Annotated in this window: 54 protein-coding genes (1 of these 54 only partly in view); 23 read left to right on the forward strand and 31 right to left on the reverse strand. The window is 59.8% G+C overall.

What is annotated here, in order from left to right; translation table 11 throughout:
- From G5154_RS19655 to trhA, 3 genes are all read right to left on the reverse strand, one after another.
- Positions 1-1,514, reverse strand: a 1,514-nt coding sequence (locus tag G5154_RS19655) for a retention module-containing protein (RefSeq protein ID WP_421251529.1), incomplete at its 3' end; no start/stop codon positions are given.
- A 229-nt stretch (positions 1,515-1,743) separates the two neighbouring features.
- Entirely contained in the window at positions 1,744-3,405 is a 1,662-nt protein-coding gene (locus G5154_RS19660) for a putative transporter (RefSeq protein ID WP_216952965.1), read from the reverse strand.
- A 127-nt stretch (positions 3,406-3,532) separates the two neighbouring features.
- Positions 3,533-4,168, reverse strand: a complete 636-nt coding sequence (trhA, locus tag G5154_RS19665; RefSeq protein WP_421251530.1) for a PAQR family membrane homeostasis protein TrhA — start codon at positions 4,166-4,168, stop codon at positions 3,533-3,535.
- Between the two features lie 174 nt (positions 4,169-4,342).
- Between trhA and G5154_RS19670 the strand changes: the two genes are divergently transcribed.
- The 3 genes from G5154_RS19670 (at position 4,343) to G5154_RS19680 (ending at position 6,829) form a co-directional block, all read left to right on the forward strand.
- Positions 4,343-5,866: an aminotransferase class V-fold PLP-dependent enzyme gene (locus G5154_RS19670; protein ID WP_421251531.1), complete on the forward strand. Its 1,524-nt coding sequence runs from the start codon at positions 4,343-4,345 to the stop codon at positions 5,864-5,866.
- Between the two features lie 90 nt (positions 5,867-5,956).
- The gene (locus G5154_RS19675; RefSeq protein ID WP_041210614.1) at positions 5,957-6,508 is read left to right on the forward strand and encodes a septation protein A; all 552 of its coding nucleotides are present in this window, start codon (positions 5,957-5,959) and stop codon (positions 6,506-6,508) included.
- A 24-nt stretch (positions 6,509-6,532) separates the two neighbouring features.
- Complete coding sequence (locus tag G5154_RS19680) at positions 6,533-6,829, forward strand: YciI family protein (RefSeq protein ID WP_033112808.1); 297 nt, start codon at positions 6,533-6,535, stop codon at positions 6,827-6,829.
- A 78-nt stretch (positions 6,830-6,907) separates the two neighbouring features.
- Here the strand turns inward: G5154_RS19680 and cysQ are convergent, their stop codons facing one another.
- Positions 6,908-7,663 carry a 3'(2'),5'-bisphosphate nucleotidase CysQ gene (cysQ, locus tag G5154_RS19685; protein WP_421251532.1) on the reverse strand — a complete coding sequence of 252 codons (756 nt, stop codon included), beginning with the start codon at positions 7,661-7,663 and terminating at the stop codon, positions 6,908-6,910.
- Between the two features lie 47 nt (positions 7,664-7,710).
- Positions 7,711-8,571 (reverse strand): DeoR family transcriptional regulator, encoded by an 861-nt coding sequence (locus tag G5154_RS19690; protein WP_421263983.1) that lies wholly within the window; start codon positions 8,569-8,571, stop codon positions 7,711-7,713.
- 274 nt (positions 8,572-8,845) lie between these two features.
- Here G5154_RS19690 and kbaZ point away from each other — a divergent pair, with 274 nt between their 5' ends.
- The 10 genes from kbaZ to G5154_RS19740 all read left to right on the forward strand — a co-directional run bounded on the left by kbaZ (position 8,846) and on the right by G5154_RS19740 (position 18,809).
- Positions 8,846-10,159 carry a tagatose-bisphosphate aldolase subunit KbaZ gene (gene kbaZ / locus G5154_RS19695; protein WP_421251534.1) on the forward strand — a complete coding sequence of 438 codons (1,314 nt, stop codon included), beginning with the start codon at positions 8,846-8,848 and terminating at the stop codon, positions 10,157-10,159.
- 12 nt (positions 10,160-10,171) lie between these two features.
- Positions 10,172-11,341 (forward strand): SIS domain-containing protein, encoded by a 1,170-nt coding sequence (locus tag G5154_RS19700; protein ID WP_421251535.1) that lies wholly within the window; start codon positions 10,172-10,174, stop codon positions 11,339-11,341.
- Positions 11,341-11,814, forward strand: a complete 474-nt coding sequence (gene agaV / locus G5154_RS19705) for a PTS N-acetylgalactosamine transporter subunit IIB (protein ID WP_005335358.1) — start codon at positions 11,341-11,343, stop codon at positions 11,812-11,814. The genes G5154_RS19700 and agaV overlap by 1 nt, the downstream gene beginning before the upstream one ends.
- A 15-nt stretch (positions 11,815-11,829) precedes the next feature.
- Complete coding sequence (gene agaW, locus G5154_RS19710; RefSeq protein WP_421251536.1) at positions 11,830-12,603, forward strand: PTS N-acetylgalactosamine transporter subunit IIC; 774 nt, start codon at positions 11,830-11,832, stop codon at positions 12,601-12,603.
- The gene (agaE, locus tag G5154_RS19715; protein WP_005354370.1) at positions 12,593-13,471 is read left to right on the forward strand and encodes a PTS N-acetylgalactosamine transporter subunit IID; all 879 of its coding nucleotides are present in this window, start codon (positions 12,593-12,595) and stop codon (positions 13,469-13,471) included. The genes agaW and agaE overlap by 11 nt, the downstream gene beginning before the upstream one ends.
- Before the next feature lie 48 nt (positions 13,472-13,519).
- Positions 13,520-13,960, forward strand: a complete 441-nt coding sequence (agaF, locus tag G5154_RS19720) for a PTS galactosamine/N-acetylgalactosamine transporter subunit IIA (protein ID WP_202005878.1) — start codon at positions 13,520-13,522, stop codon at positions 13,958-13,960.
- Positions 13,960-15,159, forward strand: a complete 1,200-nt coding sequence (nagA, locus tag G5154_RS19725; RefSeq protein ID WP_421223574.1) for an N-acetylglucosamine-6-phosphate deacetylase — start codon at positions 13,960-13,962, stop codon at positions 15,157-15,159. Before agaF ends, nagA begins: the two co-directional genes overlap by 1 nt.
- Positions 15,150-16,004 carry a tagatose bisphosphate family class II aldolase gene (locus tag G5154_RS19730; RefSeq protein WP_043849849.1) on the forward strand — a complete coding sequence of 285 codons (855 nt, stop codon included), beginning with the start codon at positions 15,150-15,152 and terminating at the stop codon, positions 16,002-16,004. Before nagA ends, G5154_RS19730 begins: the two co-directional genes overlap by 10 nt.
- A gap of 104 nt (positions 16,005-16,108) precedes the next feature.
- Positions 16,109-17,578: a maltose/glucose-specific PTS transporter subunit IIBC gene (malX, locus tag G5154_RS19735; RefSeq protein ID WP_421251538.1), complete on the forward strand. Its 1,470-nt coding sequence runs from the start codon at positions 16,109-16,111 to the stop codon at positions 17,576-17,578.
- Positions 17,565-18,809, forward strand: coding sequence for a MalY/PatB family protein (locus G5154_RS19740; RefSeq protein ID WP_421251539.1), 1,245 nt, complete (start codon positions 17,565-17,567; stop codon positions 18,807-18,809). The genes malX and G5154_RS19740 overlap by 14 nt, the downstream gene beginning before the upstream one ends.
- 97 nt (positions 18,810-18,906) lie before the next feature.
- Here G5154_RS19740 and pdxJ read toward each other — a convergent pair whose 3' ends face one another.
- From pdxJ to rpoE, 10 genes are all read right to left on the reverse strand, one after another.
- Positions 18,907-19,644, reverse strand: coding sequence for a pyridoxine 5'-phosphate synthase (gene pdxJ / locus G5154_RS19745; RefSeq protein ID WP_005340919.1), 738 nt, complete (start codon positions 19,642-19,644; stop codon positions 18,907-18,909).
- 84 nt (positions 19,645-19,728) lie between these two features.
- Complete coding sequence (gene recO, locus G5154_RS19750) at positions 19,729-20,439, reverse strand: DNA repair protein RecO (protein WP_041210624.1); 711 nt, start codon at positions 20,437-20,439, stop codon at positions 19,729-19,731.
- 14 nt (positions 20,440-20,453) lie between these two features.
- On the reverse strand, positions 20,454-21,353 hold the full coding sequence (gene era / locus G5154_RS19755) for a GTPase Era (RefSeq protein WP_033112795.1): 900 nt from the start codon (positions 21,351-21,353) through the stop codon (positions 20,454-20,456).
- Positions 21,350-22,021, reverse strand: coding sequence for a ribonuclease III (gene rnc, locus G5154_RS19760; RefSeq protein WP_421251540.1), 672 nt, complete (start codon positions 22,019-22,021; stop codon positions 21,350-21,352). Before rnc ends, era begins: the two co-directional genes overlap by 4 nt.
- The gene (gene lepB, locus G5154_RS19765) at positions 22,022-22,945 is read right to left on the reverse strand and encodes a signal peptidase I (protein WP_005335395.1); all 924 of its coding nucleotides are present in this window, start codon (positions 22,943-22,945) and stop codon (positions 22,022-22,024) included.
- A 3-nt stretch (positions 22,946-22,948) separates the two neighbouring features.
- On the reverse strand, positions 22,949-24,742 hold the full coding sequence (gene lepA, locus G5154_RS19770) for a translation elongation factor 4 (RefSeq protein ID WP_005335396.1): 1,794 nt from the start codon (positions 24,740-24,742) through the stop codon (positions 22,949-22,951).
- 116 nt (positions 24,743-24,858) lie between these two features.
- Entirely contained in the window at positions 24,859-25,320 is a 462-nt protein-coding gene (locus G5154_RS19775; protein ID WP_040068038.1) for a SoxR reducing system RseC family protein, read from the reverse strand.
- Between the two features lie 93 nt (positions 25,321-25,413).
- Positions 25,414-26,394 (reverse strand): MucB/RseB C-terminal domain-containing protein, encoded by a 981-nt coding sequence (locus G5154_RS19780; protein ID WP_005340930.1) that lies wholly within the window; start codon positions 26,392-26,394, stop codon positions 25,414-25,416.
- Between the two features lie 21 nt (positions 26,395-26,415).
- Positions 26,416-27,021 (reverse strand): sigma-E factor negative regulatory protein, encoded by a 606-nt coding sequence (locus G5154_RS19785; protein ID WP_005340931.1) that lies wholly within the window; start codon positions 27,019-27,021, stop codon positions 26,416-26,418.
- A gap of 22 nt (positions 27,022-27,043) precedes the next feature.
- Positions 27,044-27,625, reverse strand: coding sequence for an RNA polymerase sigma factor RpoE (gene rpoE, locus G5154_RS19790; protein WP_042062096.1), 582 nt, complete (start codon positions 27,623-27,625; stop codon positions 27,044-27,046).
- Positions 27,626-27,807: 182 nt separating this feature from the next.
- On the opposite strand from rpoE, the gene nadB reads away from it, so the two are divergent.
- A complete protein-coding gene (nadB, locus tag G5154_RS19795) occupies positions 27,808-29,415 on the forward strand; it encodes an L-aspartate oxidase (protein ID WP_216980204.1) in 1,608 nt (535 codons plus the stop codon).
- A 154-nt stretch (positions 29,416-29,569) separates the two neighbouring features.
- On the opposite strand, the gene G5154_RS19800 is transcribed toward nadB, so the two are convergent.
- Positions 29,570-29,962: a protein YgfX gene (locus G5154_RS19800; protein ID WP_421251541.1), complete on the reverse strand. Its 393-nt coding sequence runs from the start codon at positions 29,960-29,962 to the stop codon at positions 29,570-29,572.
- A 19-nt stretch (positions 29,963-29,981) separates the two neighbouring features.
- Complete coding sequence (locus G5154_RS19805) at positions 29,982-30,251, reverse strand: succinate dehydrogenase assembly factor 2 (RefSeq protein WP_236348725.1); 270 nt, start codon at positions 30,249-30,251, stop codon at positions 29,982-29,984.
- Positions 30,252-30,362: 111 nt separating this feature from the next.
- Here G5154_RS19805 and ygfZ point away from each other — a divergent pair, with 111 nt between their 5' ends.
- Entirely contained in the window at positions 30,363-31,271 is a 909-nt protein-coding gene (ygfZ, locus tag G5154_RS19810) for a tRNA-modifying protein YgfZ (RefSeq protein ID WP_421251542.1), read from the forward strand.
- A gap of 6 nt (positions 31,272-31,277) precedes the next feature.
- Here ygfZ and G5154_RS19815 read toward each other — a convergent pair whose 3' ends face one another.
- Positions 31,278-32,159, reverse strand: a complete 882-nt coding sequence (locus G5154_RS19815) for a LysR family transcriptional regulator (RefSeq protein ID WP_042080104.1) — start codon at positions 32,157-32,159, stop codon at positions 31,278-31,280.
- A 125-nt stretch (positions 32,160-32,284) separates the two neighbouring features.
- On the opposite strand from G5154_RS19815, the gene G5154_RS19820 reads away from it, so the two are divergent.
- Entirely contained in the window at positions 32,285-32,731 is a 447-nt protein-coding gene (locus tag G5154_RS19820; RefSeq protein ID WP_421251543.1) for a PACE efflux transporter, read from the forward strand.
- A 162-nt stretch (positions 32,732-32,893) separates the two neighbouring features.
- On the opposite strand, the gene G5154_RS19825 is transcribed toward G5154_RS19820, so the two are convergent.
- Positions 32,894-33,250 carry a hypothetical protein gene (locus tag G5154_RS19825; RefSeq protein WP_216980201.1) on the reverse strand — a complete coding sequence of 119 codons (357 nt, stop codon included), beginning with the start codon at positions 33,248-33,250 and terminating at the stop codon, positions 32,894-32,896.
- Positions 33,251-33,495: 245 nt separating this feature from the next.
- Here G5154_RS19825 and cutA point away from each other — a divergent pair, with 245 nt between their 5' ends.
- From cutA to G5154_RS19840, 3 genes are all read left to right on the forward strand, one after another.
- Complete coding sequence (cutA, locus tag G5154_RS19830) at positions 33,496-33,813, forward strand: divalent-cation tolerance protein CutA (RefSeq protein ID WP_337073329.1); 318 nt, start codon at positions 33,496-33,498, stop codon at positions 33,811-33,813.
- Positions 33,810-35,597, forward strand: coding sequence for a protein-disulfide reductase DsbD (locus G5154_RS19835; protein ID WP_337073330.1), 1,788 nt, complete (start codon positions 33,810-33,812; stop codon positions 35,595-35,597). The genes cutA and G5154_RS19835 overlap by 4 nt, the downstream gene beginning before the upstream one ends.
- Positions 35,598-35,728: 131 nt before the next feature.
- Positions 35,729-36,142, forward strand: a complete 414-nt coding sequence (locus G5154_RS19840) for a hypothetical protein (RefSeq protein WP_058058537.1) — start codon at positions 35,729-35,731, stop codon at positions 36,140-36,142.
- A gap of 54 nt (positions 36,143-36,196) precedes the next feature.
- Here the strand turns inward: G5154_RS19840 and G5154_RS19845 are convergent, their stop codons facing one another.
- The 11 genes from G5154_RS19845 to G5154_RS19895 form a co-directional block, all read right to left on the reverse strand.
- Positions 36,197-36,784, reverse strand: a complete 588-nt coding sequence (locus tag G5154_RS19845; protein WP_421251544.1) for a hypothetical protein — start codon at positions 36,782-36,784, stop codon at positions 36,197-36,199.
- A 229-nt stretch (positions 36,785-37,013) separates the two neighbouring features.
- Positions 37,014-38,318, reverse strand: coding sequence for an NAD(P)/FAD-dependent oxidoreductase (locus G5154_RS19850; protein ID WP_421245014.1), 1,305 nt, complete (start codon positions 38,316-38,318; stop codon positions 37,014-37,016).
- Positions 38,319-38,477: 159 nt separating this feature from the next.
- The gene (fbaA, locus tag G5154_RS19855) at positions 38,478-39,557 is read right to left on the reverse strand and encodes a class II fructose-bisphosphate aldolase (RefSeq protein WP_005340963.1); all 1,080 of its coding nucleotides are present in this window, start codon (positions 39,555-39,557) and stop codon (positions 38,478-38,480) included.
- A gap of 115 nt (positions 39,558-39,672) precedes the next feature.
- Positions 39,673-40,836, reverse strand: coding sequence for a phosphoglycerate kinase (locus G5154_RS19860; protein WP_120415498.1), 1,164 nt, complete (start codon positions 40,834-40,836; stop codon positions 39,673-39,675).
- A gap of 61 nt (positions 40,837-40,897) precedes the next feature.
- Positions 40,898-41,908 carry an erythrose-4-phosphate dehydrogenase gene (gene epd, locus G5154_RS19865; RefSeq protein WP_421251545.1) on the reverse strand — a complete coding sequence of 337 codons (1,011 nt, stop codon included), beginning with the start codon at positions 41,906-41,908 and terminating at the stop codon, positions 40,898-40,900.
- Positions 41,909-41,968: 60 nt separating this feature from the next.
- On the reverse strand, positions 41,969-42,898 hold the full coding sequence (locus G5154_RS19870) for an ROK family protein (protein ID WP_421251546.1): 930 nt from the start codon (positions 42,896-42,898) through the stop codon (positions 41,969-41,971).
- A gap of 110 nt (positions 42,899-43,008) precedes the next feature.
- Complete coding sequence (gene hemE, locus G5154_RS19875; protein WP_005335440.1) at positions 43,009-44,076, reverse strand: uroporphyrinogen decarboxylase; 1,068 nt, start codon at positions 44,074-44,076, stop codon at positions 43,009-43,011.
- 180 nt (positions 44,077-44,256) lie between these two features.
- Complete coding sequence (nudC, locus tag G5154_RS19880) at positions 44,257-45,036, reverse strand: NAD(+) diphosphatase (protein ID WP_421251547.1); 780 nt, start codon at positions 45,034-45,036, stop codon at positions 44,257-44,259.
- Positions 45,037-45,257: 221 nt separating this feature from the next.
- A complete protein-coding gene (gene putA, locus G5154_RS19885; protein WP_421251548.1) occupies positions 45,258-48,422 on the reverse strand; it encodes a bifunctional proline dehydrogenase/L-glutamate gamma-semialdehyde dehydrogenase PutA in 3,165 nt (1,054 codons plus the stop codon).
- Between the two features lie 332 nt (positions 48,423-48,754).
- Positions 48,755-49,360: a TIGR04211 family SH3 domain-containing protein gene (locus G5154_RS19890; RefSeq protein WP_005340977.1), complete on the reverse strand. Its 606-nt coding sequence runs from the start codon at positions 49,358-49,360 to the stop codon at positions 48,755-48,757.
- A 145-nt stretch (positions 49,361-49,505) separates the two neighbouring features.
- Complete coding sequence (locus G5154_RS19895; RefSeq protein WP_005340978.1) at positions 49,506-50,255, reverse strand: potassium channel family protein; 750 nt, start codon at positions 50,253-50,255, stop codon at positions 49,506-49,508.
- Positions 50,256-50,356: 101 nt separating this feature from the next.
- On the opposite strand from G5154_RS19895, the gene G5154_RS19900 reads away from it, so the two are divergent.
- The gene (locus G5154_RS19900) at positions 50,357-51,607 is read left to right on the forward strand and encodes a methyl-accepting chemotaxis protein (protein WP_005340980.1); all 1,251 of its coding nucleotides are present in this window, start codon (positions 50,357-50,359) and stop codon (positions 51,605-51,607) included.
- 131 nt (positions 51,608-51,738) lie between these two features.
- On the opposite strand, the gene gltX is transcribed toward G5154_RS19900, so the two are convergent.
- Positions 51,739-53,154 carry a glutamate--tRNA ligase gene (gltX, locus tag G5154_RS19905; RefSeq protein WP_216980194.1) on the reverse strand — a complete coding sequence of 472 codons (1,416 nt, stop codon included), beginning with the start codon at positions 53,152-53,154 and terminating at the stop codon, positions 51,739-51,741.
- A 260-nt stretch (positions 53,155-53,414) separates the two neighbouring features.
- On the opposite strand from gltX, the gene G5154_RS19910 reads away from it, so the two are divergent.
- From G5154_RS19910 to G5154_RS19920, 3 genes are all read left to right on the forward strand, one after another.
- Positions 53,415-55,517, forward strand: coding sequence for a methyl-accepting chemotaxis protein (locus G5154_RS19910; protein ID WP_005340984.1), 2,103 nt, complete (start codon positions 53,415-53,417; stop codon positions 55,515-55,517).
- Between the two features lie 99 nt (positions 55,518-55,616).
- On the forward strand, positions 55,617-56,285 hold the full coding sequence (locus G5154_RS19915; protein ID WP_279491280.1) for a LysM-like peptidoglycan-binding domain-containing protein: 669 nt from the start codon (positions 55,617-55,619) through the stop codon (positions 56,283-56,285).
- 275 nt (positions 56,286-56,560) lie between these two features.
- Positions 56,561-56,715: the 5' portion of a cold-shock protein gene (locus G5154_RS19920; protein WP_005338972.1), read on the forward strand. 55 nt of this gene lie beyond the right edge of the window; the window shows 155 of its 210 coding nt (coding positions 1-155); the start codon lies at positions 56,561-56,563; its stop codon lies beyond the right edge, outside the window.

Below are 56,715 nucleotides of genomic sequence, written 5' to 3' on the forward strand. Positions count from 1 at the left end.
TTCTGACCATCTTCCACGTTGCTGGTCGTGCCCTTGAGCTCAACCGCCTTGGCTTCCGCCACCGACAGGTTGCCATCACCAATCGCCGCCAGGTTGATGCCCGGCAGGTCAGTATCCACCTGATAGCCTTCCTTGTCGGTCGCAGTGGCGCTGTTGCCCGCCACGTCGGTGCTGGTCACGCTGGCATCGATGGTGCGGTCGCCATCGGTCGCCAGGTCGCTGCCCGCCACCAGGATGGTGAAGCGGCCATCGGCATCCACAGGACCGGTGAACGATTTACCGTTGACGGTCAGGGTGACGATGTCCCCTGCCTTGAACTCGCCCGTCACGGTGCCGCTGACCGGGATCTGCTGACCCGCTTCGGCGGCGTTGATGACGTCGTCGGCGGTGATGTCGGCATCCAGGGTGATGGCCAGGTCAGGGGCCTTGCTATCAACACTACCATCGTCGGTAGAGGTACCTGTGTTGCCGGCCGGATCGGTGATGCTGGCCGTCACCTTATAGCTGCCTTCGGCCAGCGGAGTAGTGACATCTACGCTGTAGCTGCCACCAGGTTGTACCGTGGCGGTCAAATTTTGCTGGTTACCATTGGCATCGGTCACGACCAGAGTGACCGTGCTGCCAGCAGGTGCATCCGTAGTACCCGTGATGGTCGGGGTGGTGTCATTGGTATTGTCAGGTGCATCAACAGTAATCACTGGAGCGGTTACATCCACACTGCCATCATCAGTTGCACTGCCGGTATTCCCCGCAGGATCGGTCACTGTGGCGGTGACGGTATAAGAACCCTCGGCCAATGGGGTGACCACATCCACGGTGAAGGTGCCATTAGGTGTGACAATAGCGGTCAGGGTCTGCTGATTGCCGTTAGCATCGGTCACCACCAGGGTCACCGTGCTGCCAGCAGGCGCATCCGTGGTTCCGGTCAGGGTCGGTGTGGTGTCATTAGTGTTATCTGGCGCAACAACGGAAATGGTGGGTGGAGTCAGGTCAAATACTTCATCCTCGCCAGCAGCACCAAGCGGTGGCTCGCCATTGGTGTTGTAAGTGGTATCGAAGGTCGCTTCGGCAATGGTTGCGGAGCCGGTACGGTCGATGGTGACAAAACCGCCGTTGCCACTGGCTCCGGCGACACCACCAACCCCGCCACCACCGGCAGCAGGTGCACCGCCTGCGGCGGAGGCTTCAAAGGCCCGGGTCGGGTCAGCGCCACCCAAAATGGCTTCTTGCAGGGCACTGATATCATCGGGTGTGCCTGCGGCACTGTTTTGCGCCAGCTGGGAAGCATCTTCCTCTTCGGCAGGCTCACTCTGTTCGCTGGCCGGTTGCACATTGAAAGAGTGTCCGCCGCCCATGAAACTGGCGCCATCCGGCGACATGATCACCGCCCCTTTCGGCAGCACATCCCCTTCCACCAGCAACTTGCGGCTACCATCTGCAGCCACCTGATAAACTTGACCTTTGAGCTGGGTGACGGTTACGCCCTGTTCCAGAGTAACGGAATTGGTAATCATGTTCTCTCCTGAATCCTGATTTGCATGCAAAAAGCCACAGCCTACTCTGCACAGAGAGAGAGCAAATAACCAGTTCGAAAATTCGAAAGAATAGACTGATTTGAGGCTGGACCGTTCAGCCAGGCTGAAGGGTGGCGAGGGGATTACCGAAAAATAAAAACTAAAATTATCAATACATTACATTATCATGACAGGAGCATGACAAGGCATGCTCCTGTCCGGTTTAACCCTATGCACCGGCCCAGAGGATGATGGCCAGCAGTTGCGGCGAGATGATCCGCAAGAACATCACCAGCGGGTAGACAGTGGCATAGGAGAGCGCACTGGCACCACTGGTCGGGTGCATGGCGTTGGCAAAGGCCAGCGCGGGAGGATCTGTCATGGAGCCGGCCAGCAAGCCGCACAGGGTCAGATAGTTCATCTTGCCATAGAGACGTGCCAGCACCCCGACCACCAGCAAGGGGATCAGGGTAATGGCTGCCCCATAGAGCATCCAGGAGGGGCCATCACCGTTGATCAGGGTATCAACGAAACCCGCCCCCGACTTGAAGCCGACCACCGCCAGAAACAGCACGATGCCGATCTCCCGCAGCGCCAGGTTGGCACTGGGGGGCATGAACCAGTAGAGCTTGCCGATGCTGCCGATCCGCGACAGGATCAGCGCCACCACCAGCGGCCCACCCGCCAAGCCGAGCTTGAGCGCGGCCGGGAAGCCCGGCAGATAGAAGGGGATGGAGCCAAGCAGCACGCCAAGACCGATCCCGATAAATACCGGCAACATCTGCACCTGTTGCAGTTTTTGCTGCACGTTGCCGACCACATTGGTCACCGCTTCGATGGCATCGAGGCGCCCAACCAGGTTGAGAATATCGCCAAACTGCAGGCTGGTCTGGCTGGTCGGCACCAGTTCGATACCGGCCCGGTTTAGGCGCGAGATCACCACGTCATAACGCTGTTTGATGTCAAGATCGCGGATCTTCTTGCCCAGCACTTGCTCGTTGGTCACCACTACCCGCTCCACCCTCAGGTCGGTACCGCGAGTCGATAGGGAGGTGTCGACCTCTTCTCCCAGCACCAGCAACACCTTGTGCAAGGCATGTCGCTCACCAACCAGGTGGAGCAGGTCGCCCAGCTCGATACGGGAATCAGGGCGCGGCACCATCAGCTCGTCGCCACGCTTGAGGCGTGAGCAGATGACATCAGACTCGTCGAGACTCGGGATCTCGCTCAGCATCAGGCCATGCATGTTTGGGTTGCGTACCGCGATGTTGATGGTCTGCAGGCTCTCCTTGGTTTTACCTGTCTGCAACTCGAACTGGGCGGCTTCATCGTCAATCTTGATGCGAAAGAAGACCCTGACCAGCCACATGGTGAGCAAAATGCCGCAGATGCCGAATGGATAGGCCACTGCGTACCCCATCCCCATCAGCCCGGTTGACCCATGAGGAGCTCCCAGCTCCGCCAGGATCTGCTGACCCGCACCGAGGGATGGCGTATTGGTCACGGCACCGGAGAAGACCCCGAGGATCACCGGTAGCGGCACATCAAACAGTTGATGAAGTGCCGCCGCAACGATACACCCCAGGATCACCAGCAAAGCAGCAAAAGCATTGAGCTTGAGTCCGGAGCTGCGCAATGACGAGAAAAAACCGGGGCCGACCTGAATGCCGATGGTATAGACAAACAGGATCAGGCCAAACTCTTGAATAAAATGAAGTGTTTGCTCATCGAGCGCCAGCTCTGACACACCGGCAAAGTGACCCACTATGATGCCGCCGAACAGCACCCCCCCTATCCCCAAGCCAACGCCATAGACTCGCCAGTTTCCCAGCCAGAGTCCCAGCACTGCCACCAGCGACAACATGCTGATGGAAAGCGCGATTTCACTCATTTCGTGCATCCTTTGCGAATTGAACTGGCCCTAGCTTGTCAGCAAACTCAGTCGCCAACTGTGTGATACCGCACGAATTTATCCTTTTACGCGCTAAAAATACCAATTAAGGGCTAGTTGCAAGACGTTAGGCGACGTAGCCGTAAATGGCCATAAAGTGACAAACGCTGCCACCCAGCACAAAGAGATGCCAGATGGCATGGTTATAGGGGATCTGCTTGGCCACATAGAAGATGACTCCGAGGCTGTAGATAAGGCCGCCAAGCCCGAGCAGCAACAGCCCCTCACCGGCCAGATGGATGTAGAGCTGGTAGATGACCAGCAGCGACAGCCAACCCAGCATCAGGTAGGTAAAGAGCGACAACTTCTTGAAGCGGTTGATAAATACCAGCTTGAACACCACGCCAGCCAGCGCCAGGGCCCAGATCACCACCATCAATCCCTTCGCCAGCGGCGTGTCGAGTGCAACCAGCAGGAAGGGGGTATAGGTGCCGGCAATCAGCAGATAGATGGCGCAGTGATCAAACACCTTGCACCAGCGTCTGGCCCGCCCTTCCGCCATGCTGTGGTAGAGGGTAGAGGCGAGATAGAGCAATACCAAACTGCCGCCATAGAGGCTGTAGCTCACCAGCGCCTGCGTACCCTGTCCCCACCCCTTGATGAGCAGCAGCACCAACCCGGCAATACCCAGCAACAATCCCGCTCCGTGGCTCAGCCGGTTGGCCAGCTCTTCCCGGGGGGAGTAATCCATCACACCACTCATAACATTCACTCCGTCATCATTGGCGACACTCTACCCAGCGCCATTTCAGAGTACAAGTGTTCGCTTAAAAAATGGGGTGGCTGTCACCCGCCCCCCTTTGGTGTATGCTCTGCCGCCGATGCCCGACAGAAGCGGCATAGACACCTACCCCGGTGACCTGGTCTGGAGAACCTGATGAAGTTGACTGAGCTGTTTGCACAAGCGGATCCCGCCTTTGGCGAGGCGATGAGCACCTTGCTGGAGACCTTCCACCACTCCGACGACAGTCAGGCCCCCTACCAGCGCGACCTGTTCACCCATCAGCTCGACCAGTCCAGCATGCCCGCCAGCGGCTGCTCGACCGAAGCCTATCTCGCCCGGCTGGCCACCCTGGTACCCGGCGCCTCTCACCTCACCTCACCACGCTACATGGGTCATATGACGGCACCATTGCCGGCCTTCACTGCCGAGCTCTCCCGTCTGGTGGTAATGCTCAACCAGAATCCGATGAAGATGGAGTCCTCCCGCCTGCTCAGCTTTCTGGAGCGGGAGGTACTGGCCAAGCTGCACCGCCTCATCTACGGCATGGACGATGCCTTCTACGGCGAACAGATGCATGCCAAGGATGCCGCCCTCGGCGTCATGACCAGCGGCGGCACCATCGCCAACGTCACCGCCCTCTGGCTGGCTCGCAACCGCGCCTGCGGCGACAACCTGTTTGCCCTCTATGAGCAGGGCTATCGCGGCGCCGTCATTCTCGGTTCGCGGCTGATGCACTACTCCTTCGACAAGGGGATGGATCTGCTGGGACTGGGCGCCCGCAGCGTCTGGCGCCTCGAGACCGACGAGCAGAACCGGCTCAGTCTGGCGGCGCTGGAACAGGCGCTGATCCAGTGCAAAGAGCAAAAATTGAAAGTGCTGGCGCTGGTCGGTGTGGCGGGCAGCACCGACTTTGGCTCCATCGATCCCCTGCCGAAGCTGGCCGCCATCGCCGAGCGCGAGCAGATCCACTTCCACGTGGATGCCGCCTGGGGTGGCCCGACCCTCTTCTCTCCCCGCTATCAAGACCTGCTGGCAGGGATCGAGCGGGCCGATACCGTCACTCTGGATGGCCACAAACAGCTGCTGGTGCCACTCGGTACCGGCATGCTGCTCTGCCGCCAGCCCGACCTGATGATGGCGGTCAAGCGGGAGGCCCCCTACGCCATTCGTGCCACCTCGTTTGATCAGGGCCGCTTTACCTTGGAGGGCACCCGCCCGGCCAACGCCCTCTATCTGGACGCCGCCTTCCAGCTGTTCGGCCAGCAAGGCTATGCCGACCTCATCGAGGCCAACTACGACCGGGCCCGGCTGATGGCCGAGCTCATCACCAGCAATCCGGCCTTCGAGCTGATGTCTGCTCCGGTGATGAATCTGCTCTCCTATCGCTGCATCCCGCCCCATCTGCAGGGTAAGGTGCTGGATGAAGCGGCCAACGAGCAGATCAACGCCTTCAACGTAGCGCTGCAAAAAGCCCAGCGCACCGAGGGGCACAGCTTTGTCTCCCGTACCCAGCGCGCCGTGGTGCGCTACGGTGCCCAACCCCTCACCCTGCTGCGCGCCGTACTGCTCAACCCCCTGATTGAAGAGCGCCATATCCGCGACCTGCTGGCCGATCAGCAGCGACTGGGGCTCACCATTGCACGCCAACTGTTTGGCGACAGCGCGGAACCGGCGTAAAAATGAGCGGTCTTATTCATTTGCCGTTGTCCACCGTGCAGGTAGACTGAGCAAAATTTGCAGGCCATCTTTGAGGACTAGGCGTCAGAAATGAAGCAATTTATTGAATTTATTCCACTTATCGTTTTCTTTGCGGTCTACAAGTTCTACGACATCTACATGGCCACTGGCGCCCTGGTGGTGGTCACCGGTCTGCAGCTCGCCTATAGCTGGATCCGCTATCGCAAGGTCGAGAAGATGCAGCTATTCACCTTCCTGCTGGTCGGCTTCTTTGGCGGTCTCACAGTTTTCTTCCACGATGACACCTTCATCAAGTGGAAAGTGACCGTCATCAACGCCCTGTTTGCGCTGGGTCTGCTCATCAGCCGCTATGGCTTTGGCAAGAACCTGATCAAGCAGATGCTGGCCAAGGAGCTGCAGGCACCCGACGCCATCTGGGATCGGGTCAACCTCGGCTGGGCCGGTTTCTTTGCCGTCTGTGGCCTGCTCAATCTCTATGTGGCCTTCAACCTGCCGCAGGAGATGTGGGTCAACTTCAAGGTGTTCGGCCTGCTGGGGATGACGCTGGTCTTTACCCTGCTCAGTGGTGTCTACCTCTACCGCCACATTCCGGCGGATCAAAAAGAACAGCTGAAAAAATAACCATCATCAGAAAAGGATTGTCTCATGTGGTATCTCATCTACTCCGAAGATGTTCAGGGCAGCCTGCCGCTGCGCAAGCAGGTTCGCCCCGCCCATCTGGCTCGCCTGCAAGCCCTGCAGGATGAGGGGCGGCTGCTGACAGCCGGCCCCAACCCGGCCATCGATGCCGAGGATCCGGCCGATGCCGGCTTTACCGGCAGTACCGTCATCGCCGAGTTTGCCTCGCAGGCTGATGCCCAGGCCTGGGCCGATGCCGATCCCTATGTGGCGGCTGGCGTCTATGCCAAAGTGACCATCAAGCCGTTCAAGAAAGTCTTCTGACCCGAAGCGAATAGAGAAATAAAAAGGCCGGACTGGAAGTTCACTCCAGTCCGGCCTTTTTGTATCCCGATATCTCGTTTATGCCCTGGCCACAAACCAGGGGTTGAGGATATCTGGCTTGTTGTAGACAAGGGGTGAACCGTCGAGTTGGGTGACGCTGCCCCCCGCCCCCTCCAGCACCGCCTGCGCCGCGCCGGTATCCCACTCGCAGGTGGGTGCGAGGCGCGGATAGAGCTCGGCGCCCCCCTCGGCGATGATGCAGAACTTGAGCGAACTGCCCATGGAAACCAGCTCGATTTCACCAAAGGGAGCCAAGAAATCGAGGGTCTCCTGCGACAGGTGGTTGCGACTGCCCACCACCCGCCACGCCTCTCCTTCAGGATGAGGCCGGGTCTGGATCGACTCGCGCTTGCCACCAGCGATACGCCAGGCGCCTACGCCTTTGCCGCCATACCAGAGCTTGTCCAGCACCGGCGCATAAACCAGCCCCCAGCGCGGCCCCCCCTCTTCAATCAGTGCGATATTGACGGTGAACTCACCGTTGCGGGAGACAAACTCCTTGGTGCCATCGAGGGGATCCACCAGCCAGTAGCGTGACCAGCCGTGGCGCGCTGCCATCACCTCTGGCCCCGACTCCTCAGACAATACAGGGATGTCGGGAGTCAGCCGTGCCAACGCCTGCACTATCACCTCATGAGCCCCCTTGTCGGCCGCGGTCAGCGGACTCTCGTCGCTCTTGTACTCCACCGCGAAGGGCTGGCTGTAGATGGCCATGATGGCCGCCCCCGCCGCGCGGGCGACAGGTTCAAGTTCGGTGATCTCGGGGTGGTACATAACAGGCTCGTCCAGTGAGTGAGAAACCCAGTCTATCGCGTTTGTCATCAACCGCTTATAGCTGATTGCACTGGATTATATTGCCCCCGCAGCTCTTGTCCCGCGCTGCCATCGGCCGGTACCAGCAGCACTTCGATACCGGCATTGCGCAGGCCGGAAAGGATATCGGCAGGCACGGCATCGTCGGTGATCAAGGTGTGAATACGCAGGGTATCGATGATCTTGTGCAGGCTGCGCCGGCCAAACTTGCTGGAGTCGGTGACCACCACAATCCGCTCGGCCACCTGACACATGCAGCGGTTGAGGCGTGCCTCATCCTCATGATGGGTGCTGACGCCGCGATCCAGATCGATGCCATCCACCCCGAGAAACAGCATGTCAAAGTGGTAGTTTTGCAGGGACTGTTCCGCTTGCGCACCGTAGAAGGAGAGCGACTTGCGGCGCAGATGTCCACCCGTCATCAGCAGCTCCACCCCTTCTGCTTCGAGCAGTTCATTCGCCACGTTCATGCCGTTGGTCATCACCAGGATCTCCTGATGTCCCTTCAGATGACGCGCCACCTCCAGTGTTGTCGTCCCCGAATCGAGGATAAGGCGACAACCGGAGGGCACCAGGGTCGCCGCCAGCGCGCCGATCCGCTGTTTCACCGGAGTATTGAGCACACTCTTGTCGGCAATGGTGCGCTCCGGCACCGTCTGGCCCGGCTCGCACAACAGGGCGCCGCCGTAGGCGCGCACGGCCACCCCCTGCTTCTCCAGAAAGGCCAGATCGTTGCGGATAGTCACGGTAGAGACCTGATAGTGACTCGCCAGCTCGTTGACCTGAACGCTGCCATTGCTGCGCAGCTGCTGAATAATCCGCTCCCGCCGCTCGCTGGTTCCGAGCGCACCTTTTTCGCTTGTTTGCATAGTTCTTCTGCCGGAATGCTGTAGTGAAAGATCGCTTTCACTTCGTTACGTTTGCATATTAACGCTCAGCGAAGGTGTCAAATCAAGCCTTCATTACGCTTTACCACCACTCTCATCACCTTTCCCTACTATTCAAATACTTTCGATACCTTTCTTTTTGTGATCCCTTTCAAGATCTAACGACTCTTTTGTTTCGTTTTCTTTTCCTCACCACTACCGTAAAGAAAAGAAATCGAAAGAATATTTCCATACGCAGCAACCAAGGGACATCAAAATGAAATCCATGCTGGCACTGGTCGAAAGACATAAACAGGGAGAACAGACCGGGATATACGCCGTCTGCTCCGCTCACCCGCTGGTGCTGGAGGCCGCGCTGCGGCTGGCCGCCGAAGGAGATGAGCTGCTGCTGGTCGAGGCCACATCCAATCAGGTGGATCAGTTTGGCGGCTATACCGGCATGACCCCCGCCGACTTTCGCGATCGTCTCTACGAGCTGGCGGCACAGTGTCACTTTCCGGCGCAGCGCCTCATTCTGGGGGGAGACCATCTGGGTCCCAACCGCTGGCAGGGGGAACCGGCCGAGCAGGCCATGGCCCATGCCGGGAATCTCATCGCCAGCTATGTCGCGGCCGGGTTCAAGAAGATCCACCTCGACTGCAGCATGTCCTGTCAGGGCGATCCCGTTCCCCTGACCGACGAGCTGGTCGCAGAGCGGGCGGCACGGCTGGCGCAGATCGCCGAGCAAACCTGTCTGGCCACTTTTGGCGAGAGCGATCTGGTCTATGTGATTGGCACCGAGGTGCCGGTGCCGGGCGGTGCCCATGAAGATCTTGCCGAGCTGGCGGTCACCACGCCGGAGGCAGCGCGCCATACCCTCGAGGCCCATCAAGAGGCCTTCAGCAAGGCGGGGCTAGCCCATATCTGGCCGAGGGTGATCGGTCTGGTGGTGCAACCCGGTGTCGAGTTTGACCATACCCGTGTCATCGATTACCGGCCCGAAAAAGCGGCTCCCCTTAGCCGGATGATCGAAGCCTATCCCCACATGGTGTTCGAGGCTCACTCCACCGATTACCAGACTCCCGAGGCCTACCGCCAGCTGGTACGCGACCACTTTGCCATTCTCAAAGTCGGCCCAGCCCTCACCTTCGCCCTGCGCGAAGCGCTGTTTGCCCTTGCCGCCATCGAGGAGGAACTGGTGGTTGCCAAGGCCTGTTCAGGTCTGCGCAAGGTGATGGAAGAGACTATGCTGGAGCGCCCCGACTTCTGGCGTAGCCACTACCAGGGCAGTGCCAACGAGTGCCGACTGGCCCGTGGCTACAGCTATTCGGATCGCATTCGCTACTACTGGCCCGATAGCCGGGTCGATGAGTGCTACGCCAGATTGCTGGCCAATCTGGCGGCGGAGCCCATCCCGCTCCCCCTGCTGAGCCAGCATCTGCCCCTGCAGTATCGCAAGGTGCGTCAGGGCACGCTCTCGGCCAATCCCCATGACCTCATTATCGATCAGGTGCAGGAGGTGCTGCGGCACTACGCCAGCGCCTGCACTGCGGCCTCTCGCCGCCATTCCCAGCTCGACCCCGTTGTATAAGGAGTTGCAGACATGATCCTTGGTTATCCAGAAGAGATGTTGCGCAGTGCCAATGGCCTGGCGACTGCCCGTGAAATTCGCCAGCAACCCGCCACCTGGCGCGAGACCCTCGCCATGGTCGAGGAGTGCCGTCCTGCACTGACCCGTTTCCTGACCCCACTGCTCGCCCGGCAAGAGCTGCGCATTATCCTGACCGGGGCTGGCACCTCCGCCTTTGCCGGCCGGGCGCTCGCCCCCTATCTCTCGGCCCACCTGCATGCCCGGGTCGAGGCGATCGCCACCACGGATATCGTCACCGACCCGGCCGAGTATCTGGCCGAAGATTGCCCGACCCTGCTTATCTCCTTTGCCCGCTCCGGCAACAGCCCCGAGAGCGTGGCGGCGGTCGAACTGGCCAGCCAGCTGCTCAGCCACTGCCACCATCTGGTACTGACATGTAACGGTGAAGGGGCGCTCTATCGCCGCTGCCAGCAAGATGCCCACTCTCTGGCCCTGCTGATGCCGCCCCAGACCAATGATCGCAGCTTCGCCATGACCAGCAGCCTGACCAGCATGATGCTGAGCTGTCTGGCTCTCTTTCTGCCAGAGCGGTTCAACCGCCAGCACTGCGAGCAACTGGTCGCTACCAGCGACGCCATTCTGGAGCAGGTTGCGCAGCGCGTACCGGCCTGGAACGAGCCGTTGCCCGAGCGGGTCATCTATCTTGGCAGCGGCAGTCTGCAAGGGGTGGCGCAGGAGGCGGCCCTCAAGCTGCTGGAGCTGACCGCCGGCCGTCTGGTCGCCATGTTCGATTCCCCCACCGGCTTTCGCCACGGCCCAAAATCGGTCGTCAACGAGCAGACGCTCATCGTGCTGCTCATCTCCAACGACCCTTACACCCGGCAATACGATCTGGATCTGCTGCGCGAGCTGCGAAGTGATGGCAAGGCTGCCCGGGTAGTTGCCATTGCTGACCAGCGCCATCCCGCCATCGAGGAGGGGGAGCACATCTACCTGCCCCACACCCTGCATGGCGACGATTCCCAGCTCGCCTTCTGCTACCTGCTCTATGCCCAGTACTACGCCTTCCATACCTCGCTGGGACTGGGGATCAGTCCGGACAATCCCTGCCCCACCGGTCAGGTCAACCGGGTCGTACAGGGGGTCAATATCTATCCGTTCCACCAAGAAGGAGTGCTGTGATGCCCAATATCGTATTGAGCCGGATCGATGAGCGTCTGATCCACGGTCAGGTCGGCGTCCAGTGGGTCGGCTTTGCCGGTGCCAATCTGGTTCTAGTTGCCAACGACGAAGTGGCAGAGGACCCCATCCAGCAGAACCTGATGGAGATGGTGCTGGCCGAAGGTATTGCGGTGCGGTTCTGGCCACTCCAGAAGGTGATCGACAACATCCACAAGGCGGCGGATCGCCAGAAGATCCTGCTGGTCTGCAAAAACCCAACCGATTTCAACACTCTGGTTCAGGGAGGTGTCCCCATCTCCCGGATCAACGTCGGCAACATGCATTACGCCGACGGCAAGCGTCAAATCCACAAGACCGTATCCGTGGACGAACAGGACATCACCGCATTTCGCGCCCTGCGGGACGCCCGTGTCGAGTGCTATGTCCAGGGCGTGCCGACCGAACCGGCACAGGACATTTTCAATTTGCTCTGATTAAGGACAATTGTGATGGAAATCAGTTTGTTACAAGGTCTACTACTTGGCATCCTGGCGTTTTTCGCCGGACTCGACCTGTTCAACGGTCTGACCCACTTCCACCGTCCCGTGGTGCTGGGGCCGCTGGTTGGCCTCATCCTCGGCGACCTGCCTACCGGTATTCTGGTGGGCGGTACTCTGGAGCTGGTCTGGATGGGGTTGGCCCCGCTAGCGGGGGCGCAACCGCCCAACGTCATTATCGGCACCATAGTCGGCGCCACCTTCGCCATCACCACCGGGGTCAAGCCGGATGTGGCGGTAGGGGTTGCCGTTCCCTTCGCCGTTGCCGTGCAGATGGGGATCACCTTCCTCTTCTCGGTGATGTCGGGGGTGATGTCCCGCTGCGATCGCATGGCCGAAGCGGCTGACGTGCGCGGTATCGAGCGGGTCAATTACCTGGCACTGCTGGCGCTGGGCACTTTCTACTTCCTCTGTGCCTTCCTGCCCACCTACTTCGGGGCCGAACATGCCAAGGCGGCCATCGACGTGCTACCTGCCCGCCTCATCGACGGCCTCGGCGTTGCTGGCGGCATCATGCCCGCCATCGGTTTTGCCGTGCTGCTCAAGATCATGATGAAGAACGTCTATATCCCCTACTTCATCCTCGGTTTCGTCGCTGCCGCCTGGCTCCAGTTGCCGGTGCTGGCCATCGCCGCCGCCGCGCTGGCCATGGCCCTGATCGACTTCATGCACACCCCCACCCCGCAAGCTCGTCCTGTTCAGGAGGAAACCGAAGATGGCATCTAACAACACAGCTGCGCGGATCATCTCCAGCGCCGAACCGCACAATACCCGGCCACAATCCGACGACACCTATGAAGATCAGCAGCTTGGCGCCGAGCTGACCAAGCAGGATATCAACCGCTTTGCCTGGCGATCCCTGCTGCTGCAGGCCTCCTTCAACTATGAGCGGATGCAGGCCTCCGGCTGGCTCTATGGATTGCTGCCGGCACTGCAGAAGATCCACACCAATCCGCGGGATCTCTCCCGGGCGATGAAAGGGCACATGGGTTTCTTCAACACTCACCCCTTCCTGGTCACCTTCGTGATGGGGATCGTGCTGGCGATGGAGCGCTCCAAGCAGAACGTCAACAGCATCCAGAGCACCAAGATTGCCGTCGGTGCACCACTCGGCGGGATCGGCGATGCCATGTTCTGGCTCACCCTGCTCCCCATCTGCGGCGGCATAGGGGCAGATCTGGCGCTGCAAGGCTCCATCATGGGTGCCGTGGTCTTCTTCCTGCTGTTCAACGTGGTCCACTTCGGCCTGCGTTTTGGTCTGGCGCACTACGCCTACCGCATGGGGGTAGCGGCCATTCCGGTCATTAAGGCCAACACCCGCAAGGTGGGCCATGCCGCATCCATCGTCGGTATGACGGTGATCGGCGCACTGGTCGCCACCTATGTGCGTCTTGGCACCACACTGGAGATCACTGCCGGTGATGCAGTCGTCAAACTGCAGGCGGATGTGCTCGACAAGCTGATGCCCGCCTTCCTGCCGCTGCTCTACACCCTGGCGATGTACGCCCTGATCCGCAAAGGCTGGAGCCCGCTGCGCCTCATCGTCATCACGGTGGTACTCGGTATCGTTGGCAAGTTCGCCGGTTTCCTCTAATCCGGAGCCGGCAGCAAGCCGGCCCCCTTTGCAGTAAAGGAACAGACTATGTTGGGCATCATCATTTGTGGTCATGGCGGTTTCGCCAGCGGTCTGGAGCGCGCCATGCTGCAGATCCTCGGCGAACAGGACGCGGTTATCGCCATCGACTTTCCCGAGAGCTCCACCACCGCCCTGCTGCAGGCACAGTGCGAAGCGGCGCTGGCAGAGGTCGACAAGGGGGATGGCGTGGTTTTCCTGACGGACCTGCTCGGCGGCACCCCGTTTCGGGTCGCCTCAACCCTCTCACTGCACCAGCCAGAGCGGGAGGTTATTACCGGTACCAACCTGCAACTGCTGCTGGAGATGGCGCTGGAACGCGATGGCCTCAGCGCCCGTGAATTCCGCCAGCAGGCCCTTGATTGCGGCCACCGGGGTCTCACCTCGCTGGCAGATGAGATGGGTAAAGAGCGTCAGGCAGATGTCGCTCTCGTTGAGGAGGGCATCTGATGGCCTCACGGATCCGTGCCCGTCGCCTGCTGACCGAACAGGGTTGGCTGGAACATCAGGAGCTGACCCATGAAGGGGGCATCATCACCGCCATCGCTCCCATCACGGATGGCGATCCGGCGCGAGATGTCGAGCTGCTGGTACCCGCGCTGATCGACGGTCATGTCCACGGCGGTGCCGGTGTCGATGTCATGGATAGCGAGGACAATGCCTTGGCTACCTTGTCGATGGCCAAGGCGGCAGAAGGGGTCGGCGCTTTTCTTGCCACCACGGTCACAGCCCCACTCCCCGAGATAGAGCAAGCCCTTGCCCGCATTGCCGATGGCGTTGCCCGCGGCATGCCGGGCGCAGAGCTGCTCGGCTGCTATCTGGAAGGCCCCTACTTCACGCCGGACAACAAGGGCGCCCACGATCAGGCGCTGTTTCGGGAGCTGGATATAGCCGAACTGACCCACCTGCAACAGCTGGCGCGCGGCAGCCTGAAGGTGGTCGCACTGGCACCGGAAAAGCCCAACGCCATCGCGGCCATTCACCATCTTGCCGCAAACGGCATACGGGTGATGCTGGGCCACTCGGCGGCGGATCACGACACCACCATGACAGCGCTGGCGGCGGGCGCCTCCGGGCTGGTGCACTGCTTCAACGGCATGCGCGGCCTGCACCACCGCGAACCCGGCATGGTCGGTGCGGGTCTTGTCCATCCCGCAGCCTGGCTGGAGCTGATCGCCGATGGCCATCATCTCCACCCGAGCGTGCTCAAGCTCTGTCACTGCTGCGCTGGCCAGCGCCTGCTCTTGGTCACCGATGCGATGCGCGCTGCCGGTATGCCCGACGGTCACTATCTGCTTGGCAACTATCGGGTCGAGATGAAAAACGGCGTGGTACGCACTGAAACCGGCGGTCTGGCGGGCAGCACCCTCACCCTGCTTGGCGCCGTACGCAACATGGTGCAGCTGGCGGATGTGCCGCTCGATGAAGCCATCGCAATGGCCTCGCTGGCACCAGCAAAGATGCTCGGCATTGCCGATCGTCTCGGTTCACTGGCAGTTGGCAAACAGGCCAACCTGCTCGCCCTCACCACTGAACTCATTCAACAACACATCTGGGTGGCTGGCCGGGAGATAAATCCGACCCAGCTCTCCTCCCTTTTCTCAGGATCTCGCGTCAATCAGGACGCTCAGGAGTCACTATGTATCTGATCTCTTCCCATGAAATGCTCAAAGATGCCCAGCGCCGCGGCTACGCCGTACCGGCTTTCAACATCCACAACCTGGAAACCGTGCAGGTGGTGGCTCGCACCGCCGCTCGCATGCGCTCTCCGGTGATCTTGGCTGGCACCCCGGGCACCTATCGCCATGCCGGGGTCGAGTATCTGGTCTCCATCTGTCAAGCCGCCGCCCATGAGTACCGTATCCCGCTGGTGCTGCATCTGGATCACCACGAAGACGAGCAGGACATCCACTACAAGGTCGAAGCGGGTATTCGCTCCGCCATGATCGATGCCTCGCACTTTCCGTTTGAAGAGAACATCGAGAAGGTGCGCAGCGTGGTGACCTTCTGCCACCGCATGGGCGCCAGCGTCGAAGCGGAGCTGGGCCAGCTGGGCGGTCAGGAAGATGACCTCATCGTCGATGCCGCCCATGCCAAATTTACCGACCCGCTCAAGGCGGCCGAGTTTGTCCGCCGTACCGGTATCGACTCGCTGGCGGTGGCCATCGGCACCGCCCACGGCCTCTACAAGGAGGAGCCCCGCCTAGACTTCGCCCGCCTCGCCGCCATTCGCGAGCAGGTGGATATTCCGCTGGTGCTGCACGGCGCCTCCGGCGTACCGGAAGCCGATGTGCGTCGCTGCATCGAACTCGGGATCTGCAAGGTCAACGTTGCGACCGAACTGAAGATCGCCTTCGCCGATGCTATGAAAGCCTTCCTTGGCTCCCATCCGGATGCCAGCGACCCGCGCCAGTATCTGGTGCCCGCCATGGCCGCCATGGAGGAAGTAGTCGAGGCGAAAATCCGTATGTGCATGAGCAATAACAAGATTTGATAACAATAAAATTACGGTAACAGGTCTGGGAGATAATAATGATGGCTCGCGCATCCTTGCGAAATAAGGTATGGGAATTTGCCCAGAGTTTGGGGAAAACATTTATGTTTCCCGTCTCTCTGATGGCATTCATGGGATTACTGCTGGGGGTGGGATCATCCATTACCAGCCCCTCCACCATAGATAATTTTCCTTTTCTTGGTGGGGAATATACCCAGCTCGTCTTCAATCTGGTGGCAACCGTAGGCAGCTTCGGCTTTACCTATCTGCCCATCATGTTTGCCATCGGTATTCCGATGGGATTGACCGAAAAGAACAAGGGTGTCGCGGCCTATTCCGGTTTCGTCGGATATATGGCGATGAATATCGGGATCAACTTCTATCTCGCCAGTACCAATCAACTGGCTTCGCCGGAAAATATCAAACTGGCGGGGCAAGCCATGGTAATGGGGGTTCAGACCCTCTCCATGGGTGTGCTGGGTGGCATAGTGTCGGGGATCGTGACCTACTTCATCCATCGCCGTTTCTATAACCTCAAACTGCACGACGCCTTCTCGTTCTTCAGCGGCCTGCGCTCCGTGCCCATTATCACTGTGCTGGTCATGTCGCTGATCGGTCTCGCCATGCCGCTCTTCTGGCACTATGTGGCGCTCGGTATTACTGCGGTCGGCAACATGATCATCTCTGCCGGCTCTTTTGGTGCCTTCCTCTACGGGGTGGCCATCAACCTGCTCAAACCGCTCGGTCTGCACCACATCATGCTGGCCATGGTGCGCTTTACCCCGGCAGGCGGTACCGAGCTGGTCAATGGCGAAACCATCTCCGGCGCTCTCAATATCTTCTTCGCCCAGTTGAAAGCGGGTGAACCCATCAGCCCGGCAGCAACCGCCTTCCTGTCGCAAGGGTTTATGCCGACCTTTATATTCGGTCTGCCTGCCGCGGCGTTAGCCATGTATATGGCAGCCACGCCCGGCAATCGAACCAGAATCAAGAGCCTGATTATCTCCGGAGTACTGGTCTCTATCGTGACCGGTATTTCCGAACCCATCGAATTCCTGTTTCTGTTTGTCGCACCGGTACTCTATCTGTTCCATGTCTTTATGACCGGCGCCGCGCTCTTTGTGGTGGCCATGTGTGGCGTCACCATCGGCAATACCGATGGCAGTGCACTCGACCTGCTTATTTTCGGCATCATGCAGGGTTGGCAAACCAAGTGGTATCTGATTATTCCCATTGGCCTTATCTGGTCTGCCATCTATTTCACCGTCTTCTACTGGTACATCAAGAAATATGACATCAAGACCCCCGGCAGGGATGAAGTCGATGATCTCCAGATTGCGAAACACGACCCGGCCGTGATCCTGAGTGCCCTCGGTGGCAAGGAGAATATCGTCAGCCTGGACAACTGCGTCACACGGCTGAGACTGGTGGTACACGATATGGGCAAGCTGCAGGAGAAGATCCTGAAACAGGCTGGCGCCCTCTCCGTCGTCAAGATCGACGAGCACAGCGTGCAGGTCATCATTGGCGCTCAGGTTCAAACCGTGAAGGATAATCTCGATGCTCTCCTGTAAAGATCGGGAGGCCCTGCGCCTCCCAACCCCCTCTGCCGACTTGCAACCCTCCCGTTTCGACGAGTTGGCAGATCGCATCAGCGACAAATGCCGCAAGTGGGATATGAAAGTGATCGAGAGCCGCTTTGGCCCCGTTCCTGCAGACAGCATTCCCATGTGGATTGCCGATATGGATTTCAAATCACCGCCGGCTGTGGCTCGCAAGTTCAGCGAAATCATCAGCTGGGGCACCTTCAGCTACACCCACTGCATCGATGATTTCTACGAGGCGGTCATCAACTTCCAGGCCCGCCACCACAAGGTCGCGGTGGAGCGGGAGTGGATCACCCTCTCCTATGGCACCGTCTCTACCCTGCATTACACGGTGCAGGCATTCTGCCAGCCGGGTGACAGCATCATCATGAACACCCCTGTCTATGATCCCTTTGCCAAGGCGGCCGAAAGGCAGGGGGTCAAGGTTGTAGCCAACCCGTTAGCCCTGAACAAAGGGCGATACCGGATCGATCTGGCGAAGCTGGAGGAGCAAATCATTGGCCACAAGCCCAAAATCTATTTTCTCTGCTCACCCCACAACCCGTCGGGCAGGATCTGGAGTCAGGCCGAACTGGAAGCCGTTGCCGACATCTGCCTGCGCCATCAGGTGTTGATGATGGTCGATGAAGTGCATGCCGAGCACATCATCCATGGCGAATTCATCTCATTTCTGGCGCTGGAGGAGCGTTACCGCAACAACATGATGCTGATGAGCTCGCCCAACAAGGCATTCAATCTGGGCGGATTGAAAACCTCCTACAGCATCATTCCAAATCCGCAGATCAGAAGTCGGTTCAGAGCTCGCCTTGAGCAGAACTCCATCACCTCTCCCAACGTATTCGGGCTCTGGGGAATTATCACCGCCTATAACGAGTGCGATGAATGGCTGGCCGACTTGAATCTCTATCTGAGAGAAAACTACACCCTTCTGGCGCGCTACTTCAGGGAGAACCTGCCCGACTTCCAAGTCATGCCGATGGATGCCTCCTATCTGGTCTGGGTCAATACCAAAGGGAGCGGAATGAGCGCAAGCGAGGTGACCCGCAGGTGGGCAGTCGAAGCGGGGGTCATCATCGAAGATGGCTCCCACTACGTCAGCGATGGCGAAGAGTATGTGCGGATCAACATAGGCACCTCCCGCCAGCTGCTCGGTGAGGCGCTGCAGCGTCTGGGAAAATGGGCACAGCAGCAGGTCTGACGGCTGTCGATATTCCCATCGGCAGAAACAACAAAAGGGACGCCATGGCGTCCCTTTTGTTTCATATGGCCACTGTGCGTTGCCAGTGCCCGAACCATCAGATCCCCTGACGGGCTTCCTGCATCAGCAGACGCATATCGCTCACGGCCTTGGCCAGACCGTCGAAGGCGGCGCGGCCGATGATGGCGTGGCCGATGTTGAGCTCATAGAGCTCGGGGATGGCGGCGATGGCCTTGACGTTGTGGTAGTGCAGACCGTGGCCGGCATTGACCTTGAGCCCCTTGCCAGCGGCATAGGAGGCACCGGCGGCGATACGCTTGAACTCGGCATTGCGCTCGGCATCTGTGGTGGCATCAGCGTAACGGCCGGTGTGGATCTCGATAAAGGGGGCGCCACTCTCGGCAGCTGCATCGATCTGGATGGGATCGGCGTCGATAAAGAGGGATACCTGAGCCCCCACCGCGGAGAGACGGGCAACGGCATCAGTCACCTTGGCCAGCTGACCGGCCACGTCCAGACCGCCCTCGGTGGTCACTTCGGTGCGCTTCTCCGGCACCAGACAGACGAAGTGAGGCTTGATGCGGCAGGCGATGCCGATCATCTCTTCGGTCACCGCCATCTCCAAATTCATTCTGGTCTGAATGGTCTGACGCAGGATCTCCACATCGCGGTCGGTGATGTGGCGGCGATCTTCTCGCAGATGCACTGTGATGCCATCGGCCCCGGCCTGTTCGGCCACGAAGGCGGCCTGTACCGGATCCGGATACTGGGTGCCCCGGGCGTTGCGCAGGGTGGCGATATGGTCGATGTTCACACCCAGATAGATTTCACTCATTGAGAACTCCTTGAAAGGCTTCATCTGTTGACTGCGCGGTCAGCGAATCACCCCGCGCCAATATCCGTATGTCTGTAATCTGTGTCAGCCTTGGATGCTGGCTTTGCGTTTTAAAAACAGCTCCCGGCTCTTTAACTGGCGTTTGCCCAGATAGGGTTGCAGCGCCAGTCGGCTGAAACGTTTGGCCGCCTGCAGCAAGGGAGGGGTATCGAAACGTCCCTCGGCAAAGGCGAGCAGGTGGGCACCGAGAAACAGGGTACGGGGATCCGGCGCCCGCTCGCAAGCAACAAAGCCCAATTCACGCTCGAAGCCATAGAGCAGGGTCGGCTCGATGGGCGACTCGTCATCCGCCGTGTACTCGAAATCCACCGCATAGCCGAGCGCCTGCAGCAGCAGAAACTCGAAGCGGCGCAGCGGCAGCTCAGGCGTCTCGCCATCGGCCAGCGCCATGATGGCACGGGCATAGGCATCGAACACCTCGGGGAACGGGGTGTGCGCTTCCAGCAGGTAGTAGACCAGCTCGTTGAGATAGAGACCGTAGAAGAGGCGATCGCCACCGAGACGCAGGGAGTGGTCGGGACATTCAACCTGGGTGAGATTCTTGAGATCCCCCTTGCCGCGCCAGGCGATGGTGAGCAGGGTAAAGGGTTGCAGCAGCCCCTTGAGAGGGGAGCGTGGCCCGCGAGAACCGCGAGCCACCAGAGTAAAGCGGCCACTATCCTGGGTAAAAACCTCGACCAGCTGGCTGGTCTCACGATAGGGCCGGCTATGGATTACGAAAGCCGGGGTCAGCAATCAGTCAGCGCCACTTAATCGTCACCGTAGCCAAGACTGCGCAGGGCGCGCTCGTCATCGGCCCAGCCGGATTTGACCTTGACCCACAGCTCGAGGTGCACCTTGTTCTGGAACAGCCGTTCCATATCGAGGCGCGCTTCGGTACCGATGGTCTTGATCTTCTCGCCCTTGTTGCCGATGACCATCTTCTTCTGGCCATCGCGCTCGACCAAAATGAGGCCGTGGATGTGATAGATACCGCTCTCTTCCACCTTGAAGCGCTCGATCTCCACCGTCACCGAGTAGGGCAGCTCCTCACCGGTGAAGCGCATCAGCTTCTCGCGGATGATCTCGGAGGCCATGAAACGGGAGGAGCGATCGGTCACGTAATCTTCCGGGAAGAAGTGGACGTTTTCCGGCAGCAACGGCTTGGCCCACTCGCGGATCTTCTCGACGTTGGTGCCCTTCTGGGCACTGATGGGCAGGATATGGGCGAAGTTCATCTGCTGGCCCAGCCACTCGAGGTGGGGCAGCAGCTCCTCCTTCTCCTTGACGTTGTCGATCTTGTTGACCGCCAGCACCACCGGGCACTTGAGATTGCGCAACTTGCCCAGCACCATCTCGTCATCTTTGGTCCAGTGAGTGCCGTCCACCATGAATACCACCATGGCCACGTCCCCCAGCGAACTGGTGGCGGCGCGGTTCATCAGGCGGTTGATGGCCCGTTTCTCTTCAATGTGCAGACCCGGGGTATCGACATAGATGGTCTGGTAGTTATCCTCGGTGTCGATCCCCAGGATCCGGTGACGGGTGGTCTGGGGTTTTTTCGAGGTGATGCTGACCTTCTGGCCAAGCAGCTTGTTGAGCAGGGTGGACTTGCCCACGTTGGGGCGGCCCACGATGGCGACAAAGCCGCAGTAGGTTGTATCTGTCATGACAGTTTTTCCAATGCTTGCTGCGCCGCGGCCTGTTCGGCCTTGCGGCGGCTGGTGCCGACCCCTTTGATCGGACCATCCAGACCTTCTACGTCACACTGGACGGTGAACTCCTGGTTGTGGGCTTCGCCCTTGACGTTGGTCACTGTATAGGTCGGCAGGGATTTGCGACTTCCCTGCAGAATTTCTTGCAGACGGGTCTTGGGATCCTTCTGCTCGATGCCCGGCTTGATCTCCTCCAGACGGCTGGTGTACCAGCCCAGCAGCAGAGTCCGTACTGTCTCGAGATCACTGTCCAGATAGACGGCGCCAATCACCGCCTCGACCGTGTCGGCCAGGATAGATTCACGGCGAAAACCGCCACTTTTCAGCTCGCCCGGCCCCAGGATCAGGTGATCCCCGAGGTCAAACTCGCGCCCCAGCTCGGCCAGGGTCTTCTCGCGCACCAGAGTGGCACGCATCCGGCTGAGATCCCCTTCCGCCGCTTGCGGGAAGCGGTGGAAGAGATCGTCGGCAATCACCAGACTCAAAATCGAGTCACCCAGAAATTCCAGTCGTTCATTGTGACGGGAACCGGCGCTGCGGTGAGTCAGCGCCCGGGTCAGCAGTTCCAGATCCGCAAAGACATGCCCGAGACGGGACTGCAGTCTGTTCATCTTGATATTCATTTACTTGATTCCGCCAATGCGGTTGAAGCGCACACCTGTCGGTACCCAACTTGGCAGCAGGGAGCCTTCTTCGCGCTCGAATTCAAAACTTATCCAGATAGCGACCGCCTTGCCGACCAGATTCTGCTCGGGCACAAAGCCCCAGAAGCGGCTGTCGGTGCTGTTGTCGCGGTTGTCGCCCATCACGAAATACTGGCCTTCCGGTACCACCCACTCGTCGGGGTAGGTGCCGGGCTGGCGATAGTAACGGCCAACCATGTCGGGCATCAGCGGATTGCGCAGGGTCTCGTGGGAGACATCACCCAACTGCTCGGTATAGCGGTCAAGGGGGATCCCCATCTGGGTAAATTCGCCTCTTTGTTCAAACTTGACGTCGAGCTTCTTGAAGCCCGGGCACGTTTTCCCTTCCTGCTCCTCGCACTTGGGCCGAATCATCAGCTCCTTGTTGCGATAGATAACCCGATCACCCGGCATGCCGACCACCCGCTTGATGTAGTCAACGCGCGGTTCAAGGGGATACTTGAACACCACCACGTCGCCACGCTTGGGCTCGCCAGTCTCGAGGAACTTGGTGTTGGTCACCGGGTCCCGCAGACCATAGGCAAATTTTTCCACCAGGATGAAGTCGCCCACCAGCAGGGTGGGCATCATGGAACCTGACGGGATCTGGAACGGTTCAAAAATGAACGAACGCAGGATCAGCACAAAGGTGATGACCGGGAAGACCCCGGCGGTCTGCTCAATCCAGACCGGCACGGGGGCGACCTTGGCCAGGGTCTTCTCATCCAGGTGGGCACCGCCATGGGCACGAGCCACGGCAATCTTGGCGGCGCGCTGCTTGGACCAAATCATCTTGTCCAGACACCAGATAACACCGGTGATCGCGCAGACCACCACCAGGATCAGGGAAAACGTGCTTGCCATCTATTAATCCTTTCCGACGTGGAGAATCGCGAGGAAGGCTTCCTGCGGCACGTCGACACGGCCGAGGGACTTCATCCGCTTCTTACCTTCTTTCTGCTTGTTCAGCAGTTTCTTCTTACGACTCACGTCACCACCGTAGCACTTGGCGGTTACGTCTTTACGCAGAGCCTTGACGGTGCTGCGTGCGATGATCTGGTTGCCGATGGCCGCCTGAATGGCGATATCGAACATCTGGCGCGGGATCAGCTCGCGCATCTTCTCCACCACCTGACGACCGCGATACTGGGCGTTGTCCTTGTGGGTGATGATGGCCAGGGCATCGACGCGCTCACCGTTGATCATGATGTCCAGACGGACCATGTCGGAGGTTTCGAAACGCTTGAAGCCGTAGTCCAGCGAGGCGTAACCGCGACTGGTGGACTTCAGACGGTCGAAGAAGTCGAGCACCACTTCCGCCATCGGGATTTCATAGGTCAGTGCCACCTGTTTGCCGTGATAGACCATGTTGGTCTGCACGCCACGCTTCTCGATACAGAGGGTGATCACGTTGCCCATGTACTCCTGCGGCAGCAGGATATGACACTCGGCGATCGGCTCGCGCATCTCCTTGATGCTGGTGATGGCAGGCATCTGGGCCGGGCTGTCGATATGGATGGTGGAGCCGTCGGTCAGCTCGATCTCGTAGACTACGGTCGGCGCCGTGGTGATCAGATCCAGATCGTATTCACGCTCCAGACGCTCCTGAATGATCTCCATGTGCAGCATGCCGAGGAAGCCACAACGGAAGCCGAAGCCCAGCGCAGTGGAGCTCTCCGGTTCGAAGAACAGGGAGGCATCGTTCAGGGAGAGCTTGTCGAGGGCGTCACGGAACGACTCGTAGTCATCGCTGGAGATGGGGAACAGACCCGCATAAACCTGCGGCTTCACCTTCTTGAAGCCAGCCAGCGCCTTGTCGGCACCATTCTTGGCCTGAGTCAGGGTATCGCCCACCGGCGCGCCGTGGATGTCCTTGATACCGCAGACAACCCAACCTACCTCGCCACAGCCCAGCCCCTGGGTATCCACCTGCTTGGGCGTGAAGATACCGATACGATCGACACCCCACACCTGACCGGTGCTCATCACCTTGATCTTGTCGTTCTTCTTCAGGGAACCGTTCTTGATCCGCACCAAAGAGACAACGCCCAGATAGGAGTCGAACCAGGAGTCGATGATCAGCGCCTGCAGCGGGGCATCTGGGTCACCTTCCGGCGCCGGGATCTTGGCGACGATCTCTTCCAGCACTAGGTCAACACCCAGGCCGGTCTTGGCGGAGCAGCGCACCGCATCGACCGCGTCGATACCGACGATGTCTTCGATCTCCTCGGCAACCCGCTCGGGTTCTGCAGCCGGCAGGTCAATCTTGTTCAGCACCGGCACCACTTCCAGATCCATTTCCATGGCGGTATAGCAGTTGGCCAGAGTCTGTGCCTCAACCCCCTGGCCGGCATCCACCACCAGCAGCGCCCCTTCACAGGCCGCCAAAGAGCGGGAGACCTCGTAGGAGAAATCCACGTGGCCCGGGGTGTCGATAAAGTTCAGCTGGTAGGTGTTACCGTCTTGTGCCTGGTAGTTCAGGGTCACACTCTGTGCTTTGATGGTAATGCCGCGCTCGCGCTCCAGATCCATGGAGTCAAGCACCTGAGCCTGCATCTCGCGGTCGGACAAGCCACCGCAAGTCTGGATCAGACGGTCCGACAGGGTCGATTTACCGTGGTCGATGTGCGCAATAATCGAAAAGTTACGAATGTGTTTCATCGAGCAAGAGTCACTCAAAATTAGTTAAGGTCAGTTATGGAGGCGCGATTTTACTGGATAACCCGGCTGACGGCCATTCTTTAGTCGCCAGCGCCAGTGAAATAGCGCCTGTTCGGTCAGGGGAGGATGCGGACAGGGACTACCACGCCGAGCATCTGCGGGCCGTAGCGCCCCTGATCCAGGCGGTTGGAAAAGTAACGAACCAGTAAAAAGCCCAGCACGCCCCCCAGCAGGCAGCAGAGAATGGTGATCCCCTCCCCGCCCGAGAGCAGCGGCGCCAGCCAGAGCTGCCCCAGCAAGGCGCCGGCCAACAGACAGAACAGCGGCAGCACATAGACCAGCGCAGCCCCGCGCAGCAGACTCTCCTGCGGGATACCGAGCCTCACTTGTTGGCCAACCCGCACCTCGGCGGTCAGCCTGACTCGCAAGCGGGGAGCTTTCAGGGGAAACGCCTTGGCCACGGTGCCGGTACCGCAGTTGGATTGCTGCTGACAACCACTGCAGGCGGAGCGACGCTCGCACTCCACCCAGGCATGGTCACCCTCAATGGCCACCACGGTCGCCAGCTCTTCACTCATCTCATTCACGGCAACACCTCGGGTTCACACAATCAGGGGATCTGACCACGACTCGCCACGCTCGGCAAGCGGGAAACAACCCCGCATCCCCCGTTACTGCACCGCTTCGTTGCGAGCCAGCGGCTGGACCGACTCGGCGATGCGCTTGGCGGTCTCGGCAGGCACCTCGCCGACCACGGTGATCTCGACCCCCACCTCATTGACATAGCTCACCAGCGAGGTCGCCCCTTGGCGGATCAGCTGCTGGCGCACCGCCTGCTTGGGATCGACCCGGGAGACATAGACCGAGAGATCCACCAGCCCGTCGGAGAGCATCATGTAATCCACCGGCATACTGGTGGTCACCAGCTGGTGCCGGTCTTGCGACAGCACCTTGAAGCCATCGGGCAACCAGGTGATCTGCCAGTTCAACTGCTGTTGCGGTGCTGGATAGGCATCCTCCAGTGCAAGCGCAGGAGGCTGCTTGCTGTTTGCCAGCCTAACCAACCAGGGGGACGGTTTCTGTTGCAATTGCAAATCAACTCCCAGCACCTGCTCCACCAAACTGCCCTCCCGCTCCACCATATCGACTCGCAGCAACAGGTGACTACGCTCGTCAATCCAGAGTACAAAACCATATTTGTCAGCTTCTTTGGGCACTAATCTGACGACTTGAGTGACCTCGCCAGCCACCCGGCTACGGCCAGCCAGCACAGGATCATAACTCTCCAGCACCTGTGCCAGCGGCATCTTTACCAACGTCGACCAGATACCGGGGAAGCGGGCATCCTTCAAGGTGTAGGGGTCATGGCTGTTCTCGAAAAAGGTGAACTCGTTCTGACGCTGGAGATACTCGATGGCCTTGCCGTCAAGGTAACTGAGGTGGGCTACCTCCTTACCATCAATCACGGCATGGCTGATCCGGATCGGCTCAAGACGCCCCTGACGGGCCTTGACCATAGACAACTCGAAATTCTGTTGCTGCACGGCACTCTGCATCTGCTGCAACAAGGCCTCGGCCGACTTGTCGTCGGCCGAGGCCTTGGCGCTGATCAGCAGGAGAGAGGCCAGCAAAATACGGCTGTACTGGCGCACGTTTATATCCCTGACAACTCGTTATTGTTGGATCTGTCTGTCTTGCAACAGGCGCTGCTGTAACTGGTGATCACGCAGGAAGGCATTGATACGTTCACGCTGCTCCTGCATCTGCTGTTCGGTCATTCCCTGTTGCGGCCGAACGCGGTTACCCTCTTGCGGATAGTGGACGCTCACTGGCGCAGCACTGCCACCGATAGGTATGGTATTGAGCACAGGGTTGTTCGGTACGCCGTCCTGACCCTGGTACTGTTGCACCCCGAAAATCACGGCCGCGGCCACAGAGGCTGCGATGGCATATTGTCCCAGCTGCTGGCCGACCCGACGAAACAGGGGCACCACATTGTTGGAATCTGTCTTGATCGGTGCAACGACCGGTTGTACCACCGACGCAGTCTCAACCGGCTTGGGTGCCAGTATGGTGGGCTCATCTTCCAGTGCAGCCATGATGCTGTCACTGAGATCCAGTTGCAGATTGACCGGCAGGTCACCCCGCATGGCATCGCCGATCAGGTGGTAACGACCCCAGGTAGCTTGCAAGTCGGAGTCCATCTCCAGCTCGTTCAGTACCTCTGCGTCACTCAGGTCACCATCCATCAGGGCAGAGATTTGCTCTTTATTTGCCATAAGTTAACCCGTCTTTCCCCAGTTAATTCTCGATCAGAGGTTGCAGCTTTTTATCGATTGCTTCCCTCGCCCGGAAGATACGGGATCTGACCGTACCCACAGGGCAATCCATGATTTCGGCAATCTCTTCATAGCTCAGCCCTTCCAGTTCGCGAAGGGTGATCGCTGTCCTCAGGTCTTCCGGCAATGCCTCTATGGCTGAAAACACGGTGCGTTTGATCTCGTCAGTCAGCGCCAGGTTTTCGGGGGTTGAGACCTCTTGCAAGGCTTCACCACCGCCATAAGACTCCGCTTCGTCAGCCTCCACATCACTGCTGGGCGGCCTGCGCCCCTGGGAGGTGAGATAATTCTTCGCCGTGTTCACGGCAATTCGGTACAACCAGGTGTAAAAAGCACTCTCGCCACGGAATGTCGGCAATGCCCGGTAGGCTTTTATGAAGGCCTCTTGTGCCACATCGGGCACATCGCCGGGATTGTTGACATACCTGGCAACCAGGTTGACCACCTTTTGCTGGTATTTTTTTACCAACAGGTTGAAAGCTGCTTTATCGCCGCGCTGGACCCGTTCAACCAGTTGTTCGTCCAGTAGATTCTGGTCGCTCATCAGAGCCGTAAAACCCCCATCAGGTTATCGTTCTTCTTTTCCGGCCCTTCCTAAGCGCACAAGTTCAGACAGGGAGAATCAGAGAAAGTTCGCTTCAATTGAAAAAAATGTGATGCAGGCTGCATCCTCGCCCTCGCTTGGGCTACCATGGTGCCAGTTCTTAATCCAGGCCAATGATACTTATGAAAGCAAGTGTTGAATACCTTTGCGATGTACTGATCATTGGCAGCGGTGCCGCTGGTTTGTCCCTCGCGTTGCGATTGGCAGACCACGCCAAAGTCCTGGTTCTGAGCAAGGGGCCCATCAGTGAAGGGGCCACTTTCTATGCGCAAGGAGGCATCGCTGCCGTTTTCGACGAAACCGACAGCATCGAATCCCACGTGAGCGACACACTCAACGCCGGGGCAGGGTTGTGTGACCCGGCCGTGGTCGAGTTCACCGCCCGCCACGCCCGCGAGTCCATCCAGTGGCTCATTCAGCAGGGGGTCCCCTTCGATCAGGAGGAGAACGCCGAGGGCGAGTCCCAATACCACCTCACCCGGGAAGGGGGCCACAGCCATCGCCGCATCTTCCACGCGGCGGATGCCACCGGCAAGGCGGTACAGCTCACCCTGATCGATCAGGTGCGCGCTCACCCCAACATCCAGCTGATGGAGCGCTTCAACGCGGTCGACCTCATCACCACCCGCAAGCTCGGCCTGCCGGGCAACAAGGTGCTGGGCGCCTACGTCTGGAACCGCAACGCCGAGCAGGTCGAGGTGATCCGCGCCCGCTTCGTGGCACTGGCCACCGGCGGTGCTTCCAAGGTCTACCAGTACACCTCCAACCCCGATGTGAGCTCTGGCGATGGCATCGCCATGGCGTGGCGGGCCGGCTGCCGGGTGGCGAACCTGGAGTTCAACCAGTTCCACCCCACCAGCCTGTTCCACCCGGATGATCCCAACTTCCTGCTGACCGAAGCACTGCGTGGCGAGGGGGCCTATCTGCGCCGCCCGGACGGCAGCCGCTTTATGCCGGAGTTTGACGAGCGGGCCGAACTGGCGCCACGCGATATCGTCGCTCGCGCCATCGACCACGAGATGAAGCGGCTCGGGGCGGATTGCATGTATCTGGATATCAGCCACAAACCGGCCGATTTCATCATCAAGCACTTCCCGACCATTTATGAGCGCTGCCTTGCGGTCGGTATCGACATCACCAAGGAACCGATGCCCATCGTCCCAGCCGCCCACTACACCTGTGGCGGAGTGATGATCGACAGCAACGGCCAGACCGATATTCCCGGCCTCTACGCCATCGGTGAAGTGACCTACACCGGGCTGCACGGTGCCAACCGCATGGCCTCCAACTCCCTGCTGGAATGCGTGGTCTATGCCCATCAGGCGGGGGCCGACATTCTGGCCAAGCTGCCGATGAGTGTGGAGCCGCCGCGCCTGCCGGTGTGGGACGAGAGCAAGGTGGAAGATTCCGACGAACTGGTGGTGATCCAGCACAACTGGCACGAGCTGCGGTTGATGATGTGGGACTACGTGGGGATAGTGCGTACCAACAAACGCCTGGCCCGCGCCAAGCGCCGCATCGACCTGCTCAAGCAGGAGGTGCAGGAGTACTACGCCAACTTCCGCGTCTCCAACAACCTGCTGGAGCTGCGCAACCTGCTGCAGGTGGCCGAGCTTATCGTCAACTGCGCTCTGCAGCGCAAGGAGTCCCGCGGCCTGCACTACAACCTGGATTATCCGGATATGCTGCCGGACTCCAAACCGACCGTACTGACCCCGGAGCGGGATTAATCCCCTTCCCGCAAAGCGTTACAGCAATCAGTGACCCCGCCCCGGCGGGGTCACTTGTTTTCAACCGCTTTTCAGCCACAACAAGAGTGCCGCCAACCACATGGCAGCAGCTTATCGCGATAAATCAGCGCATGGTCATCACGGGAAGCAGGCGTCAGCGCCGGGATGGCAGAAAGTGGATGGCTCGCGCCAGCAGGCGGTAATGTTCGGGGGGAAGGGCGTCGGAGAAGAGCCACAGTTGTCGTGGCGACACGGCTCCACTCTCTTGCGGCTCGGGACAAAGAGCCAGCCTGAGCACACCGGGCAGAATGCGGCTTTTCTTGCCGAGCTGATAGCGACGCCCTTGCCACTGCAGCCACTGGCCATCCCAGATAAGCTCCAAAGGAGGCTCGGCGAGTGTCCGCCAGCTCAGCCAAAGCGCCACCAGCCAGATGGGCAGCAACAGCACCCACTGCCAACCGGTAATCAGGCCAGCCACCGGCCAGAGCAACAACAGAAAGAGGGCCACCAACAGATATCGCTGATGGCGGGAGGGGTGAACCGTCATGATCACCCGCTCCACGGTATTACCCCTGGCGATCGTGACGAGCCTGATTACGCTCCAGGATCATCTTGATCATCGTGGCGAAAGCTGGATCACTCGGGATGGCATGACCCATGGTCCAACGGAACAAGTCCGGATCATCGCTCTCCAGCAAGCGGATAAAGGTCTGCTGATCGGCTTCGCTCAGGGAGTCGAACTCGTGTTCGAAAAAGGGCATAAAAACAACATCCAGCTCGAGCATGCCACGGCGGCAGGCCCACTTCAGACGGGATTTTTCAACTGGGCTCAACATGGAACTCTCCTTACAAAGACCCGAGGATGGTACCAGCTGGATTTTCCGGCTGACAAACATTAGTTACGTCTTTACCATGCAGGTCACATACTTTCTCTCTGGAATACCATCGTGAGCCTGCAACCCCCTGTATTTCCTGCCGAGCCGACCCGCTTCGCCCTGACCAAGATAGCCATCACCCGACTGAGTGGTCAGGATCGCGTCAAATATCTGCAAGGTCAGGTCACCTGCGACGTCAACGCCCTGCAACCGGGGCAGAGCACGCTGGGTGGTCACTGTGATCCCAAGGGCAAACTGTGGAGCGATTTTCGCCTGCTCTGCCTTGAAGAGAGCCTGCTGCTGCTGACCAGCCCCTCTGTGCTGGAGCGCCAGCTGCCGGAGCTGAAGAAATTCGCCGTCTTCTCCAAGGTCGAGATCGCCGCCGACGAACGCCACGCCACCGGCCTGGCTGGCAAGGGTACCGATGCGTGGATCGCCGCGCAGTTTGGTCTGGAGCAAAGCGGCCTTATCGCTGGCGGCATGGCGGTGAAGATCGAACAGGATCGCTGGCTGCTGGTAAGCACTGAGCAAGCCGATGCGCTGCCGGCGGGTGACGAATCCCTCTGGTGGGGTCTCGAGATCAAGGCGGGCCTGCCGCACATGGAGGCAGTGCATCAGGGGGAGTTTATCCCGCAGATGCTCAACCTGCAGGCGCTGGACGGCATCAGCTTCAACAAGGGCTGCTACATGGGGCAGGAGACAGTGGCCCGCGCCAAGTATCGCGGCGCCAACAACCGCGCCCTGTTCCTGCTGGCGGGCACTACCGGCGAGCCGGTTGCCAGCGGCGATACCCTTGAGCTGCAACTGGGTGACAACTGGCGTCGCAGCGGCATGGTGCTCAACGCCTGGCAACAGGCCGGGCAAGTGTGGCTCACCGCCGTACTGCCGAAAGATACCGAGGCTGACGCCCAATTCCGCCTCAAGCAGGACGAAGGCTCCCGCCTCACCCTGCAACCCCTGCCTTACGCCCTGACCGAGTAAGGTCGGCTAGCGAGGCACCCGCGCCAGCAGTGCCTCCTTCAGCCAGCGCCCCGCCTGCCCCAGCGGGCGGGCGCGATGCCACTGCAGCTCCAGCGCCAACGCATGGCTGGCGATAAAGTCCGGCTCCAGCACCACCACTTCGCCCCGCTTCAGCGGCTGATGCAGCAGAAATTCCGGGATGGCGGACCAGCCAAGGCCCCGCTTGACCAGCTCCAGCACCCCGAGATCCCCCTCGACCCACCACACCTGAGCCGAAATGCGAAAACGCTGACGCTCGCTCCCTTCACGTCTGCCAGTCACCATCAGCTGGCGCGCCCCCTGCAGATCGACCTCCCGCAGCGGCTGCTTGCGGGCCAGCGGATGATCCGGTGACACTACCAGCGGCATGGTTACCTCCCCCAGCGAACGGGCAACGATCTCCCGCTGGGGATGCACCTTCTGATAGCTGATGCCGAGCTGGGCCCGGCCGGTCACCAGCATCTCGGTCACATCTTCCATCAGCGGGAAGAGCAGCTCCAGCTCCACGGTCGGGTAACGAGTGGCGAACTCCTCCAGCAGGGTGCCGAGCCAGGGGAGGTGGGAGTCATCATCGATGGCCAGAGTGAGCCGCGTCTCCACCCCGGCCGCCAGCTCCCCGGCAATGGATTGCAACCGTTCACTCTGCGCCAGCAGGATCCCCGCCTCCTGCACCATGCGGGCCCCCGCCTCCGTCAGCTGCGGATAGCGGCCGCTGCGGTCAAACAGGGTGAGCGCCAGATCGATCTCCAGATTGGCGATGGCGCTGCTCACCACCGACTGCGCCTTGCCCAGCTTGCGGGCGGCAGCGGAAAACGAGCCGGTTTCGGCGGCCGCCAGCAAGATCCTCAGTTGTTCCAGTGATGGCGTCATCTTATAGCCCTCCTGCAAGCTCTCTAATCCATCCATTTTAGCGATGGATACCAACATGAATCTATCGCTAAATATCTATAGATTAACCAGCAATCCGTGAATAAATCTGATTGAGAGAGTGACTTATGCGTACCCGTAACGATCGCCTGCGCCATGCCATTGGCTTTGAATTCATTGGCCTGCTGATTGCCGCCCCGCTGGCCAGCTGGGTTACCGGGGTCGGGCTCAACCATATGGGCCCGCTGGCACTGTTCTTCTCGGTGCTGGCCACCGTCTGGAACTACATCTACAACCTCGGGGTCGACAAGCTGCTGCTCAAATATCAGGGCCATACCCACAAAACCCTGTGGCAACGGGTGCTGCATACCTTCGGCTTTGAGGGCGGTCTGCTGATCGTCGCGCTGCCGGTCATGTCCTGGTGGCTGAGCGTCAGCATGCTGGAGGCGCTGGTGCTGGATCTGGGCTTCGTCGTCTTCTACCTGATCTATGCCTTCGTCTACAACTGGGGCTATGACAAGGTGTTCCCCATCCCCCGCGAAGTGCCACACGGCATACCACAAGAGGCTCGCTAAGGCACGAATCAGTTGGATTGAAACCGAGAAGTGAAGGTCAACAAGGGAAGGCAACAGAAGAAACGACACGGCCCCATCATGGCAGACATGATGGGGCCGCAAGAGGGGTCAGCGCTGGCAGGCCGGCTGATTCAGAGGTCAGGATTCAGGCCTGCCCGTCGCTCAAGCCCGGGCCTTGAGCTCTTCGCCGCTCTCGTCAGTTGCGACAGCCTCTTCAGGCTGCGCCTGAGCGGCCTGCAGCGCTTCCAGCTCGCTCTGATAATCGCTCAGGATCTGCTGGGCAACAGCCATATCTCCCTTGTGTTTGCGCTCGAACAGATGGTGCTGCACCACGCCGTTGAGATACTCCACCGTGATGGGCTGATCAAGGGTTCCCATCAACTCCTCTTTCTCCAGCTCGGCATTGATTTCATCGGCGGTAGTGCGCAACAGCCCGGCCAATTGAACCAACATGCGGCGCTCACCTTCGCGCAGCAGGCTCAACATGCGGTTTCTCTGCTGCTCATTCTGTTGGGTCATACATATCCTTACGTCAATTGGGAACAAGCCCGCCCATTCTGCCCTGTCCCCATGACAGCGTCTATCTCATGCCCCCCACAAATTTTTAGCGCTGGCTCACAAATGGCTACAGATGCTATTTGAAGCGGCTCTGGGGTATAGTAGCCGCTGATTTTCGGGCGCTTTTTACCTTCATCCGCATAGACAAGGGATGACACGGCAAGGGCGCCTACCCGGTTTACCCCAACGAGGTGAAGATCCGCTTTATGACCGACGCCATTGTGGTGCTCTGCACCTGCCCAGACCAAACCCGTGCCGACCTTCTCTGCGAACAGTTGCTGAACCAGCGGCTGGCCGCCTGCATCAATCAGCTGCCGGGCGTCACCTCCGTCTATCGCTGGCAAGGCAAGGTGGAGCGCACCACCGAGATCCAGCTCATCATCAAATCCCGCCAGTCGCGCTTTACCGAGCTGCAGGCATGCATTCAAGCCCATCATCCCTATGATGTGCCCGAGCTACTGGCCCTGCCGGTGAGTGGCGGACTGCCCGCCTATCTCGACTGGCTGAATGAGGAGACCTCATGACGCTCACCCGCCTGCTCTCTCCTCTGCTGCTCTGTGCCCTGTTGATGACGACAGTGGGCAGCTCCCCGGCCCACGCCAGCGGCTCCGATCTGCTCAGCTCGCTGGGCATTGAGGCCAATGCCAAGCCCAAATTTTTGCAGGTCGATGAGGCCTTTCAGATCGAAAGCGAACAGCGCGGCGATCAGTTGCTGCTGACCCTCCACATCGCCGACGATTACTACCTCTATCGCCACAGCCTGCATTTCAAGGGGAACAACCTCAGCTTCAGCGAGCCGACCCTGCCAGAGGGGACCGAGCATGAGGATGACTTCTTCGGCAAGACCCGGGTCTACTACCAGCAGGTGAGCATCGCGGTGCCGCTAAAGGAGGTGGGGGAAAACGCCACCCTGCGGGTGCGCTATCAGGGCTGTACCGACGGCCTCTGCTACCCGCCGACTGACAAGCTGATCGATGTGGCCCCGCTGGTCACGGCAACCACAACGTCCACTGCTGAAACGGCACAAAGCGTCGCATCTGTGAGCCAGCAAGATCAGCTGGCCGCCGCCCTCAGCCATCAGGGGTTCTGGCTCAGCATCGTCGCCTTCTTCGCACTGGGGCTGGGGCTCGCCTTCACCCCCTGCGTCTTCCCCATGTACCCGATCCTGACCGGCATCATCGCCGGTGCCGGTCATCGCCTCTCCACCGGCCGTGCCTTCCTGCTCTCTCTGGTCTATGTGCAGGGGATGGCGGTCACCTACACCCTGCTGGGGCTGGTAGTGGCCTCGGCGGGTCTGAAATTCCAGGCGGCGCTGCAACACCCCTATGTGCTGATCGGTCTATCGGTGATGTTCGTGCTGCTGGCCCTCTCCATGTTCGGGCTCTACACCCTGCAACTGCCGAGCAGTTTGCAAACCCGTCTCTCCGGCCTCTCCAACCGCCAGCAGGGTGGCTCTGTGGTCGGGGTCGCCATCATGGGGATGATCTCCGGACTGGTCTGCTCCCCCTGCACCACGGCGCCGCTCTCGGGGGCGTTGATCTACGTGGCCCAGAGCGGCGATCTCTGGCTCGGCGGCGCCGCGCTCTATGCGCTCTCACTGGGGATGGGCCTGCCACTGCTACTGCTCGGCACCTCGGGTGGCAAGCTGCTGCCCAAGGCGGGCGCCTGGATGGATGTGATCAAGCAGCTGTTTGGCTTCGCCCTGCTGGCGGTGCCCATCCTGCTGCTGTCACGACTCTGGAGTGATCAAGTTACTACCCTCGCCTGGCTCGCCTGGGGGCTGCTGCTGTGCGGCTATCTCTATCACCACAACCAGCACCAACCCCACTCGGTGGCCAAAAGCGTACGCGGTTTCGTGCTGTTGCTGGCGATGATCAGTGCCGTGGTGGTGGGCAAGGATCTGCTGCAACCGGCCGCCCCTGCTGCCGTCACGGCGGATGCCAGTCAAACGGCGCCGCAGTTTGTCCGCATCAAGACCCTGGATGATCTCAAGGTGCAGCTGGCCGCCGCCCGCGGCAAGCCGGTTCTGCTCGACCTCTACGCCGACTGGTGCGTCGCCTGCAAGGAGTTTGAACACAAGACCTTCAGCGACCCCGCGGTGCGGGAGCGCTTCAGCCAAATGGTGCTGCTGCAGGCGGATGTCACCGCCAACGACGATGCCGATATCGAACTGCTCAACAGCCTCAATGTACTGGGGCTGCCGACCCTCATCTTCTTCGACCGCGAGGGCAAGGAGCTGACAGGCCAGCGGGTCACCGGTTTTATGGGGCCGACCGAGTTTCTGGGCAAACTTGATCAGCTACGCTGACCAACGGCGCCCCTGTCGACAGGCAGGGGCCGCCTCATGCGTTACGCACTGATTTTTCTGGCAATCCCTTGTATATGACTGGCAGCATGGCAGAATTTGCCCTTCGATTGTCTCGCCCGTCCGGAGTTTTGATGAAAAAGTGGTTCATCCCCCTGCTAGCCCTCTGGCTTTATGGCTGCAGTGCAGGGCCCGGTGAAGAGGATATCCGGAGCCAAGTTACCGCTAAGTTGCTGGCCGAGACAGACGCCAACCTGTTCGATATCAGCGACTTCACCATCCTCGGCAAGGAGGAGCGGATGGAGGGGGTCTATCTGGTCAAGGTAAGTTACCAGCTCCACTTCAAGCAGGGACTCGATCAGTTGCAGGTGTTGCACGACGAGGATCTGGTCTACGACCGGGTTGGCCCCTTCCAGCAGGAGATGGGGCTGATGGAGCTCGAGCGCAAATATGGCGAGTTCGAGGCGGGCCAGGTGCTGCCACAAGAGGCCGAGGTGTGGATGATGAAGGACGAACAGGGGTGGCGGCTGGCGGAACCGGCCCAATAAAGCGCTTTCCGCCCCTTATGCTCTGCAACGGCGAGGCTGCCGTTGCCAACCAGCTCAAACCTGGGTATCGACCCGATACCCTTTTCGCTCTGCAGGTTCGTTCGGCAGCTTGCTGGCCAACCCTGACAGCACCTCCTTGAGGGTTACCCCTCTCTCTGCCGCACCGCTGCTCTCCAGCAGCTTGGTCAGCTGGCTCTGCAAGGGATTGACCGCTTCGATCTCGGCTCCTTGCTCGCTCTCTTTTTCCTGTCCGCCCTGTTGCTCCAGCGTCTCCAGCAGGCGCTCCAGATCCCGCTTGAGCGGGTTTTCGCTGCTGTCGGCGATGGCGAGTTTGCGCTGTTCCTGCTCTTGCCGCTGTTGTTGCTGCAATGCCAGCTGTTGCTCCTGCTGCTGTTGCAGGGAGCCCATCATGGTGTTGATGAACGCTTCCAGCGAATCCCTGATTGAAACAGTGCCACCGCCGCTGCTCTCCCCTTGGGATGACAGCCCTAGCTCATCCAGCACAGCGCCAAGGTCGCGCACCAGGCTGTCACTGCCCGTTGATGGTGAAGTTGCAGCCCGCTCCTGTGCCTGCACAGCGGGAGAACCCTGCCGTTGCGACAGCGAGCTCAGCCCGCCTGACGCGACTACATTTATCTCCATCTTGGTCCTCCTCCCCCCGTCTTCGGCCCTTTCTCGGCGAATATTGCGGCAATCTGACAACACCTTGGCAGATAACCGCTCTCACACCTAAAAGATAGCGCCAATCGGACGAGATTGGCGCGAATGCATCTTTTGGTCTATCGGGCGGAACGATAGTGCCAACCCGCTATAAACAAGGGCTGGCAAGGGGGCTTCGTTCAGCCAGCACTGCACAGGCTGACAATCAGAGTCAGAGGATATCCTTCATCCGGTGCCACAGCATACCCAAAGCCAGCAACGGAGAGCGCAGCGCCGGGCCGCCGGGGAAGGTGATATGGGGCACGCTGGCAAAGAGATCGAAACCCCGGCTCTCGCCGCAGATCGCCTCGGCCACCAGCTTGCCCGCCATATGAGTGGCGTTGAGGCCGTGACCCGAATAGGCCTGGGCGTAGAGCACGTTGGGGTGTTCCTTCAAGCGACCAATCTGCGGCAGCCGGTTGGCGCCGATCCCGATCATGCCGCCCCACTGAAACTCGATGGCGGTGCCAGCCAGCTCGGGGAATACCCGCAACAACTTGGGCAACATAAAGGCCTTGATATCCTTCGGGTCTCGCCCCGAATAGTTGCAAGCGCCGCCAAACAGCAGGCGACCGTCGGCTGAGAGGCGGTAGTAGTCGAGCGCCACGTTCTGATCGCATACCGCCATGTTTTGCGGCAGCAGGTGCTGGCGCAAGCGGCGATCGAGCACCTCGGTGGCGAGGATATAGGAGCCGGCCGGCAGCACCCGCCCCCCCAGCTCCGGATTGAGGTCGTTGAGATAGGCGTTGCAGCCGATCACCAGATAATCGGCAGTGACCCGGCCGTGGGCGGTGGTCACCTCCACCTGCTTGCCGTACTCGATATGGGTCACTCTGGAGTGTTCAAACAGGGAGACCCCGAGGCTGGCGGCGGCACGTGCCTCGCCGAGCGCCAGATTGAGGGGATGGAGATGGCCGGAGCCCATGTCGATGAGGCCGCCGATATAGCGATCCGACCCTACCACGCTATGGATATCTTCACGCGGCACCAGCTTCAACTCGTGCTCATACCCCAGACTCGCCAGATGGTCGAGCTCCTCTTCGAAGCCGGCCAGATGACGCTGACGGGTCGCGAGGTCGCAGTAGCCCCAGGTAAGATCGCAGTCGATATTGAAGCGTTCGACCCGCTCGCGCACCAGCTGCACCGCCTCCAGCCCCATCAGGTCGAGTTCGCGCACCCCATCCTCACCAATCCAGCGGGCAAACTGGCTGGTATCGTGGCCGATACCGCGAATAAGCTGACCGCCGTTGCGCCCCGACGCCCCCCAGCCGATGCGGTTGGCCTCCAGCAGCACCACCTTGTAGCCCGCATCAGCCAGATTGATGGCGGTGTTGAGGCCAGTAAAACCGCCGCCGATAATGCAGACGTCAGCCTTGTGCTCCCCCTCCAGCTCGGGCCACTGTTGCGGGTCGTTACGGGTGGCCGCGTAGTAGGAGGCGACGTGCTCCTGATATCCGTTGTGCTTTCCTGCCTGCATACTCAGCATCCTGCCTTGGTTGCAAATTGTTTAATAAAATAAGCAAAGTTGTTTCGATAATACCCAGTTCCTCCTCCACTCACCAACCTGTGCGGATCACAGAAATGCAAAAGGCGCCCCGAAGGGCGCCTTTTCATGCAATCAAGGTGCTGTAACGAATTACAGTACGTCGATGGCGTTCAGGTCGGAGAATGCTTTCTCCAGACGAGCGATCATGGAAGTCTGGCCTTCACGCAGCCATACGCGCGGATCGTAGTACTTCTTGTTCGGCTTGTCGGCGCCTTCCGGGTTGCCCAGCTGGCCTTGCAGGTAAGCTTCGTTCTTCTTGTAGAAGTTCAGCAGACCTTCCCAAGTTGCCCACTGGGTGTCGGTGTCGATGTTCATCTTCACTACGCCGTAGGAGATGGACTCGCGGATCTCTTCCAGAGTGGAACCTGAACCACCGTGGAATACGAAGTCCAGAGACTTGGCTGGAACGCCGAACTTCTCGGAAACGTACTTCTGGGAAGCGTCCAGAATGGACGGGGTCAGTTTGACGTTACCCGGCTTGTATACACCGTGTACGTTGCCGAAGGAGGCTGCGATGGTGAAACGCGGGCTGATCTTGGACAGACGCTCGTAAGCGTAGGCAACATCTTCCGGCTGGGTGTACAGAGCGGACTGATCCATGTGGCTGTTGTCGACGCCGTCTTCTTCGCCACCGGTGCAACCCAGTTCCAGCTCCAGAGTCATGTTCATCTTGGCCATGCGGGTCAGGTACTCGCAGCAGATGTCGATGTTCTCTTCCAGAGACTCTTCGGACAGATCCAGCATGTGGGAGGAGAACAGCGGCTTGCCGGTTTCAGCAAAGTGCTTCTCGCCCGCTTCCAGCAGACCGTCGATCCACGGCAGCAGCTTCTTGGCAGCGTGGTCGGTGTGCAGGATTACCGGCACGCCGTAGGCTTCGGCAACAGCGTGAACGTGCTTGGCACCAGAGATGGCACCCAGGATGGCAGCTTTCTGACCTTCCAGCTTCAGACCCTTACCGGCGGTGAACACGGCACCACCGTTGGAGAACTGAACGATAACCGGCGCTTTAACCTTGGCGGCAGCTTCCAGTACGGCGTTAACGGAGTCGGTACCAACGCAGTTTACGGCCGGCAGAGCGAAGCCGTTCTCTTTAGCGATGGCGAACACTTTCTGAACGTCATCACCAGTGATCACGCCGGGTTTTACGAAGTCGAAAATTTTCTTAGACATGTTTAATCGTCCTGTCTCGTATGCCGTTAATAAAAAATGGGGGGTTCATCATGAACCGGCACAGCGGGCACATGATAAACGAAACGGGAGGCTTTTGCCCCCCGTTCCGGGTCAATTAGGCTTTGGCGCGCTGTTCCAGAATCTCAACAGCCGGCAGAACCTTGCCTTCTACGAACTCCAGGAAGGCGCCGCCGCCAGTGGAGATGTAGGAGACTTTGTCAGCGATGCCGAACTTGTCGATGGCAGCCAGGGTGTCACCACCGCCAGCGATGGAGAAGGCCGGAGAAGCAGCGATGGCTTCAGCGATAACCTTGGTGCCTTCAGCGAACTGGTCGAACTCGAACACGCCAACCGGGCCGTTCCACAGGATGGTCTTGGCGTTCATGATGATGTCAGCCAGAGCCTTGGCAGAATCCGGGCCGATGTCGAAGATCATGTCGCCGTCGGTCACATCGTTAACAGACTTGATAGTGGCCGGAGTGGACTCGGAGAACTCAGCACCTACCACCACGTCGGTGGTCACAGGAATGTTGGTCTCGGCAGCCAGTTTCTTGGCGGTGTCGATCAGGTCGTGCTCGCACAGGGACTTGCCGACGTTGTGACCGGCAGCAGCGATGAAGGTGTTGGCGATGCCACCACCGACAACCAGCTGGTCAGCGATTTTGGAGAGGGATTCCAGAACGGTCAGCTTGGTGGAGACCTTGGAGCCGCCAACGATGGCAACCATCGGGCGCTCGGGCTTCAGCATGGCTTTGCCCAGCGCTTCCAGTTCACCCGCCAGCAGCGGGCCGGCACAAGCGACCGGAGCGAACTGAGCCACACCGTAGGTGGAGCCTTCGGCGCGGTGAGCAGTACCGAACGCATCCATTACAAAGACGTCACACAGGGCGGCGTATTTTTTGGCCAGCTCTTCGGTGTTCTTCTTCTCGCCTTTGTTGAAGCGGCAGTTTTCCAGCACAACCAGCTCACCGGCAGCGACTTCTACGCCATCCAGGTAATCCTTGGCCAGGCGAACCGGGCAGGACAGAGCGTCTTTCAGATAGTTGACAACCGGAGCCAGGGAGAATTCTTCGTTGTATTCACCCTCGGTCGGACGACCCAGGTGGGAGGTGATCATCAGCTTGGCGCCTTTTTCCAGAGCCAGCTTGATGGTCGGCAGAGTCGCAACGATACGTGCATCGGAGGTGACCTTGCCGTCTTTTACCGGCACGTTCAGGTCAGCACGGATCAGAACGCGTTTACCCGCCAGATCCAGGTCAGTCATCTTGATAACAGACATATTCAGTCCTCTATATTTTCAGGTAATGTTAAAAACAGTAACCTATTCGCCCGGGGCAGGCTCAGCCTGCGGCCATCATGGCCCGGGTGGTATCCAGCATCCGGTTTGCGAAGCCCCATTCGTTATCGCACCACATCAACATCTTGACGAGGTTGGCATCGCTCACCCGGGTCTGAGTACCATCAATGATGCAGGAGTGTGCATCATGATTGAAGTCTACGGAGACCAAAGGCTCTTCCGTGTAATCCAGAATACCGTGTAATGTACCTCTGGATGCCCGTTGCAGGGCTTGATTTACGTCACTAACTGTCACTTTTTTACGAACAGTAATACTCAGATCCATCGCTGTTACATTGATGGTCGGCACCCGCACCGCGATCGCCTCGAACTTGCCGGCGAAGTGGGGCAGGATACGCTCCAGCCCCTTTGCCAGCTTGGTGTCCACCGGAATGATGGACTGACTGGCAGCGCGGGTTCGGCGCAAGTCACTGTGGTAGGCATCGATGACTTGCTGATCATGCATGGCCGAATGAATTGTCGTAATAGTACCACAATTTATCTCGAATTCTCGATGCAATGTTTCAATCACCGGCACCACGCAGTTGGTGGTACAGGAGGCGTTGGAGACGATCCGCTCGCGCCCCGTCAGCACCTGATGGTTGACCCCGTAGACCACGGTGGCATCCACATCCGCATCCGCCGGGTGGGAGAAGAGCACCTTGCCCGCCCCCGCCGTCAGATGCAGCTCAGCATCGGCCCGCGAGCCGAATACCCCGGTGCAATCGAGCACCACATCCACCCCCAGCGCCCGCCACGGCAGCTTTGACGGATCCCGCTCGGCAAACAGGGAGATGAGATCCTCCCCCACCAGCATGCTGTTGCCCGCCAGTTGCACCGGATGGTGGAAGCGACCGTGACTGGTATCGTAACGGGTCAGGTGCACCATGGCCTCGGGGGCCGCCAGCTCGTTGATGGCGACGATCTTGATGGTCTTGTCGCGCCCGCTTTCATAGAGGGCTCGCAACACGTTGCGACCGATCCGCCCGTAACCATTGATGGCAATCTTGATCATCGAGAATCCGTTTCCTTGAACCAGCAACAGGGCGGCGCACCGGCAGCCCGGGAGCCCTAGCTACGACAGCAGGGCCTCCTTGAATTCACCGCGGGCCAGCAGTGCGGCCCCGAATACCCCGGCACTGTCACCAAGGGCAGGAGCAATAATGGGGGTTGCGAAGCGGGGATTAAAGAGGAAGGGCAAAATTGTCTGCCGTCCGGCGCTGTAAAGGGTCTGCACATTGCCCACCCCACCACCGATGACGATCACATCCGGGTCGAGAATATTGACCACGTTGGCCAACGCCTGACCAAACAGCAGATGCAGCCGGTCGATGGTGAGCTTGGCCACATGATCGTGGGTGGTGGCAGCCGCGATTTGCGCCAGCGACAGCCGACGCTTGGCCTTGGCCTCGTACCAGGCCTCCAGCGCGGGGCCACTGATCAGGGTCTCGACGCAGCCGCGTTTGCCGCAGTAGCACTCGGGACCATCGGGGGAGAGCACGTTGTGGCCCCACTCGCCGGCGATGCCGTGGTGGCCGTTGAGGATCTGGCCGTTGATGACGATGCCGGAGCCGACCCCGGTGCCCATGATGATGCCGAACACCACTTTCGCATCGGGATGGTGCTGGCGCACTGCACCGAGATGAGTTTCTGCCAGCGCGAAGCAGTTGGCATCGTTGGCGATCAGCACCGGCACGCCCAGCTTGCGTTCCAAATCCTCCTTGAACGGCTTGCCATTGAGCTCTGTGGTGTTGCAGTTCTTCATCAGGCCGGTCTGCGGATCCCGCGCCCCCGGCGTGCCCATGCCGATGACGGCCGGACGCTGGCCAATCTTCTCGGCACACTCAGCTACCAGTTTGGCGATCTGGCCGACCATATGGTCATAACCGCCGGCCCGCTCGGTGGGGATGCGGTGGCGCAGCAGCACCTCGTCGCCATCCAGCACCACACATTCACACTTGGTACCGCCAAGATCGATACCCCAATCCAGTGACTTGCTGCTCATCTTGCCTCCTGCACGGGCGCCACGCTCTCGTCGTCGCAGCGCCTTTTAAAATGTAAAACGGGGCCTGACGGCCCCGGATTTCAATCAGTTTCTCTTCGCTCGCCCCGGCCTTAGCGACCGTGGTACTGGGCGGAGAGCTCGTGTACCGCGTTGACGAACACGCCGGCATGTTCCGGGTTCACATCCTGATGGATGCCGTGGCCGAGGTTGAATACGTGGCCGTTGCCGTGGCCGAAACCGGCCAGAATGGAGGCGACCTCTTCACGGATGCGAGCCGGGGTAGCGTAGAGCATGGAGGGATCCATGTTGCCCTGCAGCGCCACCTTGTCGCCGACCCGACGCTTGGCGTCGGCAATGTCGGTGGTCCAGTCCAGACCCAGCGCATCGCAACCGGTGGCGGCAATCTGCTCCAGCCACTGACCACCGTTCTTGGTGAACAGGGTGACCGGCACACGGCGACCGTCGTGCTCGCGGATCAGGCCATCGACAATCTTGTGCATGTACTGCAGGGAGAAGTCGCGGTAATCGCGCGGGGTGAGCACGCCGCCCCAGGTGTCGAACACCATGACCGCCTGGGCACCCGCCTTGATCTGGGCGTTGAGATAGGCAATCACGCTGTCGGCCAGCTTGTCGAGCAGCAGGTGCAGGGTTTGCGGCTCTGCGTACATCATCTGCTTGATCTTGGTGAATGCCTTGGAGCTGCCCCCCTCCACCATGTAGGTGGCCAAAGTCCATGGGCTGCCGGAGAAACCGATGAGCGGCACTTCGCCCTTCAGCTCGCGGCGGATGGTGCGCACCGCGTTCATCACGTAGCCCAGCTCATCTTCCGGATCCGGAATGGGCAGCGCCTGCACGTCGGCCATGGAGGTGATCGGACGCTCGAAACGCGGGCCTTCACCCTGCTCGAAGTAGAGACCCAGCCCCATGGCATCGGGCACGGTCAGGATATCGGAGAAGAGGATGGCGGCATCGAGCGGGTAGCGGCGCAGCGGCTGCAGGGTGACTTCACAGGCCAGTTCGGCATTGCGGCACAGGGACATGAAATCCCCCGCCTGGGCGCGAGTCGCCTTGTATTCCGGCAGATAGCGCCCTGCCTGGCGCATCATCCATACCGGCGTCATGTCTACATCCTGACGCAGCAAAGCACGCAGGTATCGATCGTTCTTCAGCTCTTTCATCCCAGTTCCTGAATTCATATCACGCATAAAATGGCGGTCATAATACCACTTTGCCCAGTCAAGCGGACTGCCCAAAACGTGGCAAATGGGTGATCGGTTGCAAAGATGTGAAGGGGCGCAAACCAGAGCGCCCCGTTTTTAAAAAGAAGTGCAAAAAGGTTGGCGAAAAGATAAGCGCCGTTACCCCTCGCCAGCCAGTGACAACTCGATCAAGCGCCGGGCGATGGTGCCGTGAGGCGGCAAACGCGGCAGCCGGTCGGCGGCAAAGAAAGCGGCGGCCACCAGTTCGTCGTCCTGCACCCTGATCTCGCCGCTCTCGTAGTCGGCGGTAAAGCCCATCATCAGGCTGTGAGGGAAGGGCCAGGGCTGGCTCGCCACATAGCGCACATTGCGCACCCGGACGCCGCTCTCCTCGAACACCTCTCGCGCCACGCACTGCTCGAGGTTCTCCCCCGCCTCCACAAAGCCGGCCAGCACGGTATACATGGGATCGTCCGCCTGATAGTGACGGCGATGGGCTGCCAAGAGGATCTCCGACCCCTTGCGCACCGCCACTATAATGCAGGGGGAGATGCGCGGATAGACGCTGTGGCCGTGGTGGCACACCTGCGCCCACTCCGCCGCCTTCGGGGTCATGGGGGCGCCGCACTCGCCGCAGAAACGGTGGGTGCGGCGGAAGGTAACGAGCTGCCAGGCACGGCCCGCGAGACGAAAGCCCTCTTCGTCCCCCGCCACCATCAGCTGGCGCAGGGGGGCCATCATAGTCGTGTCGGCCTCAGCCCCCAGATCCAGCAGATAGCAGGGCAGCCCCTGCCACTCATCGAAACGCTCGAAATGGGCCTCTGCCAGCGCAGCAGGCAGGCACGCTTTGCTGCCCTGTGGCACCTCTCCCTGCTGATCGAGCAGTACCAGATGATCGCCCCCCAGCACGAACCAGCGGGCTTGTTCGGTTAATGACATCAGATAAACACTCTCGTTAAAACAAAACCCAGGCCACGGCTGGCCGACCAAGGGGCAAACGCCGCGCGAATGGCTCCCATCTTACGACCAGCACGGGTCGCTGACGACCCCACCATGGCCGATTGTCCCATTCGTAAAAAACGGATGGTGCAAATAAAGAGGCCGCCCGAAGGCGGCCCGCTGTTATCCGGCATCCCGTATCCGGCCTCTATCGACGCGGTTCAGGCATCGCCCATCGCCAGCAGGGAGGCGTTGCCGCCCACCGCCGTGGTGTTGATGGTGCGGGTCTTCTCGGTGACAAACCGACTCAGATAGTGGGGGCCACCCGCCTTGGGGCCGGTGCCGGAAAGCCCCTGGCCGCCGAACGGCTGCACCCCGACCATGGCGCCGATCTGGTTGCGGTTGATGTAGACGTTACCCACATTGATGCGGCTCGCCAGTTCCTCGGCGTGAGATTCGTTGCGGCTGTGGATCCCGAGCGTCAGACCGTAGCCGGTGCCGTTGATATCGCTGATCACCTTGTCCAGATCCCGGGTGGCGTAGCGCACCACGTGCAGGATGGGGCCGAACTGCTCCTTGACCAGCTCGCGGATGGAACCGATCTCCAGTGCGGTCGGCTGGACAAAGTGCCCCTCCATGGTCGCGGCCGGCATCGGCGCCTGGGCAATCAGGCGAGCGCGCGGCACCATGTAGGCGAGGTGAGCATCGAGACCGGCCTTGGCATCGGCGTCGATCACCGGGCCTACGTCGGTGTTGTGCTCGGCCGGGTTGCCCACTTTGAGCTCCTGCATGGCGCCGGTGAGGATCTCCAGCACCCGCTCGGCAATCTCCTCCTGCAGATAGAGCACCCGCAGGGCCGAGCAGCGTTGACCGGCGCTCTGGAAGGCGGCGCTCACCACGTCGCGCACCACCTGCTCCGGCAGGGCGGTGGAGTCGACGATCATGGCGTTCTGACCACCGGTTTCGGCGATAAGCGGCAGGATGGCACCATCGCGCTTGGCCAGGGTCATGTTGATGAGCTTGGCAGTCTCGGTGGAGCCGGTGAAGCAGACGCCGCCGATGCGCGGATCCGCCGTCAACTTGGCACCGACGGTGGCACCATCACCGGGCAGCAGCTGCAGCACGTCGCCCGGAATACCGGCCTGATGGGCCAGCGTCACCGCCAGATGGGCGATAAGACCGGTCTGCTCCGCCGGTTTGGCGATAACGGTGTTGCCGGTGGCCAGCGCAGCTGCGATTTGGCCGAGGAAAATCGCCAGCGGGAAGTTCCACGGGCTGATGCAGACAAAGACACCGCGCCCCTGCAGGAACAGCTCGTTCTGCTCGCCGGTATAACCGGGCAACAGGGTCGCCTGCCCCATCAGGCCGCGGGCCTGCACCGCGTAGTAGCGGCAGAAATCGACCGCCTCACGCACCTCGTCGATGCCATCTTGCAGCAGCTTGCCCGCCTCGCGGGTACAGAGGGAGACAAACTGCTCGCGGTTCGCTTCCAGCAGATCCGCCAGCTTCTCCAGCGCGGCAGCACGCTCGCTCACCGGGGTTTCACGCCAGCGCGGGAAGGCTGCGTGGGCAGATGCCAAGGCCTGCTCCACCGCCTGCTCGTCGGCCCAGTGGATCTTGCCGACGGTGAGGCTCACATCCTGCGGGCTCAGCACGGTTCGTGCCTCGCTGCGCTTGAGGGTCTCGCCATCGACGATGGGGCCCGCCAGCCACTGCTTGCTCTCCAGCTCTTTCAAGCGGGCAAAGAAGGGGCGCTGGATGGAGAGGATGTTCATGTTGACGCCGCTGGAGTTCTTGCGGTCGCTGAAGAGGTTCACCGGCTGCGGAATGCGGTCGTTGGCAAAGCCGGAGTAGCGCTTGAGGGTGCGCAGCGGGTGCTCGGCCAGCGAGTCCACCGGGGTATTGGAATCCACCAGCTTGTGAACGAAGGAAGTGTTGGCCCCGTTCTCCAGCAGGCGGCGCACCAGATAGGGCAACAAGTCCTTGTGGGCGCCGACCGGCGCGTAGATGCGGCAGTGCAGACCGGGATTGTCGCTCAGCACGGCGTTGTGCAGCTCCTCGCCCATGCCGTGCAGGCGCTGGAATTCGAACTGGCGATCGCCGGCCATCTCCAGAATGCTGACCACGGTATTGGCGTTGTGGGTGGCGAACTGGGGAGCGATAAAGCCGCGGGTCGGTTCGCTCAGCAGGTAGCGGGCGCAGGCGAGGTAGGAGATATCGGTGCCCGCCTTGCGGGTAAACAGCGGGTAGCCGGGCAGGCCCGCCTGCTGGGCATATTTCAGTTCGCTGTCCCAGTAGGCGCCTTTTACCAAGCGAACCGGAATGAGGTCACCCTGCTCGCGGGCCAGCGCGGTGAGCCAGCAGAGTACCGGCAGGGCGCGCTTGGAGTAGGCCTGCACTACCATGCCGAGCTTACCCCAGCCACGGTTGGCATCGGAGCGGTAGAGCTGCTCGAACAGATCCAGCGACAGCTCGAGTCTGTCCATCTCCTCGGCGTCGATGCTGATGGCCACATCCTTGTCGCGGGCGAGACGCACCAGCCCCACCAGCCGCTCGCACATTTCGCCGAGCACCCGTTCGCGGTTGGCCACGTCATAGCGTGGATGGAGTGCCGAGAGCTTGATGGAGATGGAGGGGGCCGGGCCGCCGTCGCTGATCCGCTCGTTGCCCACCGCCTCGATGGCGTTGCGGTAATCGGTCAGATACTTGTCGGCATCCTGCATGGTCAGCGCCGATTCACCCAGCATGTCGTAGGTGTGGGTGTAGCCCAGCTCGCGGGATTTGCGGCTCGCCTTGAGCGCCTCTTTCATGTCGCGCCCCAGCACGAACTGCTTGCCCATGATCTTCATGGCGGCGTACATGGCGGAGCGCACCACCGGTTCGCCCAGCTTGTTGACCATGCGCCCCAGCAGGTTGGCCGGGTTGCCGTCGAGCTTTTTGTCGAGCTTGATAATCTTGCCGGTCAGCATCAGCCCCCAGGTGGAGGCGTTGACCAGAGTAGAGTCGCTCTTGCGGAAATGAGATGACCAGTTGGCGCCGGAGAGCTTGTCCTTGATCAGGGCGTCGGCGGTCTCGGCATCGGGAATGCGCAGCAGCGCCTCGGCCAGACACATCAGGATGATCCCCTCTTGGGTATCCAGGCTGTACTCCTGCAGGAAGGCATCGATACCGTCGCCAGAGCCGCTCTCCTTGCGCACCTTGGTCACCAGAGTACGGGCACGCTGGGTCACCTGCTCCAGCGAGGCGCCATCTCCCGGCAGCATGGCCGACAGTTCGGCCAGATAGGCATTTTCATCCACCACGTAGTTTTGGGTGATGGCTTCGCGCAGGGCGGCCAGATCGGAGGGGATATAGTCAGCGGCAAGCACTTGAGTAGCTTTGAACATATGGGGTCTTCCTGTACGCCCTAAGGCTGATATCGACAAAGGCGGTCGCACCGCCGAAACGCCGACAATGTATACAATATCCTCCCCTATATGAAATGAATTTGTTGCCACTCCTTAACAAAGATCGCTAATTCACCTCATTTATTCCCTTTTGAAGCCGGCCTGCCAGTAAACATGAGGGTCATCTGACTTCATTTTGTATACGATCTGCCACCGCCCGTCCTGTCGCAAAGCAGCCACGCATCCCACCCAATACCGGATGTCCCAATGCGCCCAAAAAAAGAAGGGCCGCCACGGCGACCCTTCTCATCAATTCAGTCAGCCAGAAGCTGTCAGTTCATCCAGCGATCGCCACGGCTGCGACGGCGGGGCAGCATGGGCAACAGGATGCCGAGCAGGATCCCCGCCCCCACCATGGCGCCACCACGGATAAACCAGTCCATCTGCATGTCGTGCTCCTGGTTGTCGTAGCTCTGGGTCAGGGCATCGTTCTGCTCTTTGAGATTGTTCATCTCTTCACCCTGGCTGGCCAGCTGAGCCTTGAGGGCGGCGATCTCCTTGCTCTGGGCCGCGATCTGGCCATCCTTCTCGGTGAAGCGTTTTTCGTTGTCACCGTTGAGATTTTGCAGGCGCGCCTTGAGCTCATCCCGCTCCTTTTCTACCTGAGGGAGCCGCTCGCGCAAGCTGGGCTCACTCTGCAGTTCATTGCTTTTTATCCACCCTTCGCGACCACGCCCGTCCACCACCTGGGTGAATCCGGCATCGCCGTTCACCGCCTTCACCTCCAGCGGTTCACCAGCCTTGACGCTACCGAGAATCCGGTACTGGGTACCCGGACCATTGTGGATATAGGTAAAGATGTTGTCTGAAACATAACGTGTGTCGGCCAGTGCCTGTTGGGCACACAAGCAGATCAAAATCCCGAGAAGGGCGCGCATGGTCGATCGGTTCTCTTTTTCTGGTTTGGACAAGAGGTTGAATGTTAAGCCGCCAGCAGGTTAAAGGACAAGCAAAGAAAAATCTGCGCCCCCGGATAAATAGCACAGAGTGGCGAGCTACCTCGCCACTTGCCCACCCGCACCCTCACTTGCTTTTTAACTCCCGCACCTCGCTGCGCAGGGCGCGGATCTCCCGCAGCAACTCCTCTTGCTGGTTGTTGTAGTGATGACGCCACTTGTCGGTTTCGCTCTCCTTGGCCGGTTGCAAAAAGATGCTGGCCATAAAACCACTGATGGCACCAAACAGACCGACCCCGAACAGGATCAGCAGGCTGGCAACAAAACGCCCTTCCTCTGTTTTGGGCACCAGATCCCCGTAACCGACTGTGGAGAGGGTCACCAGCGTCCACCAGAATGCGTCATAAGGTGTCTCAATCTGGCTGCCGGGCTGACCAGACTCAATCCAGTACATGACACCGGATCCCAACCCCAGCAGCAGGAAAAAGAGGAACAGGATGCCGGAGAGGGTTGTCTCGTTTCGCTCGCGACGGAACATGGCCCAGAGATCCGGGTTCTCCTTGAACAGTTGATAGACCCGCCAAAGCTGTAGCAAACGGGCCCAACGCAGCTGCTCCACCATCGGCAAACTGCCTGGTAGATAGATCCAGTTGGTCTTGAAGAAGGATTTTCGATCAGGGGCCCGAAGCCAACCATAAGCGAAATGGGCAAGGAAGAAGTAACAGATCAGGCTGTCCAGGTCATAGAAGAGTTGCAGGGTTTGGGGAGTGAGGGTTGCCTGCCCCCACCAGCGGGCCGTCACCAGCACAACCGAGATAATCGACAGAAATGCCATCAGCAGATCCATCGCCCGCAGATGAGTTAAGTGATGTCGCATACATTTTCCAACTTTAAGCACAGTGCAAATTAATAAAAGAGAAGATAATGCCGATAGTCCTGAGGGCAAAGGAAAAAGCGATTTTCAAAGGAGATTTCACGATGCAGTTAAACCTGCTAGAGAAGCGGATGAGCAACATTCGGCTGGTGCCAAAAGTAGTGTTGCTGATGGTGTTCAGTACCATTTTGCTACTGACCAAACTCTGGTTTGATGCCAACAATCTGGAGTCAACTCTGCTCAGCGAAGGGCTTGATCCCGCCAAGGCAGATGCGATCTCCAATCGCTTGCTCTGGACCGGCCTGATGGAGACCACCATCATGGGGCTGCTGTTCGTAATCCTGCTGCTCACCGGCTCTCGCCTGATGGTCAAGCAGGTGCACTATCTGGTGGGCCTGCTGGAGCGCTTCGCCAAGCGGGACCTCAGCCACAAAGTACTGCTCAAGTCTCGTGACGAGTTCGGTGATATCGCCAAGGCGGTCTCCCACTCGCAGGAGAACCTCAAAGCAGTGTTTGGCAACCAGCGCGCCGCCTGCAAGGAGCTCAACGACATCGCCTCTCAGGTTACTCTCTGCATGGAAGAGGCCAACGAAGCGATCAACGAAGAGTTCACCCAGATTGAGCAACTGGCAAGCGCCATGAGCCAGATGGTCGGCGCCATTCGCGAAGTGGCCACCCATGCGGATCAAGCCTCTCACGCCACCGCCGAAACCAGCCAGCTGGCCGAGGAGGGGAGCCGCTGCGTTACCGAGACCGTCAACACCATCGACACCCTCTCCGGCAATATCCAGCGCTCCGCTACCGTGGTCAATCAGGTGGAGCAAGGGGTCGAGCGCATTGGCTCGGTAGTCGATACCATTCGCGGCATCTCGGAGCAGACCAACCTTCTGGCACTGAACGCCGCCATCGAAGCGGCCCGCGCCGGTGAAGCGGGTCGTGGCTTTGCCGTAGTGGCCTCCGAGGTGCGCGAGCTGGCTAACCGCGCCCAGGCCGCCACCGTCGAGATCCAGAAGATGATCGAACAACTACAGGGCAATGCAGCTCAGGCCGCCGAACTGATGGCACATAGCGTGCGCCAGGCCGACAAAGGAGTGGAACAGGTGACCCAGGCCGGTACCCAGCTCGCCACCATAGTGCAGCGGGTACAGGGTGTCGCCGACATGAACCGCCACATCGCCGCCGCCTCCGAGCAGCAGAGCTCGGTCGCCGAAGAGATGCGCGGCAATCTGGAACAGGTCAGGCAGATCGCTGAAGGCTCCGTCGTGGTACTGCGCGAACTGCAAGAAGCCTCCGAGCTGGTCGAACAACACAGCAAGGAGCTCGACAGCCAGATCCAGTCCTTCAAGCTGGCCTGATCGGGCATGACCACCATGGTGCCCCACCGCAGCTCCCGGCCATAAAAAAATCCGAAACCAGTGGTTTCGGATTTTTGCTATTCAGCATGGGGCAGAACGGGGGCTCTCCTCGCCTGCTATATCGGCAGCACTTACTCGGCAGCCATCCGGGCTTCAATGTAAGCGAGAGCTCGGTCGATACGTGCGAGAACACGCTCTTTGCCAACCAGCGCCATCACGGCGTCGATGGCAGGAGATTGACCCAGACCGGTGACAGCCACGCGCAGCGGCATGCCGACCTTGCCCATGCCTTGGCCCAGCTCGGCGGCAGTCGCTTCAATCAGCTCGTGCAGCGCTTCGGTGGTCCAGCTATCCAGTGCAGCCAGCTTGGTCTTGGCCAGAGCCAGCGGCTCGGCAGCCACACCACGCAGGTGCTTCTTGGCGGCCGCTTCGTCGATCGCCTCAAAATCTTCGAACAGGTAGCGGCTCTGGGCGGCCATCTCGACCAGGGTGTTGCAGCGCTCGGCCAGCAGGGTGACCACGTCGGCCAGCGCCGGGCCATTGCTGGTGTCGATCTTCTGGTTTTCCATGTGCCATGCCAGATGCTTGGCAACATAGGTCGGATCCAGGCTGCGCATGTAGTGGTTGTTCAGCCACAGCAGCTTGTCGGTGTTGAAGGCAGAGGCAGACTTGGAGATGGCATCCAGACTGAACAGCTTGATCATCTCTTCCAGGCTGAAGATCTCCTGATCGCCGTGGGACCAGCCCAGACGCACCAGATAGTTCAGCAGCGCTTCCGGCAGGTAGCCGTCATCGCGGTACTGCATCACGGAGACTGCACCGTGGCGCTTGGAGAGCTTGGCACCGTCGTCACCCAGGATCATGGAGACGTGGGCAAATTCCGGTACCGGCGCGTTCAGCGCCTTATAGATGTTGATCTGGCGCGGGGTGTTGTTGATGTGGTCTTCGCCACGCACCACGTGGGTGATCTCCATATCCCAGTCATCGACCACTACGCAGAAGTTGTAGGTCGGCGCGCCGTCGGTACGGCGGATGATCAGATCGTCCAGCTCGGTGTTGGCGAACTCGATGCGGCCACGGACGTGGTCATCGAACACCACGGAACCTTCGGTCGGGTTGCGGAAGCGAATCACGTGCGGCGCATCGGCCGAGTGATCGTGGGCATGATCGCGGCACTTGCCGTCATAACGGGGCTTCTCGCCGTTGGCCATCTGGCCTTCGCGCAGCGCTTCCAGACGCTCTTTGGAGCAGTAGCACTTGTAGGCGCGGCCATCGGCCAGCATCTCGTCGATCAGCGCGTTGTAGCGATCGAAGCGCTTGGTCTGGTAGTAGGGGCCCTCATCCCAGTTCAGCTCCAGCCATTCCATGCCCTCAATGATGGCGTCGATCGCCTCCTGAGTGGAACGTTCCAGGTCGGTATCCTCAATACGCAGCACGAACTCACCGCCCTGGTTCTTTGCAAACAACCAGGAATAGAGTGCGGTACGGGCACCGCCGACATGCAAAAAGCCGGTCGGGCTGGGAGCAAAACGGGTTTTGACTTTCATCTTTAAGCCTTGTGTAGAGGGCCTTGGGCCAATTCGTTAGAAAAAACCGTCGCATTTTAGCACCGACAAAGACGGATGGGAAAACCATGAAGTGGCAACAGGGCCTGGTAGCGGGGAAAATTTGACCCTTCTCACCTGCCCATCAATCTTTGAAGGGGATCGCAAAACAAAATCCCCATTTCCGATTTGCTATGGGAAGTGTTGGAGAGCTGCCTCCTCCGGCCGATATCCAAATAACGCTCACCAACAAGGAAGAGACGATGCAGTTCCGTTCGATCCAAAACCGCATTCTAGTGATGGCCGGGATTGCCATGACCACCGCCCTGGTCATCCTGATCCTGCTCAACCAATACTCCGGCCAACAGACCCAACAACTGACCATCAGCTCCAGCCGTGAAGCGCTACAGCAGGAGGCTTGGCAGAAGGTCAGCGCCAATGCCCGCGCCGAGGCGGCCACCATCACCCAACTGCTGCAAAAGGGGCTCTCCTATACCCAACAGATGGCCAGCGCCCTCGCCCTGCAACAGCAGGGCAAACTGCCGCTGGATCGCCAGCAGGCCACCGACCTGCTCAAGGCACAACTGGCCCTGGAGCCGCAACTCTATGGCGCCTTTGCCGGCTTTGAGCCCAACGGTTTCGACGGTCAGGATGCCGCCTTCGTCGGGCAGAGTACGCTGGGCAGTGACGACAAGGGGCGCTTCGTGCCCTACTTCTATCGCGACAAGGATCAAATCGGTACCGATCTGCTGCTCTCCATCGACAAGACCGACCCGGACGAATTCGGCAATCCCGCCAACGACTACTACGCCTGCCCGAAACGGGAAGGGCGCTCTTGTCTGATCGATCCCTTCAAGGTGGATATCAACGGTCAGCAGGTGCTGGTGAGCACTATCACCACCCCCATCATGGTGGATGGTCAGTTCAAGGGGATCGCAGCGCTGGATCTGGCGGTGGACTCCATCAGTCGTCAGGCCAAGAGCCTCAACAACAACATCTATGATGGCCAGGGGGAGACCCTGATCGTCAGCGCCGCCGGAGTCATCACCGGCACCAGCGGCGATGCCAGCCTGCTAGGTAGTAATGCAGGTAAGGTGCTGGGTAACCAGTGGCAGCAGTACCTGAAACCGGAAGTGCAACGTCAGGAGCTGGACGAATCATTCCGTATTTCCGTTCCCATCATGGTGCCGGGAATGAGCCGCAACTGGGCCATCATCGTCACCCTGCCCTACAAGGTGGTACTGGCAGGGGCCGATCAACTGGAGAGCCAGCTCAATGAGATGAACCAGGCAGCGGTGACCCAGCAGCTGGTCGGTGCCTTTATCGTACTGGTGCTGGCGCTGGCCACCATGCTGGTGATTGCCCGCAGTATCACTGGCCCCATCCGTCAGATGGTCAGCCTGGTGGATGACATTGCCGATGGTGAAGGGGATCTCACCAAGCGCCTCGCAACCCGCTCTGTCGACGAGCTGGGGGATCTCGCCAAGGGCATCAACCGCTTTATCGACAAGTTGCAAGGGCTGCTCGGGGATGTGCTCAAGACTGCCAGCGAGGTGAACCGTTACGCCGGTGACACCGACCGCATCGCCGGTCAGACCGACAACAACCTGCAGCACCATCAGGCGGAGATGGAGCAGATGCTGACCGCGGTGCAGGAGATGTCCTACGTCAGTCAGGAGGTCGCCACCCACGCCAACAACACCGCCGACTCGGCCAAACAGGCGCAAAGCGCCGCCGATCAGGGCAAGGAGCGCTTCCAGCAGGTGATCCAGTCGATGCACAAGGTCGCGGCAGAAGCCGGTAAAGGGGCCGAAGTGGTGGAAGGGCTGGCCCACGACAGCGCCCAGATCACCAGCATCCTCACCGTCATTCAGGGGATTGCCGACCAGACCAACCTGCTGGCCCTCAACGCCGCCATCGAGGCTGCCCGGGCCGGCGAGCAGGGGCGCGGTTTCGCGGTGGTCGCCGACGAGGTGCGCAAACTGGCTGGCAATACCCAGCAGGCGGTACAGAACACCCAAGAGCTAATCGAGAAGATCCGCCTGAGCTCTACCAATGCAGTCAACGCCATCACCCAGAGCCAGCAGTTGACCCATCAAGCGGTGGGCGAGGCGGATCTGGCGGAAGAGGCGCTCGGTAGCATCTACCAGGCCATCTCCACCATCAACGACATGACCTATCAGATCGCCTCCGCCGCCGAAGAGCAGAGCTCGGTCTCCGAGACCGTCTCCGGCAACCTCTCAAAAACCAACGCACTGGCCAACGACATTGCTCAGGATGCGACCGAAACGGCCAAAGCCAGTCAGGCATTGCGTCAGGCGGCCGACAAATTGCAGCAATTATTGGGTCAATTTCGTCTCAGCTGATAATTTTCCGCCTCAGGACTCTCCCCCTCGGGGGCGAGTCCGTTTACCATAGGCGACGAATTTGCCTGATGGCAGGCAATGTAGTGAGAGGTAAATGCCGTGCCCACCCCGGACCGTCGCCCACGAGGCCATAACAGACGAGCCCAGCAGCGTCGCCAAGACGAATCACAAGGATCCCTGCTCCATCGCATCAATGCCGCGACCCTGTCCCTGCGCCAACGTTTTGGCCAAGGGATGAGCAACCTCGGCCAACGCAGCCAGGATGCCAAAGCAGGCAAATTCAAGCTGTCCAGCCCGCTGCCGCGTAAAAACACCATAGGTCTGCTGATCCTGATCCCGCTCTGGTTGCTGGTACTGGCCTGGGAACCGGCTCCATCCGCCCCCAAGGCAGCCCCTTCCGGCTCGCTGGAAGTGCCGCTGGCCGTACCTGCTCAGGCTCTAAATGTCGGCAATGGTGCGGCAGGCAGTGCGCCCGCGACTGCCAAGCCGGTCGAAGAGAAGGTCAACGGCACCTGGTTGCAACACGATGTGCAGGCGGGTGAGACCCTCTACTCCATCTGGCGTAAATTCGAGTTGCCGGGTGCCGAGCTCAGTCGCCTGATCGCCATCGAGGGGCCGGATCGCCCGCTGACACGCCTGCAATCTGGCCGCTCTATCTTCATCCTGGTGGACGACACCCGCCGCATCCAGCGGGTGGAGATCCGCTCCTACGGCCAGGCGGTCTACCGCTACGACCGGCAGGGCGAAGGGTTCGCCCTCAAGGAATAACAAAAAACGGGAGGCGCTGGCCTCCCGTTTTTTTCAGTCAAACCTCTTCAAATAAGCTACTGACTTCACAATATTTTTAGCTTGTTCAAAAAACGAAAGGGGTCAAATTGACAAGGATCGACGCTAACGTACAATCGTTTGTGCTTTAAACAGGGATTGTTCTACGTGCTACTGGGACAAAGAGACGTGGTCAGTCATGAGCCAACCCCTGCTTGCAAGGCAAATGCAGCCCAGCACGGGCTTAGTTTCATTTTGTTATTGATAGGATTTAGCACATGTCTGACATTCGCACCGGCCAGGTAAAATGGTTCAACGAAACCAAGGGTTTTGGCTTTATTGAACAATCCCAGGGTCCGGACGTATTCGTTCACTTCTCCTCCATCCAGAGCACCGGTTTCAAAACCCTGGCTGAAGGTCAAAAAGTCCAGTT

The sequence above is a fragment of the Aeromonas sp. 600527 genome (genome assembly GCF_049175415.1).
Taxonomy (GTDB): domain Bacteria; phylum Pseudomonadota; class Gammaproteobacteria; order Enterobacterales; family Aeromonadaceae; genus Aeromonas; species Aeromonas veronii_A.

Excerpts from the sequence above, each read along its gene's own strand:
- G5154_RS19825 (WP_216980201.1), bottom strand. The coding sequence starts at position 33,250 with ATGACCCAACAGAATGAGCAGCAGAGAAACCGCATGTTGAGCCTGCTG.
- lepB (WP_005335395.1), bottom strand. The coding sequence starts at position 22,945 with ATGGCAAGCACGTTTTCCCTGATCCTGGTGGTGGTCTGCGCGATCACC.
- G5154_RS19730 (WP_043849849.1), top strand. The coding sequence starts at position 15,150 with ATGTATCTGATCTCTTCCCATGAAATGCTCAAAGATGCCCAGCGCCGC.
- G5154_RS19675 (WP_041210614.1), top strand. The coding sequence starts at position 5,957 with ATGAAGCAATTTATTGAATTTATTCCACTTATCGTTTTCTTTGCGGTC.
- G5154_RS19805 (WP_236348725.1), bottom strand. The coding sequence starts at position 30,251 with ATGTTGAGCCCAGTTGAAAAATCCCGTCTGAAGTGGGCCTGCCGCCGT.
- agaW (WP_421251536.1), top strand. The coding sequence starts at position 11,830 with ATGGAAATCAGTTTGTTACAAGGTCTACTACTTGGCATCCTGGCGTTT.
- fbaA (WP_005340963.1), bottom strand. The coding sequence starts at position 39,557 with ATGTCTAAGAAAATTTTCGACTTCGTAAAACCCGGCGTGATCACTGGT.
- rpoE (WP_042062096.1), bottom strand. The coding sequence starts at position 27,625 with ATGAGCGACCAGAATCTACTGGACGAACAACTGGTTGAACGGGTCCAG.
- G5154_RS19910 (WP_005340984.1), top strand. The coding sequence starts at position 53,415 with ATGCAGTTCCGTTCGATCCAAAACCGCATTCTAGTGATGGCCGGGATT.
- pdxJ (WP_005340919.1), bottom strand. The coding sequence starts at position 19,644 with ATGAGTGAAATCTATCTGGGTGTGAACATCGACCATATCGCCACCCTG.
- G5154_RS19785 (WP_005340931.1), bottom strand. The coding sequence starts at position 27,021 with ATGGCAAATAAAGAGCAAATCTCTGCCCTGATGGATGGTGACCTGAGT.
- lepA (WP_005335396.1), bottom strand. The coding sequence starts at position 24,742 with ATGAAACACATTCGTAACTTTTCGATTATTGCGCACATCGACCACGGT.
- nagA (WP_421223574.1), top strand. The coding sequence starts at position 13,960 with ATGGCCTCACGGATCCGTGCCCGTCGCCTGCTGACCGAACAGGGTTGG.
- epd (WP_421251545.1), bottom strand. The coding sequence starts at position 41,908 with ATGATCAAGATTGCCATCAATGGTTACGGGCGGATCGGTCGCAACGTG.
- G5154_RS19800 (WP_421251541.1), bottom strand. The coding sequence starts at position 29,962 with ATGACGGTTCACCCCTCCCGCCATCAGCGATATCTGTTGGTGGCCCTC.
- G5154_RS19670 (WP_421251531.1), top strand. The coding sequence starts at position 4,343 with ATGAAGTTGACTGAGCTGTTTGCACAAGCGGATCCCGCCTTTGGCGAG.
- gltX (WP_216980194.1), bottom strand. The coding sequence starts at position 53,154 with ATGAAAGTCAAAACCCGTTTTGCTCCCAGCCCGACCGGCTTTTTGCAT.
- agaE (WP_005354370.1), top strand. The coding sequence starts at position 12,593 with ATGGCATCTAACAACACAGCTGCGCGGATCATCTCCAGCGCCGAACCG.
- G5154_RS19680 (WP_033112808.1), top strand. The coding sequence starts at position 6,533 with ATGTGGTATCTCATCTACTCCGAAGATGTTCAGGGCAGCCTGCCGCTG.
- G5154_RS19660 (WP_216952965.1), bottom strand. The coding sequence starts at position 3,405 with ATGAGTGAAATCGCGCTTTCCATCAGCATGTTGTCGCTGGTGGCAGTG.
- G5154_RS19860 (WP_120415498.1), bottom strand. The coding sequence starts at position 40,836 with ATGTCTGTTATCAAGATGACTGACCTGGATCTGGCGGGTAAACGCGTT.
- hemE (WP_005335440.1), bottom strand. The coding sequence starts at position 44,076 with ATGAAAGAGCTGAAGAACGATCGATACCTGCGTGCTTTGCTGCGTCAG.
- cutA (WP_337073329.1), top strand. The coding sequence starts at position 33,496 with ATGACCGACGCCATTGTGGTGCTCTGCACCTGCCCAGACCAAACCCGT.
- G5154_RS19690 (WP_421263983.1), bottom strand. The coding sequence starts at position 8,571 with ATGCAAACAAGCGAAAAAGGTGCGCTCGGAACCAGCGAGCGGCGGGAG.
- G5154_RS19835 (WP_337073330.1), top strand. The coding sequence starts at position 33,810 with ATGACGCTCACCCGCCTGCTCTCTCCTCTGCTGCTCTGTGCCCTGTTG.
- agaF (WP_202005878.1), top strand. The coding sequence starts at position 13,520 with ATGTTGGGCATCATCATTTGTGGTCATGGCGGTTTCGCCAGCGGTCTG.
- G5154_RS19890 (WP_005340977.1), bottom strand. The coding sequence starts at position 49,360 with ATGCGCGCCCTTCTCGGGATTTTGATCTGCTTGTGTGCCCAACAGGCA.
- G5154_RS19840 (WP_058058537.1), top strand. The coding sequence starts at position 35,729 with ATGAAAAAGTGGTTCATCCCCCTGCTAGCCCTCTGGCTTTATGGCTGC.
- G5154_RS19820 (WP_421251543.1), top strand. The coding sequence starts at position 32,285 with ATGCGTACCCGTAACGATCGCCTGCGCCATGCCATTGGCTTTGAATTC.
- G5154_RS19895 (WP_005340978.1), bottom strand. The coding sequence starts at position 50,255 with ATGCGACATCACTTAACTCATCTGCGGGCGATGGATCTGCTGATGGCA.
- G5154_RS19845 (WP_421251544.1), bottom strand. The coding sequence starts at position 36,784 with ATGGAGATAAATGTAGTCGCGTCAGGCGGGCTGAGCTCGCTGTCGCAA.
- G5154_RS19900 (WP_005340980.1), top strand. The coding sequence starts at position 50,357 with ATGCAGTTAAACCTGCTAGAGAAGCGGATGAGCAACATTCGGCTGGTG.
- malX (WP_421251538.1), top strand. The coding sequence starts at position 16,109 with ATGTTTCCCGTCTCTCTGATGGCATTCATGGGATTACTGCTGGGGGTG.
- trhA (WP_421251530.1), bottom strand. The coding sequence starts at position 4,168 with ATGAGTGGTGTGATGGATTACTCCCCCCGGGAAGAGCTGGCCAACCGG.
- G5154_RS19850 (WP_421245014.1), bottom strand. The coding sequence starts at position 38,318 with ATGCAGGCAGGAAAGCACAACGGATATCAGGAGCACGTCGCCTCCTAC.
- agaV (WP_005335358.1), top strand. The coding sequence starts at position 11,341 with ATGCCCAATATCGTATTGAGCCGGATCGATGAGCGTCTGATCCACGGT.
- nadB (WP_216980204.1), top strand. The coding sequence starts at position 27,808 with ATGAAAGCAAGTGTTGAATACCTTTGCGATGTACTGATCATTGGCAGC.
- rnc (WP_421251540.1), bottom strand. The coding sequence starts at position 22,021 with ATGAATATCAAGATGAACAGACTGCAGTCCCGTCTCGGGCATGTCTTT.
- era (WP_033112795.1), bottom strand. The coding sequence starts at position 21,353 with ATGACAGATACAACCTACTGCGGCTTTGTCGCCATCGTGGGCCGCCCC.
- nudC (WP_421251547.1), bottom strand. The coding sequence starts at position 45,036 with ATGTCATTAACCGAACAAGCCCGCTGGTTCGTGCTGGGGGGCGATCAT.
- G5154_RS19870 (WP_421251546.1), bottom strand. The coding sequence starts at position 42,898 with ATGAGCAGCAAGTCACTGGATTGGGGTATCGATCTTGGCGGTACCAAG.
- cysQ (WP_421251532.1), bottom strand. The coding sequence starts at position 7,663 with ATGTACCACCCCGAGATCACCGAACTTGAACCTGTCGCCCGCGCGGCG.
- G5154_RS19775 (WP_040068038.1), bottom strand. The coding sequence starts at position 25,320 with ATGAGTGAAGAGCTGGCGACCGTGGTGGCCATTGAGGGTGACCATGCC.
- putA (WP_421251548.1), bottom strand. The coding sequence starts at position 48,422 with ATGTTCAAAGCTACTCAAGTGCTTGCCGCTGACTATATCCCCTCCGAT.
- kbaZ (WP_421251534.1), top strand. The coding sequence starts at position 8,846 with ATGAAATCCATGCTGGCACTGGTCGAAAGACATAAACAGGGAGAACAG.
- G5154_RS19740 (WP_421251539.1), top strand. The coding sequence starts at position 17,565 with ATGCTCTCCTGTAAAGATCGGGAGGCCCTGCGCCTCCCAACCCCCTCT.
- G5154_RS19815 (WP_042080104.1), bottom strand. The coding sequence starts at position 32,159 with ATGACGCCATCACTGGAACAACTGAGGATCTTGCTGGCGGCCGCCGAA.
- G5154_RS19700 (WP_421251535.1), top strand. The coding sequence starts at position 10,172 with ATGATCCTTGGTTATCCAGAAGAGATGTTGCGCAGTGCCAATGGCCTG.